The organism is Methylomonas sp. Kb3 (genome assembly GCF_002834115.1).
GTDB lineage: Bacteria > Pseudomonadota > Gammaproteobacteria > Methylococcales > Methylomonadaceae > Methylomonas > Methylomonas defluvii.
Genome location: NZ_PIZT01000069.1, coordinates 344,786 through 402,213, shown reverse-complemented (window position 1 = coordinate 402,213; position 57,428 = coordinate 344,786). Strand labels below are relative to the sequence as shown.

The following is a 57,428-nucleotide window of genomic DNA, read 5'->3' as shown; positions in this document are numbered from 1 at the left end:
ACGCCCATTGCAACAAATGATAACTAACGCCCGTCACTACACCGGCGATAATGCCGGCGCGAACGTGTATTTTATGATTAGGCATAAAAATAAACGTAAAGGAAAACAAGGCAATCATCAGCAGCACCGGCGACAAACTCAGCGCTTTGACCACCAGCCAGCTGGCAAACGCCGGCAATTGCATGACGGTAATAAACCAAGTGATTTGCGTACTAACAAAGACGGTGATGCTGCTGGCGGCGATCAGCAACACCGGCGCCAACAACATCAGCGACAAATAGTCACTAAATTTGCGGCCCAACGACCGGCTCTTGCCGATTTTCCAGATGTAGTTGAAAGACTCTTCGATATTGCCTATCAAGCTGATCACGGTCCAAAACAGCACGACAATCCCTATCCCGGCCACCACTTCACCCTTGGCGCTTTCCAACAGGTTTTTGGCAAAACCGATTAGCTGCACCACTAGCGCATCTCGCTCCGGCATGCGCTGCAACAGTTCTTGCTCCAGCATGCTTTCAAAGCCAAAGCCCTTGGCAATGCCAAACAACATGGCAATGACCGGCACTATCGACAAGATGCTGTACAAGGTTAAAGCCGAGGCACGTAGCTGACAAAGATCCAAACCAAAACTTTGCCAGGACAAAATAACGATTTTTAAATACTTGATCAGTTTTTCTTGAACATAAGGCAGATCTTGCTCGTGCAACAACCAAATATCGTCTCGGACAAACGTCATTAATTTGTGGTGCATGGCTGAACTTGACGGGTGGCGGTAACTGGGAAGATAGAATCCGTTCTCCGCTGACAGTATAAATTGAAAAAGCCAAGTTGATGGCTATACATCTTCTACCGCAACAGGTTCGCCCCAGGCATTAGGCTTATGCAGACTTATTGCACATCGAACTGTAGATTCGCCAGCCTAGCATAGAGTCCGCTTTGTTTGCGCAAATCCTCGGGCGATCCGGTTTCGACGATGCGTCCTTGATCCAACACCACGATGCGGCTGACCTTATTCACGGTGGCCAAACGGTGCGCGATAATCAGGGTGGTACGACCCTGCATGGCGGCATTTAAACCCCGTTGCACCAACACTTCCGATTCTGCATCCAGCGCGCTGGTCGCCTCGTCCAGCAACAACAGCGGTGCGTTTTTCAGAATGGCCCGAGCGATGGCGATGCGCTGTCTTTGCCCCCCGGATAAACGTGTACCGCGCTCGCCGAGAAAAGTTTGGTAGCTGTCCGGCAAGCGGTCGATGAACTCCGCCACCTGTGCCAATTGCCCGGCCGCAATAACTTCCTCGTCGCTGGCGTCGGGCCTGCCGTAACGAATATTCTCCAGCGCGGTGGTCGAGAAAATCACAGCATCCTGCGGCACAATGGCAATTTTGCCGCGCAGTTCCTGTAAGGATAGGTGACGAATATCCTGACCGTTAAGGCGGATGGTACCGTGGGTGACATCGTAAAAACGTAACAGCAATTGGAATAATGTGGTCTTGCCGGCCCCGGACGGGCCGATAAAGGCGACGCTCTCACCTGCGGCTATGCTCAGATCTATACTATCCAGTGCGGCGGTTTGTAAGCGCGAAGGGTAACTGAAGCTGACTTGTTGAAATTCAATCGCCGCTTTATCGCCATTTGCCAAAGGCTGAGGTCTGGCAGTATCGATGATCGCCGGTTGGGCATGTAGCAATTCCAGCAAGCGCCCGGTTGCGCCGGTTGCCCGCATCACGTCGCCCCAAACTTCCGCTATGGTGCTGACCCCGCCGGAAACCAGCGTGGCATAGAGCACGAAAGAAGCCAGTTGCCCGCCGGTCATGACACCCGCGTTGACCTGGTTGGCGCCTATCCACAACACGAAAATAATGGAACCCATTACGGCCATGATGACGATGACCGTCAATGCGGAACGAAACCGGCTGCGGCGAACAGCAGTGAGGAAACTGATTTCGGCGCGCTCGCTAAAACGTTTCGCTTCGCAGCTTTCTTGGGTATAGGCTTGCACGGTAGGCACCGCATTGAGAATCTCGCCGGCCAACGCCGAGGCATCGGCAATCTTATCCTGCGATTCCCGCGATAGCTTTTTCACTTTCCGGCCCATTGCCAGAATCGGCAAGGTCAGCAAGATCATCAAGCCCAATATCAATGAGAACAGATGCAGGCTAGTCACCGCCAGCATAATCATGCCGCCGACAAACTGGAATACGCTGCGTAAGCCCATGGAAATCGAACTGCCCACCACGGTCTGAATCAGCGTGGTATCGCCGGTCAGTCGTGACAACACTTCCCCGGTTTGCAAGGTTTCGAAAAACTGCGGAGACTGCGCCAAGACCCGTTCGTAAACCGCGCTGCGCAAATCCGCCGTCACCCGTTCGCCAACCCAACTGACAGTGTAATAACGTGCGGCTATCGTCACCGCCCACAGGCAGGCCAAGGCAAATAGCGCCAGAAAGTGTCCATCCATGCTCAGCGCACCTAACAACCCACCCTGCTCTGCCTGTCGCTGCCCAAATCCAAAATCAATCAGATCGCGGAACGCCAAAGGTACTAACAGAATCGTCGCCGAGCCGAGACACAATAGGCAAAAGGCTACCAGCATTCTAGCGCGATAGGGACGGATAAACGGCCATAACGCCTTTAAGGTTGATATTTTTCGGGTGGGATCGGTTTGCTTAGAACGGGAGAAAGGCATATCAATACCTCGTGGAGAACCTTGGCGCGAAAATGCATCGCTTAAAAAAAAAACCGCTAAGTCTTTCGGCTGATCGAAACCTGCAAAGCCAACCAAATCGAACCTTACACCTATCTGGCGGCGTTTTTCCGTCAGTTGCCCCTGGCCAAAACCGTCGAAGACTTTGAGGCATTGCTGCCCTGGCACTGCGCCAATCCAACGGCCTAACCAAATCGCACGGCTTTGTAGAAAAATTCAATGGCGTGGTTTATAGGGCGCTTAGATTTCTTCTACAATTTCTACTCAACTTTCACGTTATTAATACAGAGGGGAATGTGTATGCTAAATCGTTTTTCGATAGCCGCCAAACTTCAACTGATGTCTTGGTTTGCGTCGCTACTGCTGGCCGGCCTGGCGTTACTTGGCTATCACGCCTTAGATTATGTCGGAGATGCGGCACACCGTATGGGACAAGGAAAAGATATTGTCGCAGACATTCTACCGCCCCCTTTATTTCTGGTTGAAGCTCAGTTAATGGCCGAACAGCTTTACCATGACAAAGATAAAGAACCGAAATATGTGCGATTAAAAGAACTGAAAATCGAGTATGACACCCGCAATCGCTATTGGGAGTCCACACAGGGTATTCCCGCCCAACTAAAACAAGCCATATTGGGCGCGCAACGCGAACAAGCTGATCAGTGGTGGAAAGAATTGGAGGAACGCTATATTCCAGCAATCAAGGAAGGTGATCTAAAAACAATGGACCTGGCGATGGAACGCCTGGATCAACAGTACGAACGACATCACGAAGCATTGGAAGAAACCGTCAAAATTTCCAACCGATATTCCAATGAAACCTTGGCAAACCTTAACCAAACCGTCGACAGCACAACCTGGTATCTGGTCGGACTGGCATTACTGGGCGCAATAGCTTTCGTGATAATGGCCTACGTGATTATTCACCAAATCCGTTACAGCCTTGATCAAGCGGAAAAAGTCACTGGGGCTATCGCCGCCGGCGACCTGACGGTGGTAATCCCCGATGCAGGCGACGATGAAATCGGACAACTTCTCAGAAAGTTAGCGGAGATGCGCAAGAACTTACACAATCTAATCTCCGATATGCACAACGGCGTATTCCAACTTAATCGATATTCGGCGGACCTGTTAGAGGCCGCCGCGCAAGAATCGATTATCGCCAATAACGGTTACGAGGCAGCTTGCAGCATGGCGGCCACTATCGAACAGCTCTCGGTATCGCTCGAACAAGTCAACGGTAATGCGCTGGACGCCAAGCAGGTTGCGTTCGAATCAGGACAGCGCGCCGAGTCATCCACAAAAGTCATTAGCTCCACCGCCAAAGAGATGCAAAAAATTTCAGCCATTGTTGTAAATGCGGCCGACTACATTCGCAATCTGGAAGCAATCAGCTCGGAAATAACCAGTATTGTTGATGTGATTCACGGTGTCGCCGAACAAACCAATCTGCTTGCTCTGAACGCCGCGATTGAAGCCGCTCGAGCCGGCGAGTACGGCCGAGGTTTCGCAGTGGTTGCAGACGAAGTAAGAACCCTTGCCGAGCGCACCAGCACATCCAGCGGTGAAATTAAATTAATGGTGGAAAAAATTCGTCAAGCCTCCAAAGCCGCCGTGCAGGCTATGGAAAGTGGTGTAACCGGCGTTGAATCCGGCGTGGCGCTTTCCAGCCAGGCGGGCCAATCGGTCAACGAAATTCTCGATGCCCAATACCGCGTCACATTGTCGGTAGACGGGATTAGTGGCGCACTGGGCCAGCAATCGGCTGCTACACGCGATATGGCTGGTCGGGTGGAACAGATCTCGCAAAATGCCAATTCGCTGGCTAAAACTGTAGAGAAAACCAAGCAAAGCGCGGAACAATTGGCACAACAGGCGGCAAGCCTAGATAAGTTGGCAGCACGATTCAAATTGTAAGAAGACTGTGCTTTTCAGACGCAAACTTAAAATTTATCCAAGCTTGGGGCACTTGAATGCACGTTAATCTTAGCCTGCAAAACCTCAAACTGAAGAATCTCACTTAACCAACAATACCCGTCCCAGGAGGCTTCCATTTTCCAGAGCCATCGTTGGCCCGGCACCGCAACGCTCGATCAACCCTGCAAGTTGCTGCCCCAGCACTTCATGCCGTTGTTGTTCGCCCAACATCGCCTGCTTGATCTCCGCCCTCACTTCCGCCAAAGCTTGCTGTAAACCTTTCTGTAAGCCTTTCAAAGCCGCTTTCTGCAAAGACGGCTGGATTTTTTTGTGCAGGAAAAACGGAATAAGCCAACTTAGCCCAATCAGCAACACGCTATGCACCGCAAAGTCAGTACCCAAATAAGCAGTGGCATTGGCGTCGGCGGCACTGTGGTAGTAGCCGGAGAATACTTGATAGCCCACTGCGCCCATCGCCGCCAGAGGCAAGACCGTTTCGCAGATCGCGGTGAATCTCAGCATAAAACGCTGAGCGCCGTTGCCGGGCTGCAATAAAGCCTGTCGGCCAGCCAGTTCAGTTTGAGCGGTGAGGTTTTTCTCGGTATTGTCGCGGATGCCTTGCAGAGCATTTTTTAAAGGTTTACTGGGAATATTGGCTTGCGCGGCTTGCAACACCAATTCGTCCAGCAAATCGTTCAGGCGATTCTGCGCCCAGTCGTCCCACAATTTGATGTCTGCTGCTTGGCCCAGGTTCTCCGCCCAGAATTGCGCGAGTTGTTTGATCGGCCAGGCCAGACCTTGTTGCAAGCTGGCTTCGGTATGCTGCCATAGTGCATCAAAGTTCTGCTGTAATTGCGCGTAGTTTTCCGCGGAAAAATCCTCGGCCAGTTGTTGCAAGGTCTGCTTTAGGTGCTGGCGGCGTAATTGTTCGCCGCGCTGCTCCAATTGGGCGACGCTATGCTGTCCAGAGAGTTGCCGCAACTGCTCCAGCAATGCGGCGAACTCGTCGCCGTCCGGTTCGCTGCAACTGGTGCGAAAGATTAAGGGATCGGTAAAACCGGCCTTACCCAGCTGCTGTTTAAAATCGTCGTATTGCACCGGCTGGCCACGATCCCGCTGATTCATCACAAACAGCCAGGCGTGTTTCGCACCTTCCGCCAGCAGCAGTTGCCAGGCTTTGTTATCGCGGTAGCGCTCGGGGCTGACTACATAGAGTAAAGCGTCGATATGCGGCAGCCATTCCAGTACCAAACGTTTGTTGCCGAGTTCAACGCTGTCGAAATCCGGCATATCAATCCAGACGATATGGCTGTTTGCCGCATCGTTGTGCTGGCTGATCTTGATGCTGTCCAAGGGCAGGCCGACCGGCAATTTATTAATCGCCAGGCTTTGATGGTGATACAAGGTCACCTCCCGCGAGGTGGGCCGCTCGATGCCGGCCCGGGCAATGGCTTGCCCCGCCAGACGATTCAACAAACTGCTTTTACCGACGCCGGTGCCGCCCATAAAGGCAACAATCAAAGGTCTGCAATCCGGATCGGATTGACTCGCGGCAAATAGGCTTTCCGTACTGCGTGCGTCTATAGTGGTCAATAATTGCGCCCGCTCCGCGCTCAATCGGCCTTCGGCTTGCGCGGCTGCGGCCCATTGCTGGGCTTGGGTCAGCAATTCAGAGTAATCGTAAGCCATGTTTCTTCTCTTTCAGCGCCTGCTCCGCGGCGTGGCATTGTTGTTCGGAGATATTAAAACGGGTGGGCGACAGCACGCCTTGCGGCAACAAATACAGCCGCTGTTTCAGGCAGGTCTCAAACAATGCCGTCTTCACGGTATTGAGCTGATGCTGCTTTAATTCGGCTTCGACCTTATGCATATAACTACCGATGGCGCTTTCCGCCAACAAGGAAGTCATGGTCAGCATCAAGGGCGTGAGCACCAAATCGTGGACGCCGATGCCACCGGCCTGAATAGCCAGCAATAAGGCGCCGGCATCGGTGGTAACCCGGGTGGCGCGCAGGCTGTTCAAAATCATCGGCTGTTCTTGCAGCTTTACGTATAAACGTTGCGCCGAGGCTTCCACATCTTGTTGAAAATCGCTGTGATAGTCCATCACTGCTTGTCTGTAAATCTGTAATAAATCGCCGCGTTTTTGTCTCAGCGCCATCGCGGTTTCTTTCCACCAGCGACTATCGGCCGGCTCGGTTTCGGTCTTTTCCAGCAAGCGGTCGGCGATCTGGATCAAGAGATGTTCGCCTAACTGATTCAACACCCCGAGTTCCTGATTGGGATTGATAGGCGTGCCGCCGCCCCACGCGAATAATTTACGAAACGGCCAGGTCATGGCCCGCCGGGTCTTGCCTAGCGCTTTGGCGATGCCGGGGATTTCCAGCAAGGTGAGCAAATTTAATAAAGCGTTTTGGAAGGTTTCGTAATGATGCGGATGGTTGAGATAATCGCGCTGGTACTCCTTAACCGCTTGCGCCAACGCTTGATCGACCAGGGTTTGCCAATGATGCTGGGCATGGTGTTCGGCAAACACCGGTTCTAGCCAGTCCAGCCAATAGCGGCTGATTAATTGCTGCTGGCGAGCAACATGTTTGTGACGGGTGACTTTTTTCGCCAGTTCGTTAAAGGCATGCGAGGCCGATTGCGGCCAGTTCGGCACCGCTGGGGCTTTTTGGAATAACAAGGGCACCAGAGTAGGTAAAGGATCGTGACGGGTCTGCAGCCACTTTTGCCGCAACGAATCCAAAATCACCTGCTCGCTGCCCTCATTGAGTTTATTGACGCAAATCAGGGTTGGCTGCTGGAAAACCTCGATGGCTTTCATCATTTCCCACACCGATTGATCGGCGTATTTTTCTTTACTCACCACCAGAACCACGATATCGGCCAAGGCAATCGTGCGGATCACGCCTTCCCGATAGTCGGCGGCGTCTATCGAATCGAAATCAGGCGTATCCCAGCAGACGCAAGCCGGTAACAAGGCCGAGGCGCCGGGGCTTGGACTCAAGGAATAGCAATCGTATCTTCCCGGCCGCAGCTCTGTTTGCTCCAAACGTTGAAAGCGGCCGAAATAATGTTGCATGCCATCGCAGTCGTCGGGCGTCAGGCCGTGGCAAAAGCCTTGGGCCTGTACCGTGTAACCGGCCAGCGGACTCACACCGGCGGCGTTGGCATCTAACAGCAGATTAACGACGGAACTTTTACCGGCCTGCGTTGGCCCGATGACGGCGATTTGCAGCGGAAAACCGGGATTGTTGTCGAGCAGCTCGCCTTTGCGAATAAAGGCTTCGCCGTGTAACAATTGTTCTATACGCTGCTGATAATCCAGGTACTGGGGATTTTTTTTATCCAGCTGCTGTAGCACAGTTTGGTAACGCTGTTTGAGAAGTTGGATAAATTCCAGCATGTGGTAAGCTTGTGTTTTTAATTACCGAGTAATTTGGTTTGTTTGGTAACCCGCGTTGCAACCATTATAAATACAAAATTCGGGTTTGTTTATTTAGCCACTGGGGGGCTACATCATGAAAAAAGCGTCTACTGTTTTGGTTTTTTTAATCTGCGCATTTTTAGCCGGTTGCAATAAAAGCAACCAAATCAACGGCAGCAGTTTAAAAACGGTCAATCGATCAATCAGTCAAATCAAGGAAAAATTGCCGCTGGACCAACGCATTGAGTTTGAAGTGTCTTTCTGGACCTTACGCGATGAAATCCGCAATAACAAGGAGTTTTTGGACGCTATCGATGGCAAGACACCGGAACAATTGGTAGAAGCCGGTAAAGAACTGTTTGCCAAACGCAAAGCGGCCGGCAGCAAAGACTATGAGAAATACGACAACTGGGACCAAATGATTTCCCAATACTCACAAGAACGTATCGACCAAAACCGCAAGAAAACCCCTGACCAACGTGACAAAAACCCACCGGCAAGAGTCGATTACAAAATGCACGCCATGTAAGTTACTTGCGCACTGGGGCCGGCAGTTGTTTCTGTTCCACTAGAACCGCGACAAACTGACTGGCCTCGCTGATGGTTTTTTCCATCACCTCGATCAACCGCGAAATATCCACACCAATTTCCATGAACTCGTGCCGCAATGCCGCGATAGCATGGGCATTCAAGTTATGCTTTAAAAACAGCACCTGATCCTGAAACGCCGCCAACACCGGATGCATCCGGGTTTCTGCGTTCTGTAAGGCTTTTAACAAACGGGCATATTGCTGCCGGGATTTTTTAAGTTGTTGCTGGCTGCGCGCCTTCAAGGCCCGGTTGCTGTATAAGGCCAGCTCGGCTTCCCATTCGTTGAACAAGGCTTCGCTAATGTCTTCCACCGCCTGAATTCTTTGACTGACTTGCTCAGCCTTACCCTTGCATAGGTCATAGCGGCGTTTGAGTTGCTGATAGCGCTGTTCCAGTGAACTATCCTTCACGTTGACGATGCTTTTGAATTTATCCAGAGCATCAACGAACTGATCGCGGCTGTCCTTTAAACTCTCGCAAGCCTTCCCGACGTGCATAACGACAATGTCACGTTTTTGATGGCCCAGTAAGGATTCCCGGCTTTGATAATAAGCCTTGCGCAAACGCTTGTTCAGTATGGCTTTAATAAAATTAATCATGGTGGGACAGGAAGCGGTCTTTATTCATTACGGTAATTTTGTAACTAGCCTGGGCGGTGAAATGTTGAAAAGCGGCATCCAGGATGCCTTGCTGCTGTAAGTCTGGCAAACTCAGGCGCTCAGGAATCGGCGCCGATTTCACGACAATTAGCTCATCAGCTTCTATAACGCCAGCCAACCAGGCCGCCAAACTATCCGAAGTAACGTCCCAACTGGCGGCGATATTGGCGTTATCCAATTGCTCAACTTGCGGCGACCAGATCACTATAGAATTGGCTTGCTCTGCGCAAGCTAATCTTGCCGCGTCAGCGATTACAGCAAATTCGGGCATCAGGCTATTCATCAACCAGGCCATTTGCTGCATCGCCAGAATTGCCATCCGGTGCGCCGCAACATCATCAAAACCCCACTGACTTTGCGCGATGCGCACTTGCTCGGCAAACGGCCCGCCGCCGGGCACAATAACAATCGGGCCGGCGCGATTGGCGATTGCCGCCAGGCAAGCGGGCAAGGCGGCTGTTTCCAGCAAGCTGCCGCCCAGCTTGATTACGCACGTCATACGCCAAACTGTTGGAGTAACTGCAATAAGGCGGCGGCCTTATCGAAACATTCCTGATATTCCTCGTCCAGCACCGAGTCATTGACGATGCCGCCGCCCGCCCAAAAACGTATCGAGCCGTGATTGTGTACCAGCGTACGAATCGCGATATTGGTGTCCATATTGCCGTCGAAACCGATATACCCTATCGCTCCGCAATAAATGCCACGCCGATGCGGTTCCAGTTCCTCGATGATTTCCATCGCCCGGATTTTCGGCGCGCCGGTAATCGAGCCGCCTGGAAAGCAACTGCGCAATAAATCGATGGCATGCTGGCCTTCCGCTAGCCCCCCCGTCACGGTACTGACTAAGTGATGTACGGTGGTATAGCTTTCTACAGAGAATAAGCTCGGCACCCACACCGAACCTTTTTTGCAACTCTTGCCCAAATCATTGCGGAGTAGATCGACGATCATCACATTCTCGGCCCGGTCCTTGGTGCTGGAAACCAAGTCTTCGATCTGTGCCTGATCGGCTTCCCAATCATTCCGGCGCGGTCGGGTACCTTTGATGGGTTTGGTTTCCACGGCGCCGTCGGTGACTTTTAAAAACCGCTCCGGCGACGAACTTAAGACCTGCACATCTGGAAAATTCAGATAAGCGCTGAATGGCGCGGCGTTGATCTGCCGCAACACCTGATAGGCTTGCCATGGCTGGCCTTGGCAAGGGCTTTCGAAGCGCTGGGTCAAATTGATTTGATAGCAATCACCCTCTTTCAAATAATGTTTGATGCGTTGAAAAGCCGCGGCGTAAGCTTGTTTGTCCATATTGGCGCACGGCGCTTGCAGCACTTTAAATTCTGTAGTGTCCGTCGGTGTAGAAATCGCACTGAATTCCGCGATTAGTCTTTGCTGCTCGCTTTCCGGTAAATCCACACTGACCAACCAGCTTTGCCGATGCTGATGATCGACAATCACCGCCCAGCGGTAAATGCCCACCGCCATCTCAGGCAGATTTTCCGCATCGTCGGCCATCGCCGGTAAACGCTCGATGCGCCTGGCCAAATCATACGCAAAATACCCGATTGCCCCGCCGTTGAACGGCAGTCCGTCAACACTAGCTAAGGACGCACCTAACTGTTGTTTCAACAACTCAAAAGGATCCTCGGTACTTTCGCTAATCACGCCATCACGTTCGATAAACGTCATATCGCCGCGTGTTTGCAGAGTTACAACTGGGCCGTAAGCGATAATATCGAACCTATCCTGATGGCTATGCGGCTGGGCGCTATCCAGAAATACCGCCCAAGGTTGCTGCGCCAACGGGGCAAATAATGCTGCACTGTCTTGAAAATAAGGCAGCGGTTGTTTGATGGGTTTGGCTAAAGGCATTAAGGAGTGCTGTTAAGCGGCCGGAATGTGCCGCAAGGACATGATTTGGAATGTACCGATTTTACCGCAGCCGCCGGCTTTAACCAAACCCGCCGGCAAGATAAGCGACGGCGGCGGCCGGCGCACAATCGCCAGCATCAATATCATTGCTTTTAGCGGTTGATGGTAGCAAATCGGTAAAGTCCAGATACTCGACGTCCAGATCCGCAGCAATATCCCGCGCCAGGAAGCGACCGACACCGGCACCGACTAATGTAATCGCCGAGCGGGTTGCCGCCCTTTGCAATTGTCTGAGACAAGCTTGGCTGATTTTCTGTGTTTGCTTGGTTTTGAGTTGCTGGGCAAAAGCTAACCAGAGTCCATAATCGCCCTCACTGTATTCGTATCCGGTCAGGCGCGATAAGCGGCGGGCGCTAGCCGAAACTGATTTTTCCGCGCCGTCCGCCGTGTCAGTTTGATCATGGACTTCATTCAAGTCACCAGTCAAGCGATACACATCGGCCATTGTCGCGAAATACTCGGCCATCAAACCCATTGATTGGCCGTTGAATTCGGCTTCCTGGGCAATCGCCATCACCGCCGTGCGGACAATACCGGTATACACCAACTCGCCGGATACCAAGCGCTGATAGTCGGTGAAGCCTTGTACCTTTAGCTGGTGATTTTCGACCAACAAAATATCGGTCGTGGTACTGCCTATATCCACAAACAAGGCATTTGGCTGGCGTTTTGCCACCGATAGCAAGCTAGCCAACCAGTTAGCAGAAGCGATGTCCATGCAATCCGCTGGGTGAATTTGTGCTGCCGACAAAAAGCCGCGTAGGCCGGCAAATACCGATACCTGCTCGGCGTTGAATTGTTCACAAACAGCCCGGACGATGGCGTTGACACCTTGCTCGCGACTGGTAAAGCAATCCACCAGTTCACCGGTCATCGTCACGGCATGCCGGCAATTTTGCAAATCGAATTGGCCGGCCAAATCGGCCAAAGTGCCATGCAGATACTCTATCCCCTTCCATAATGGACAAGCCTGCTGAGCAAGGGCCTGGATATGTCCGGACTCATCCAGCAACGCCAACTTAACGTGCGCCCCCCCAATGTCCCAACCTGCAATCTGTTTGTTCATTTTGCCTTTTTAATTGATATGGATTTGAACTGTTTCATTTCTATACGGCTGTAACACCGGTTCGGCATGGCGCAGGCGCAAAACCTGTTCGGCCACGTTGATCCCGGTCGCTTGGCGGATGCCGACGTAAGAACTGGTCAGACGCGGATTAATTTCCAACACCAGCGGACCTAGTTTGGCGTTCTCGATAACATCGATACCTACGTAGCCCCACAAGCCAGGCAGCGCATCGGCTATTTCGCTTACCAAATTTCGATAAAAGCTCAGCTTATCGGTTTGTAAATTCACTAAACAGCCTTGCAAACTAAATCGGCCTTGCTGCAAAGCAATTTGCTGGTGGTTATAGCAGATAAGCCAGGCTTGGCCATGCTTAAACAAACAAGACAAACTCGCAGCCTGTCCGTGAATATAAGGCTGTAACACATAGCGGTGCGGATCAGTTAATTCGGCAATAGCGGCCGGCAACTGCTCGGCATCGATTTGCAAACTATCAAGGCACCCGACGCCGTCGGCAATTTTGACGACCAGCTTATCCGCTAAACCGATACCCTCCTTGGCTTCGCTGAGCAGATGCGTTGCCACCGCCGGAATCATCCGTTTTTTCAAAGCTTGATATGTCGCATACTTATTGGCGCATGCGCTCAAGGCAGCCGGATTGGATAATAAGACTTCGACATTCGCGGCAATAGCCAGCTCAGCCAAGCTGTGCAACATACTGTCACTTTCCGGTGCGACGGGCCAAAACAAATCAGCTTGTGTCAGTAAATCCCGCAACAGTGCAAAGATGTCGCAAGCGGCGCTTACCGTCACAATTTCGCCTGGCAACAGCATATCCGGTCTGGCGCAGCGCTCATCCAAGGGCACACATAGCTGAAGATCGTCCAGACACTTCAGTTCGGCGATTAAAGCCTGTAACATCAAGCTGCCTTCCGTCGCCAGCGAAGCAGGCAATGCCTGCCCGACCAAACCGCCGCCGGTAATAAATTCAAATACCAGAACTCTCAATTCTAAAACTCGCTTGGCTTATGCAGATTATTCCAGTCATTGATTTGAAAGACGGCCTGGTGGTCTACGCCGCAGGCGGCGACCGCAGCCGTTATCAACCCGTACATTACACCTCGTCTATATGCGAGAGCAGCGAAATAAGCAACGTCGTGACGAGTTTATTAAAGCTGTATCCATTTCCAAAGTTTTATATCGCAGACTTAGACGCAATCGGCGGCCAAGGTAACCACGATGAGGCCATCGACAACTTGTTTCGCCAATATCCAAACAAGGAATTTTGGCTGGATAAGGGCAGTAGCTATCAAGCACTCACCATGACGAATCGTGCAAGTAATTGTAAGCCGGTCATCGGTACTGAGTCGCAACGACTACCCATATCGTTAAAAAATACCGATCTGATCCTATCGTTGGATTTTAAACATAACCAGGTTTTGGGTCATCCGGGATGGCTGGATAGCCCCGAACTGTGGCCGGAAACTAATGTGGTGATGACCTTGGATTTGGTCGGCAGCAATCAGGGTCCGGATTTTGCAAAACTCAGCCGGCTTTGCCAGGATCATCCCGATAAACATTTTGTTGCAGCTGGCGGCGTTCGGAATGTAAAAGATCTTATGCGCCTGAAAACTATCGGCATTACCGCTGTGCTATTGGCTAGCGCCCTGCATAACGGCAGTATCGACGCCGCTATGCTAGAAAAATTTTAGGCAAAAAAATACCCCGGCAAGCCGGGGTATCTTCGACAGCCTTTGAAACTAAAAACTTAAACGTTGTTAGTAGCAAATGGGTGTTTTGCACCAGATTTAGCAGCAACAACTTCTTTAGCAGTTGGAGTGCCGGCAACCGCGCGAGCGATAGCTTCTTTGGTGGCTTTGTAGTTGAATTCTTCGATTTTTGCATCGTCTTCAGCCAACCAGTGGATGAAAACACCAACAGAAATGAACAAATCATCAGCTTCGTCAGCAGGGATAGTGCCGTCTTCAACGGAATCAGCAACAGCCATAGCAACAGCGCGTTGAGCTGGTCCAAACATTTGAACAGCTTGTTTTGCACCTTTGATGGTTACTTTGTTGAACAGGATGGTTGCAGGTTTAACCAACAGGTTAGGAGCAACAACAGCCAACAGAGTAGAGAAACCGTCTTTGTTGTTTGTCAAAGCATTTGCGAAAGCAGTTTCAGCTGCTGAGCCGCGTGGGCCGATGATCAAATCGATGTGAGCAATTTCGTTGCCTTCACCAACCAAAGATTCGCCAACGCGCAAGTTATTGATTTTTGCCATTTTAAATTTATCCCCTAAAGATAAGATTGAACCAAAAAAATAGACACTTTCGTGTCTCAAGATTGTAGTTTCTGCTTAGTTCCCTCTATAACCCACCGGTTCCTTCACCGATAAGTTGTTCCAGAAGCACCACCAGTACTGTCGCTACAGTTATGTCAGCTGTTGTACCCGGATTGATCCTTTGTGCCTTAAAAGCTTTGTCCAGATCATACAAAACTGGCAAAAGCTCTTCAGGCTCACAAGCTGTTTGCATTGCTCTATCGAGTTTATGCATCTCAGCCTTGATCCACTCTGAATACCGCTCTCCATACTTCCGCTCAATATGACTATCGGGATATTGAGCCAGCATTGCGGTAAAAACCGCTAACGCCGCCCAAGCACAATCGCCAGACAAAACGAAAGCACGATTATATCTTAAAACGCCGAAATCAAAAACGTCTTTAAAAATTGTTGCGTATTGCAATGCAATTCGGTCCTTGTCAGCAGCAAAAACCATGGCCTCGGTCAGCGTCACATCCGCCGGTTTTTGGACGTCGTGCTGCGCGGATTCACCTAAACCGGCCGGCGCAGCTAAGGTGACCGCTTTGAAAACCCAATCTGCATCCTCACGGGTCGTATTTTCCAGCAATAGCCGTAAACCATCCCGCAAGTTTTCGCCCTTTTTTAAACCGGCAACCACTTGCAACAATGGCGCGCAAAGCAAAATAATACCGAGATTGGTATTGCAAGCCACCGCCTCGCGGGTTGCCTTGACTGCGTAATAAATCTTTTCACCCAAACTATATTGCGGATTGGTAATCGGCTCGCTGCTAACCCGAGCGCTGACACGAAAATCCTCAACCGTCATATCGTCAGCGGCACTATAGACGCTGACATTTCCGGGCTTGAACGCTTGCAATTCAATTTCACAAGATTGCAGATAAACGTCTATCAACTGCTGCCTACTCAACATAAGTTTTCCGCTACGCAATAACGATCAAGCAAATCCGCCACCAGGCGCTCGGCAATGTTGATATCGCAGACACTTTGCAAGCCTTTCCAGGCCGGCACGCTGTTCACTTCGATAATCCGGTAACCACCGTCGGCATCCTGAATCACATCCACCCCGGCATAATCCATGCTTAACGCCGCAACGGCGGCAATCGCCAATTCTGCTAAAGCCGGTTCCAGTTCGATACATTCACAAGACGCGCCTCTGGCCACATTATTCAACCAAGAGATTCCCCGCCGACGCATCGCAGCCACGGCCCTGCCGTTGATCACGAACACGCGCACATCGGAATAGCCATCACCGGCGCATTCGACAAAGCGCTGCAAATAATAAATACCGTGACTACTGGTTAGCCAGAGCAAATCGGTAGATTTTTCGATACGCCGAATGCCCTCGCCTTGCGAACCGAACAATGGCTTGCTGATTAGATAATAGCCGGCGCGCAACTGTTGTTCGGCAATCGCCAATGCTGCATCGCGATCCCGCAATACCCAAGTCATTGCGGTCGGCAAACCGCCATGTTGCAACAAAAAACTGGTCATGCCTTTATCGACGCTACGCTCGATAGCGCCGGCATCGTTATAAACCGGTATGCCCAGTATTTTTAAGCCGTGCAAAACATCCAGATAAAACACCACCTCTTCCAGCGAACCGCCGGGCACGCCGCGCACGAAAACCGCCGCCGGTAATTCTTGCTCAAAACCGGGAATAACAATCGGCAAATCCGAGACCGTTAACTGCAATTTGCAGGCTGTCAGCGAGACATATTCGGCAGCATAGCCACGTTCGGCAAAAGCCAAGCACAGCTGCTTGCCATGCCAACCGGGATCGTCGGTAATAATTGCAATTCGGCGCAATGGATGGGTTACGAATGAAGTTGACGAAACAAGCTAACAGGCTTTGCAACGCAAAACCCGTTAGCTGTCGAAGAGACTTAGAGCGAGTTAGGCCCCAAACGAAAGATCGAGTAAGGCATTATCCAGTTTGCCAGCGCGGAAACTTTTGCCGGATTCGACGGCAGTGACAATCACGCTGGCCGGGCTGAACAACATCGCATCGACTTTGAAAAAGTCGTATTCGTAGGCTTTGAAAATATCGGCAAATGGTTTGCCGTAATCTTTGGACGTTGAGCTTGGCAATTCCTTGGCCAATTTTTCCGCCGCTTCGTCGCTGCCTTTGACGAACAAATGCACTTGGCCTGCGAACAAAATTGCGTCGTTGGTTCTACCCATCGCCTTGACGAAATTCGGATGCGGCGGGCAAATCGGCGCGCTACCGGAACCATCGACAATGTTTTCCAGCGGAAAGTGCAAAGCGTGTGCTTTATGCATTGCTACTTCCAATACCCGACCGACTACTTGCACACCGCCGGCCAAACTGCTGGTTGGCGTGACGATGATAGTCAAATTGGCCGGCGATACGCCGCAAGCCGCCGCGACTTTCTCGACGATTTCGATTGGCGGCAAGGCGTCGTTTTCTATGACCAGCGCGGTTTGCTCGGCACTATCACGATATTCCAGTTCTTTATAAAGCTCTTCCACCGGCTCTACTGCACCGTCTTTCAACTTAGTTGCCAGTGCCCGCGCGGGTCCGGAACCTAGGGCATAATATTTGCCGTGCGACAAACTCCAACCTGCATATTGGCTACCCAGGCAAGACAGCACCGGATTGCTGGCGTGTACATTAATGGTCAGCGGCCAATGGCTGGTGTATGGACTTTGCGAGATCGTCGCGGTACCCAAGCCGCCCATGCAGATTTCGGTGATAATTCGGCCAGCTTCCAGACCGCCCGGCACCTTAATACCCGCATCGATAATGGTGCAGCCGTTTTCCAGCTTTTCGATACCCAACCGTAATTTATCCGCGTTATCCAACAGTTGTTGAACCAAGGGCTGGGAAAATTTATTGACGCTTGCCTGGTATTGCATGATGTTTAAAGACCTGTTTCCAAAAGATTTGCAACGATGCGTTGTTGGCGATGCAGATTATCCAGCACCTGCCCCGAATTTTTTCCGGTGGCAATAATACTGCATATCGGCTCGCCTGTGGCAACAATTGAGCCGGGATTCGGCCTATCCACAGTCCATGACGGCCATATCAGCCGCTCGGGGATCATTACTGTTTTTTGCGCATAAACAATCTGATAAGCTCTCGGCTCCGCCGATAATTCGACACGATTATCCCGGCTGTTTTGACAAGCCTGTAGATGTTTCAAGAGCAGTGATTTACCGTAAAGCTGGGCACTAGCGGAAATCCGCGCATTGATTTCCAACACGTAACATCTGCCGTCACACAGCATAAAATCCATGCTGTTTAAACCGCGCAATTCATAGGCATTGACAAGCTTATCCAACCAGTCGGCAATTTCAGTCTGAATCGACCTAGAAACCTTGGCATGACTTACAATCCCCGCAAACAGAAACGATTGCCCGCCCTCCGATTTTATCGTCCATTGCTCGTTAAAACCGATTAACTCAACCCCATCGTGACTCGCTGCAAACAACACAGACATCGAGCGGCCTTCGATATAACGCTGCCAATAGCCGTCAACAAACTCGTCATTATGACAGCGCCTAATCCCCAAGCCGCCCTCACCACGCCAAGCCTTTAACAACCAGTCAAAACCATACTCAGGCTTTGTAAACACCACCGGCGGATGCAGAATTGACAAGTAATCGAGTTGGGCAAAAAAATCACGCTTATCTTGGACCCGTTGAAAAATAGCCGCCGAATTCCCGATAATCCGCCAACCCTTTTCCAGACAGATTAAGGTTTCCGGGTAAGTTTCCAAACCACTGCCATATACCAATTCGCTTAAGCCATGAACCTCACGAACCGCAGCCACAGTAGCTTGAATATCATCCCAAGCCAATGACGGCACCTGATATGTATGCTTTGCCATTTGCCGAGTATCGCTATCGGCGAAGCAATCGATAGCCACCACCTCGCATCTGGAATCGACACACATTTGCACCAACATCCTTGCCGATTTGGCAATCACTAACAAACACTTAGGTATTAAAGCAGATTGCATTCGGTTGCAGCATGAAAGTGGACCCGCAAAAAACGCTGGATTTTAAAATATTTTCTGTAATAATACGCGGCTGTTGGAGAGCTGGCTGAGCGGTCGAAAGCGGCGGTCTTGAAAACCGTTGAAGGTTTATCCCTTCCTGGGGTTCGAATCCCTAGCTCTCCGCCATATTCTAAAAGGCCTTGTTAATCAAGGCCTTTTTTGTTTTAGAGGCTAAGACAAGCAAAATTTGCTGCAAAAGCGCCCTGCGTGGATACAAAACCCTATCAACTAACCAAGCGGAAATGTTTATTTCCCGTCGATTGTAGCCTGCTCAACAATATGCTTTGACGCTTCTTCCAGCAAAATTAGCGTCGACGTTTCCTCGCCGCCTAAATTTCTGAAAGCCTCGTATTGGGTGCCGGGCGCAAATTCCAATCCGGTAAAACGCTCGGCACCATCGTAATCGACCAACAGTTTGCCGTTTTTTGTATATTTGGCGTTGTAGACCAACGATCCCCTGCCCGCGCCGAAACCTACCGTCAATCGTAATGCGGCATTACCCGGATCAAATGCCGAAATCGCCACATCCAGCTGCGTAGCATTCTCGTCGGTAACAAGATTAAATCCCGCAGTTAATAAAGAAGCCTGAATATAACGCTTGAGTTTATCGACAATCTCCGCGTTCTCGCCACTTACATCAAGCTTAATGTCCTTCCCGTAACTCGAAACACTTTCCGACGATAGTGTTTTCAGTTGGTGAGTCGAACACGCGGTTAAGATCAATAGCGATAGAATCAAAGACAGTAATTGCACATTTACCTCAGTTTTTAAAATCCGTATTGCGTTGGCTCGATACAATCGAGGATTCGTTGAATATAGCCCCCTCGATTCCGTCAACGCTTCATTGAGGCCTATTGTATAAGATACCGCTATCGCGACGGCTACCTACCCAGCTGATTTACCAATCACCGCCGGCAATTGCTTGGGCGCCTTGATGCGCAGTTGTTTATTGATGTTATAGCGCCCGAACACCACCTCGATATCGCCCGTTGCCACCCCAAACTCTTTGGCTAGAAAGCGCACCATATGATCGGTGGCCTTGCCGCCCACCGGCGCGGCGGTGACGCTAATCTTGAGTTGCCGGCCTTTAGGTTTGCCGATGACATCCTGCTTGGCGGATGGCGTACCGAGCACATTCGGCACCAGCACGTCGCCATCCCAGCCGCAAAACGAATCCATCACCAATCCCTTGCCCGTTTCCTTAGCCCCGCCCTTCGCTTTGATTTTTTTAGGTTTTGCCATGCTGTCGATTAATTCCGGAAAAATGCGTGTTTAAAAATGAATAACCAACGCGGTCTTTGCAAGACGACGCGGAGCGTCTGGGAACGCACACCTTATCGCGTTTCCAAAGGACGCGAAGGCAATCCCCATGAAGCCGAAGGCACATAAAAATGTCACGTAGGCACCCACCCAGCTTTCGAACATACCCTCGCGAATCTCGAAGGCGCATTCAGCGACCTTGACCGCACCTCCAACACATTTGTCCGTGCCCCCACAGCCAGCGAACACACATTCCGGATATTTTTACATACGCCCGGGAAGTTTTTATACCTCTCCCAAGCCATTGAGAGTGCGTCCACGGGATTATTAGATACACACGGGACATCCGGATATACATTAATTAATACAACCGATGCGCTTCACGTTGTTCTGCACATCCTAAAAGGCGACGAGTTACCGCATGCCACGCCGAACATCGGAGATTTCAGCGGAGATAGCGCATAGGCACGATTAGGCCCGAAGCGCGGGCAAGCCCGTCGTTCCCACGCAGCGCATCGGAACGAGGAATTCTTTAAGGGGTTGGTTTACTCCCGTATGCCGCGCCGAGCACCGGAGGTTTTGCCGAGAATGGCCCGCAGGGGAGCGGCAGGGATGCCGCTCGTTTTCGGAGGGGGCAGGAAGCCCCTTCCGAAAACCCTCGGCAAATACCCACAGGGCACAAGAGCGAGGAGCGCAGGAAACAAGCAGCATCCGGGTCGCCTTTTCTTTGGATACTTTCTTTTGGCCACGCACAAATTCGTCTGGAGCGAATTTTTTCTGGTTACCACGCAGCGCGGGCAAGCTGCGGGTTCCCACGTAGCACGTGGGAACCAGAAAAAAGGCCGCGTAAGCGGCCACACCTTTTCGCGCGAAGCGCATACCAAATCCCCTATGCCGCGCCGAGCACCGGAGGGTTTGGGCGGATCAGCCCGGCAGGGGCGCGGCGCGCTTTCGGAGGGCTAGGACAGCCCTTCCGAAAACCCCGTTCAAATCCTACGGCGCGCAGGACCAAAGCGGCATCGGGGGGCTTTTTCTTTGGATACTGTCTTTTGGACACGCACAAATTCGTCTGGAACGAATTTGAACAGCCGATAGGCTGGCCCGGAGGGCGAAAACCAGGGATGATTTTCGTAGCAGAAAGTATCGGAGTTGCCGGTCCGCGAACCGGCGTTAAATTAGGCTTCGCGATAGCAAAACAATATTCATACAAGCTTTTAATTCCGCATGGTTACAAAAACCGTGCCCACCTTATCTGGCTTCGATTTAGCTATTCATTTGGATTGACTTAGATAACAGTATCTACGCTGGCTATTTATTCGATTCACTATTCGTTGAACTATTATTTCCTTGTGTGGATTGTACATTTGAACTTTGCATTGGAACTTTACCAGGAGCCATTTGCATTGTCGGGATATCAGCACTTAGTCCGACAATGCTCCCATTTCCAGGAGCAATCATCATATTGGGTATATTAGCGCTATCAAGTGCCAACTTAGTGGATAATGTAGATACTTCTTGTGTTTTTTTCTCATTGCTCATTTCAGGATTCCCATTGATGTTAACTGTTACAAAGAAAATAGTTAGTGAAATAGAAATAATAAATAACAAACCAGTTAAATGGTTTATTATTAAATTTATTTTTTCAAAGTGATTTTTTCTGTCTGCGCACTTATTAAAGCATTAATATAGTAATTTTCAGCAATAGACAATTGTCTATTTATTCCGTAATTACTGATCAAAAATGAAACCAACGAAAAAATTATTGTTAAAAGAAACAGAACCCACGACAATTTTATCGACCACAAATGCCCTGCGAGATCAATAGGAATAATAAGCTTTATTGCCGTAAGAGAAAGACCTAGCGCTGCTGATGACAGAGACAAAATCGCTTTGTCATAATTTTCGGTATTAGACAACTGACGTTTTAATAATTCGGCTCTATAGGCGTCATGAATTTCAATACATCTCTTTTGCTCTTCTTCCGTTCTAACAAATTTCTGAGCTTTAGCCATAACTTGTAACGTATTTAACTAATAGGTTTGGCGAACGCTGAAGTATTTTGACATTCAGCCACTAAAGTCCGTACGGCGGAACCACAAAATCATCATGCCGCCTGCAACTCCCTCAACGGCAAATGCAAAACCGCTAAATTTTGAATATCCGCTTTTTGACTTGCATGTTGAACATCGATCCCCACCAATGCACCGTTTTCGTCGAAATCCAATACCACACCATCACTGACTTCATCCGAATCGACCGAAGGCCTGTCGGCTAAATGAATGTAAAGAGAATCTGTCGCTTCGTCGTAGCTCAATTTCATGGTTTAAATCTCCGGTCGGGAAAGGCGTTGTGGATGGTTATGCCATCGGACAAGGTAACAACACGCAAATACTTATTTAATTCGGATACGAAAAACCAGTGACGAATTCTACCGTCTTCTTGAATTTCGCGGCGAAACGGTTCGGACAATGCAGATTGGCACCATTCGAGTCTCATGTAAGGCCTTTTTTGCAACACATCGTTACGAAAATACTCGGTCGTCGCTATCTCAATCATCGTCGGATTATAACGAACCGCACCAAATTAACCACACTTCGACTCCCCACAATTCAAACAAGTCATACACCCATCCATCAACACCATCGCTTTAGTCGAACATTTCACGCACAACACCGCTTTTTCCGGAAACGCCTGCCCCTCCGTCGTGCCATGTTGCGCTTCAAACTCCCGGCGCTTTTCGTCGACCAATTGCTGGTGGTGATCGCTGAGTTTTTCCGGCTTGATCATGCCGATGTGTTTCATGTGCGATTCGATGGCGTGACCGATCTCAGCCACCAGGGACGGCATGAATACCCCACCTTTTTTGAAATATCCGCCCTGCGGATCGAATACCGCCTTCATTTCTTCCACCAAAAAGGTGGCGTCACCGCCCTTGCGAAACACTGCCGAAATCAAGCGGGTCAGCGCCAGTACCCATTGAAAATGCTCCATGTTTTTGGAGTTGATGAAGATTTCGTAAGGCCGGCGTTCCTGATGCACCGTGCCTTCGTTCAGGATGATGTCGTTGATGGTGATGTACAGGGCGTGCTCGGACTGCGGGGTTTTGATCTTATAGGTGGAACCCAGCAGCATCTCCGGGCGCGCCAGATTTTCGTGCATTTCTTCCAGTGAAGGTTTTGCCAGTTCGGCTTCCGCCTGGGCAGCTGCTTCCAGGTTTTCTTTGGTCAGCACTTTGTAGCCGACGATTTTTTTGTTGATTTTGTGTAGGGTCATGGGTTTTCCGTATTCTGTAGCTTGGGTTTACCGGCCGGGCATAAAAGCGCATGCGTAACCCAAAATTGCCGTCGTGTTGGGTTACGGCTAACGCCTAACCCAACCTACATTTTTTAAAAATCAAAACTTGCCGTAATAGCCTTCTTTCAAAGCATCAAACAAGTTGGCAGCGGTGTGGGTTTCGCCATCGTATTCCACTTCTTCGTTGCCTTTAAATTCCACCACATGGCCGTCTTCCAGGGTGAACTGGTAGGTGGTGTTTTCCAGGTCGGATTCCTTGACCAACACGCCCTGAAACACTTCCGGGTTGAAGCGGAAGGTAGTGCAGCCTTTCAGGCCTTGGTCGTAGGCGTATTCGTAGATGGACTTAAAGTCTTCGTACGGATAATCGGTCGGCACGTTGGCGGTTTTCGAGATGGACGAGTCGATCCAGCGTTGCGCAGCAGCTTGAATATCGACATGCTGTTTGGGGCTGATGTCATCGGCAGCGATGAAATAATCCGGCAATTGCTGAGCCGGATCCTGGCTGTATGGCATGGCTTGCGGGTTGATCAGTTCGCGGTAGGCCAGCAATTCAAAGGAAAACACGTCGATTTTTTCCTTGGACTTTTTGCCTTCGCGGATTACGTTGCGCGAATAATGATGGGCAAAGCTCGGTTCAATACCGTTGCTGGCGTTGTTGGCCAGCGACAGTGAGATGGTGCCGGTCGGCGCGATCGAACTGTGGTGGGTAAAGCGGCAGCCAACTTCCGCCAGTTCCGCGACCAATTCCGGCAGTTCCTGCGCGACTTTTTGCATGTAGCGGCTGTATTTGGCGTGCAAAACTTTACCGGGCACTTGGTCGCCCAGTTTGTAACCGTCCGCCGTCATTTCCGGGCGTTTGTGCAGCATTTCGCCGGTGACGGTGAATAACTGCTCCATGATAGGTGCCGGGCCCTTTTCTTTTGCGAGCTCCAGGCCGGCTTTCCAGCCTTCCAAAGCCAACTCTTTGGTGACTTGTTCGGTAAATACCAGAGACTCTTCGTTGCCGTATTTCATGCCCAACATAGTAATGGTGGAACCCAAGCCTAAATAGCCCATGCCGTGGCGGCGTTTGCCAATGATTTCTTCGCGCTGTTTTTCCAAAGGCAGGCCGTTGATCTCGACGACGTTATCCAGCATCCGGGTAAAGATACGAATAGTTTTACGATAAGCTTCCCAATCGAAGCGGGCTTCTTTGGAGAATGGTTTATCGATGAAGCGGGTCAGGTTGATCGAGCCCAGCAAGCAACTGCCGTAAGGCGGCAGCGGTTGTTCGCCGCAAGGGTTGGTGGCGCGGATGTGCTCACAAAACCAGTTGTTGTTCATCTCGTTGACTTTGTCGATCAAGATAAATCCCGGTTCGGCGTAATCGTAAGTGGAGGACATGATGATGTCCCACAAGCGGCGGGCCGGCATGACTTTGGTAATGCGGCAAGCCACCAAGCCGGCCTCGTTGACCACATAGCCTTTTTTATTGGGCAGATCGCGCCAAACGATTTTGTCGGTATCGGTTAAATCCAGTTTATCGGCATTGGCTTCGCGTTCGGTAACCGGGAAAGACAGCGGCCATTGGCCGTTGCTTTTAACGGCTTCGACGAATTCGCTGGTAATCAGCAGCGACAAATTGAACTGGCGCAAGCGGCCGTCTTCACGCTTGGCGCGGATAAAGTCCACCACGTCCGGATGGGCGACGTCGAAGGTAGCCATTTGCGCGCCACGGCGGCCGCCGGCCGACGATACGGTGAAACACATCTTGTCGTAAATATCCATGAACGACAACGGGCCGGAGGTATAGGCGCCGGCGCCTGATACATAAGCGTCTCGCGGCCGTAATGTCGAAAATTCGTAACCGATGCCGCAACCGGCTTTCAGGGTCAGACCGGCTTCGTGAACCTTGTGCAAAATGTCGTCCATCGAATCTTCAATGATGCCGGATACGGTGCAGTTGATGGTGGAGGTGGCCGGTTTATGATCCAAAGCGCCGGCGTTGGAGGTGATGCGACCGGCCGGGATCACGCCTTTCCGCAAGGCCCACAGAAATTCTTTGTAGTGTTTTTCTTGCAGCGCCTTGGTTTTCTCCACACTAGACAGGGCCTTGGCGACGCGCTTATAGGTGTCATCAATGGTTTCGTCAATCGCTTTGCCATCCTTGGTTTTTAAGCGGTATTTGCTGTCCCAAATATCCAGGGAAGCACTTTGCAGCGGGATTTCGGTGGCGTCTTGTGTCACAACATGAAGTTTTGCGGTCATTCGTGGATTCCCTTTTCTAGTTGAATGGTTATAGGCCTATCTTGCCGCTCCGGCACGGCTAAGATGTTGATGTTTATTGGATTAAAACCGAAAACAATACAGTCCGGCGATATACTGCATATAGTGTCTATGTTGAAATTCTAGCACAACATATTGTGTTGTCAGCGGGAAATTTTTACTAAATAGCCGCACTTGCGTGCTTTGTTTTTTAACTCAAGGAGTTAGCGGCGGCATTTAATTTCAATTTCCTAATTAGATGGCCTAGCCATAAGATTTCGAATTGAGCGGATGGTTTACTCAGGCGCGGGAGGAGTCGAGGTTGCCGTATCAACCGATTATTCCCGGAATGCGGACGCGCCTAACAACAGCGGACCGCCACTGCATTTGGTGTTTATCGTGGGGATTGAAAATGGCGTTAATAAGACAGACAGTTCTGGTGTTGCGCTCGGCCTGGGCCAGTCAAAGGGCTGGAAGTAATGGAGAGTTCGCTAAACCGCAAAGCTAACAATGGCAAGGCAAAACCCAGCTTGCCATTTTGCCGAAAATAGGAATCCGTTGCGACGATGGCGTAGCGCTTGCCTTAGGAGTATTGATTGGGACGCTTGAGATTACCGAATAGAATCGTGGGAGATTCTACATTTAACCTCCGATAGTCTGGTGGGTGCTGAGGGGTTCGAACCCCCGACCCTCGCCTTGTAAGGGCGATGCTCTCCCAGCTGAGCTAAGCACCCGACTAAAGGACGCGCATTCTATCCAAAACTGGAGCTGCTGCAAAATGTTTTGTTAACTTTGCGATGCAAATACTCGTGCCACACGTGCAGTTGCCAAGAGTTTGCATTCTCCGGACAGCCATTAGAAAAACAGCCGGTACACGCAAACCATTTCTAGAAAAAAATTACACTGATAAACTCACCCCCTCAAAACCGGCCCCTACACACAAACCGCAAACACTGTGTGCGTCAGCTTATTTTCCGGATGTATTGAAAAATCCCGGTTTTAAGTTACCTTTATGTAGGCTTATGACTACGTAAAATGAAAGCCTGGAGGCTCATAGTGTTTCAAGCACAATTATCCAAGTTACCTTAAGACACGTTCTACTAAGCGCTAAACCCGGCGCATTGATACGGAACAATCGAAAGCAGTGACTGGGTTAACAATCCCGGCGCGAGCAGTACTTAAACCGTTATACGTTTATCGACAAAAATCTGATGAGTAAAGGCACCACTTACATACCGATTTACGATTTCTCGCCGAGCGTTAACGCCGGCCATCTAAAACAAATCCTGCCATTATTGATGCGTCATAACGTTGCTGCCAATCCCATCAACTACGCTATTTGGTACGACTATGTGGCCGGCGGAAACCCGAGCTTAAACAAAGCAGTCGACTCGTTGCTCGCCGAAAACAAGGCCTTCGATTACGACAACAGCGTCGAGCTTTACAAATCACACATTTGTAATGCGTCTTTGGAATCTTTCGAGCAAATCAACCGGCAACTGCACAAAGTCATCGAGCAAGCCACTAGCGCGATCAACGAAACTTACAACAAGGCCGAAGAGACCAACGACAGCTTTCAGAAAAAATCAATCATCTTGGAAACTTTCTCCGCTTCAGACGGCTTGAAAACCATCTTGGAAGAAATCATTCAGGAAACCAAAGCGCTGGCGATGACCAGTCAGGCCATGCAAACCAAGCTGACCGAAGCCAACCAAGAAATGGAGCAATTGCGCACCGAGCTGGCTCAAGCCAGACAAATCGCTACCACCGACGGTTTAACCGGCTTGTTGAATCGGCGCGCGTTCGACATGACCTTGGCAGAAATCATCGAACAATCCGCACCCGATACCGCGTGCCTGTCGATGCTGGACATAGACCATTTCAAACGCATTAACGACACTTACGGCCACACTATCGGCGACAATGTCATTAAATATGTAGCGAATTTAATGAAGAAACACGCCGAGGAACATCATCACGTTGCGCGTTACGGCGGTGAGGAACTGGCGATTATCATGCCCAACACCAGCCACGAAAAGGCGGTAGAAATCTCCGAAAATATTCGCACCGCGATGGCAGCCAGCCGCTTGCAACGCAAAAACGACAACCAGTCGCTGGGCAAAATCACCTTGTCGATAGGCGTTGCCAGATTGCAATCCGGCGATAATCCGGAAAGCTTTATCGTCCGCGCAGATAACGCCTTGTATAAAGCCAAGCAAAGCGGCCGCAATCGGGTAATCCATTCATAAACCGCAGAAAAAACTAGCGATCCGTCAAGCGCTGTACCACTATGCAACCCACCATATCGCCCTCGACGTTGACCATGGTCCGCACCGTATCCAGTATGCGGTCTATGGGTAACAGTATCGTAATGGCTTCGGTCGGGAGACCAACCGATTGCAACACCATCATCATGGTCACCATGCCGGCGCTGGGGATGCCCGGCGCGCCCATGGCGGCGATCATCGTGGTAAAACACACGATCAATTGTTGCGCCAAATCCAGCTCTATGCCGGCTAAATTCGCGACAAATAACGCAGCGGCAGCTTCGTAGAGCGCGGTGCCGTCCATATTGACCGTGGCACCCAGCGGCACCACGAAACCGGCAATACCGGGTTTGACGTGCAAATGCTGTTCAACGCAACGCAAGGTGACGGGCAATGTGGCAGAGCTGGAACTGGTGGCAAATGCGGTGATTAAGGCTTCCCTGGCGCCCAGGAAAAACTTCAGCGGCGAAACCTTGGCAACTATACCTAACAACAAAGGCAACACGACCAAGCCATGCAGCATGGTGGTGCCAATGACCACCGCGACAAATTCCGCCAAACTGCTTAACAAGGCCATATTTTGCGTCGCCAGCAACTGCGCCAGCAAAGCCATGATGCCGAACGGGGCCAGCCGCATAATCCAGCCGACCAAGCGCAGCATTAACTCCAAGCCTTCCTGCAATAGCAGCAAGATATTGCGGTAACGATCCCCTCCCACTACCAAAGCAATCCCCAACAACAGTGCAAACATCACGATGGGCAGGATATTGGCCTGCGCTAGTGCGGCAAACGGGTTAACGAATAAGCCATGCAGGAAGCTGGCTACAAATTGCGCAAAGCTCATTTGCTTGGCGGCGAAGTTGGGAACAGCGTTATTGAATAAGTCTAGATTCAAACCTTTTCCGGGCTCGAATATATTTGCCGCCGCCACGCCCAGCAGGATAGCCAGAGCCATAGAAACCATAAAAAAAACCAAGGTAGACAGCCAGACTTGATGCAATTGGCCGTGCATGCGCAAATTTGCCACCCCAACCGCAATGGAGGTAAACACCAAAGGCACCAACACCATTTTCAACAAATCCATGAATAAAGTACTCAATAGACCGCAAACGTAAATACCTTGTTTGCTGAGCGCGGCGTCCGGTCCCAACTTGGCGAATCCCATGCCCAACGCTACGCCGAATACGGCACCCAGAAAAATTTGTGTGTTTAATGCGACTTTCAATCCGGCCTCCTGAAAATACGCTGATCGTAAAACCCCAAAGCTTAGAGATTTATCATAACAAGCCCAGCCCCCATCATCTAAAAGCGCTGTCAGTGCGCGGATACGTTCCGCCGAGAGCGGCTAAGATTGGCTTTTGGCTTGTCTATTTCGGTAAAATCCGCCGTTATGACGACAATCACCGACCCACTAGAAACCTGTTTATGCGGCTCCGGCCTCGATTATGCCGATTGCTGCGGCCGCTATCACAGCGGAGAACACAATCCACCGACTGCGGAAGCCTTGATGCGCTCGCGTTTTAGTGCCTATGCCCGGCGCGATGTGGACTATTTATTGAATACTTGGGATACCAGCAAACGGCCGGCAGCCATCGACTTTTCCAAGGAAACCGCGCAATGGCAAAAACTGGCGATAGCCAGCACTAAAAAAGGCAGCGCCCACGACAGCAAGGGCATTGTCGAGTTTAAGGCTTTTTACCGACAAGACGGCGAAGACTATTTCATGCACGAAATCAGTCGCTTCGTTAAATCCAATTCCCGTTGGCTTTATCTGGACGGCGTCATCAAAGCCGCAGGCAAAGTTGCGGCAAGTACGGATACCGGCAAAAACGCGCCTTGTCCGTGCGGCAGCGGCAAGAAATTTAAACGTTGCTGCGGCCGCTGAAAACCGGCCCGCTAAACCGTCATCAAGTCAGCGCGCCGCATCCACAAAATTCAATTGCTTCCAGGCTTCATAAAGCACTATCGCCACGGTATTGGAGAGATTAAGACTGCGGCTTTCCTTACTCATCGGCAAATACAGTTGCAGCGCGGTCGAATGTTGACTGAGAAATCCGGCCGGTAAGCCACGGGTTTCCGGACCGAATAACAAGGCATCTCCCGCTTTGTATCGCACCTCACTGTAACCGGTGTGGCCTTTGGTGGTTAAAGCAAATAAACGTTGGGGCTTGGCTTTTTCGACGTAATCGTGCAGGGAACCGTACTGGCGGATGTTCACCCATTCATGATAATCCAGCCCGGCGCGACGCAGACGTTTGTCGTCCAGATCAAAGCCCAAGGGCTGGATTAAATGCAGATGCGCACCGGTATTAGCGCATAAACGGATGATATTGCCGGTATTGGCCGGTATTTCCGGCTCGAACAAGACAATATCCAGCATTGTTTCAGTATTTTTCCACGTCCACCGGCGACAGCTTCCAAATCTCGCGGTTGTATTCGCTAATCGTTCTATCGGTGGAAAACTTACCGCTGGCCGCGGTGTTGAGAATACTCATTTTGGTCCAGCGCTCTTGATCACGCCAAGTTTGCTCGACGCGCTTCTGTGCTTCCAGATAGCTGCGGAAATCGGCGATAGTCATCCAAGGATCGTGCGGACTTTTAATCGAAGCAATGATGTCGTCGAAAATCCCCGGCTCAAACTGATTGAAATGCCCGCATTCCAGCAAGCGCATCACGCCTTGTAAATCGCTGTCCTGATTGATGAACCATTGTGGATCGTAATGCGGCCGCATCGCCTCCACTTCGGTTTCGGTCAAGCCGAACAGGAAGAAATTGTCGGCACCGACCTCTTCACGAATTTCGATGTTGGCACCGTCCAAGGTACCGATGGTCAGCGCGCCGTTCATCATAAATTTCATATTCCCGGTACCGGACGCTTCCTTGCCGGCAGTCGAAATTTGTTCCGACAAATCCGCGCCCGGACAGATTTTTTCCATCGCCGATACGCAGTAATTGGGCATAAACACCAATCTCAGCTTGTTGCCTACTTCCGGATCTTCATTAATGACATTGCCGACATTGTTTATCAGCTTGATGATTTTTTTCGCCATGACATAGCCAGGGGCCGCCTTGCCGCCGATCAAGACGCAACGATCCACCCAGTTTTGCGTATCGCCACGTTTAATCCGATCATAGAGATGAATCACATGCAGCACATTCAAAATTTGCCGCTTGTATTCGTGGATACGTTTAACCTGCACATCAAACAAAGCATCGACATTGATTTCAATGTCATGTTCTTCTTTTTTGTAGTCAACCAAACGTTGTTTACTGGCCCGATTCAAGTCGTACCATTTTTGCCTGAACGCCGCGTCCTCGGCATAAGGCGCTAATTTGGACAGCTGAGACAGGTCGGTAATCCAGCCGTCACCAATAGTTGCGGTGATAAACTCAGCCAATTCCGGATTACAGCCGGCCAGCCAGCGTCTAGGGGTCACACCGTTAGTTTTGTTATTAAATTTTTGCGGCCAGAGCTCATAAAAATCTTTAAACAAGCCTTCCTGCAACAGCTTGGAATGCAGCTCGGCGACACCGTTGACAGAAAAACTGCCGACGATAGCCAAAAATGCCATCCGCACCTGTTTTTGATAACCCTCTTCGATGATGGACATCCGCGCCATGCGGGGATTGTCGCCAGGCCAACGCGCCGACACTTCAGCCATGAAGTGTGCGTTGATTTCAAAAATAATTTCCATCAAGCGCGGCAGCAAATGCTGCATCAGATTAACCGACCATTTTTCCAAGGCCTCGGGCAACAAGGTATGATTGGTGTAGGCCATCGTTTGCCGCGTGATGTTCCAGGCTTCTTTCCAAGGTAAACCGTGAATATCCATCAACAAGCGCATCAGCTCGGCCACCGCGATGCTGGGATGGGTGTCGTTGAGCTGAAAGCAGTTTTTCTCGGCAAATTTACTGAAATTATTACCGTGGCGCCCCACCCAGTTGGCGATGACGTCCTGCAAACTCGCGGAGGCCAACAGATATTGCTGTTGCAGGCGCAAGGCTTTGCCGTTTTCGTTGGCATCGTTGGGATACAACACCATCGTAATGTTTTCAGCGGTGTTTTTCTCGGCCACGGCTTCGGCGTAATCACCGGCATTGAATTCCTGCAAATTGAATTCTTCCGTGGCGATGGCTTTCCACAAGCGCAGAGTATTGACCGTACCGTTTTTATAGCCAGGCACCGGCGTGTCGTAAGGCATGGCAATCACATCATGGGTATCCAACCAACTGGTGCGCTTGTTGCCTTTTTCATCGATGTGGGTTTGGGTGTGGCCGCCGAATTTGATGCGGTGCATGTATTCCGGACGTTCTATTTCCCAGACATTGCCCATCCGCAACCAATGATCGGGTTTCTCGACCTGCTCACCATTGACGATTTGTTGCGAAAACATGCCGTATTCATAACGCAAACCGTAGCCCGTGACCGGTAGTTGCAAGGTGGCACAACTATCGATGAAACATGCCGCCAAGCGTCCCAAGCCGCCATTACCCAAACCTGCGTCCGGCTCGCTCTCGATGAGTTCCTCGGCTTCCAAACCCAAATCATACAAGGCTTGCGTGACAATATCGTCAACCCCGAGATTCAACATGGCGTTGCTCAAAGAACGCCCCATCAAAAATTCCATAGACAGATAGAAGGCTTTTTTACAATCGGAGTCGCGATAGACGTTGTAGGTTTTCTTCCAGCGTTCGACCAAACGGTCGCTGATCGCCAAAGACAAGGCTTCGTAGGCGTAATGCGGAGAACGGCAATTTTCATCGCGCCCGAGCCGATGACTGTAGTAGTGTTTGAAGTCGGCGATGAAATGCTTTTTTTCCATGCCCAACTTGGGGAGCTTGGTAATATCGGCGGCGGGATTACTCTTATTAAAGACTCTATGCGGCATAGTACTTACCCTTGAGGACAGTGAAAATTAAAGGCCGTGGGCCGCTGATTTTGCAAGGCTGAAAGCGATGCCAAAGGCCCTCTAAATCAAATTGTCGGGCAGCCGCGACGCCCGGTTTGGGGCGCCGCGGTTAAACATTAGTTCAACTTGCCGTGGCATTGCTTGTACTTTTTACCGGAACCGCAGGGGCATGGGTCGTTACGGCCCACTTTGTTGCCGAGTCTGACAAAAGGCTGCTCCGCGTTCTCCGGGTCTGAGTCTGGCTGAGCTGCTGGTGCCACGGGCTCTTCTTCAAAAATGGAGTGGGCTTCCGCGTGTTCGTAGTGCATTTCCAGCGGTGCTTGGCGTTGTTCGTCGATCGCCTGCACGTCTTCTTCTCGCGCCACTTGTACCTTGGCGAGTATACCCACCACTTCCTGCTTGATATGCGTCAACAGGCCGGTAAACATTTGGAACGACTCGCGCTTGTATTCCTGCTTGGGGTCTTTTTGCGCATAGCCTCTGAAATGAATACCTTGGCGCAATTGGTCCATCGCCGCCAGATGTTCTTTCCAGCTATTATCCAGCACTTGCAACATCACGGATTTCTCGAAATGCCTTAGCACTTGCACACCTACGGCCTCTTCACGGGCGCGGCTTTCTTGCTCGGCTTTTTCGATAATCAGCCGGCGCAATTTCGCTTCATTCAGGGTACGGTCGTGCTCCAGCATTTCCACTAGCGGCATCTGCAGATTAAATTCTTGCTGCAAATGGGTTTCCAATCCACGCACATCCCATTGCTCTTCCATGGTTTTCGGCGGAATGTATTCGGTGATGACGTCGTTCAACACGTCAGCACGAATCGCGTTGATAATGTCGTTGATGTCTTCGGCAGCCATCAACTCATTGCGCTGCGCGTAAATAACCTTGCGCTGATCGTTGGCGACGTCGTCGTAAGCCAAAATTTCTTTGCGAATATCAAAGTTACGATTCTCGACTTTGCGTTGCGCGCTTTCGATGGAACGAGTCACCCAAGGATGCTCAATCGCTTCGCCTTCTTCCATACCCAGTTTTTGCATCAAGCTGGCGACGCGCTCGGACGCGAAAATCCGCATCAAATCGTCTTCCAGCGACAGATAAAAACGGGTCGAACCCGGATCGCCCTGCCGACCGGAACGGCCACGCAATTGGTTGTCGATCCGCCGCGACTCGTGGCGTTCCGAGCCGATCACATGCAGACCGCCGCTTGCCAAGACTTTTTCATGTCTTTCCTGCCAAGTAGCACGCACCCGCTCTTTATCGGCTTCGCTGGCATCCGGTCCCAAGGCAGCCAGTTCGGCATTCAGATTGCCACCCAACACGATGTCGGTACCGCGACCGGCCATATTCGTAGCAATCGTGACGGCGCCCGGCATACCGGCATTTTCGATAATGTGGGCTTCGCGCTCGTGCTGCTTGGCATTCAAGACTTCATGGCGGATGTTTTGTTGTTGCAGCATCCGGGAAATCAATTCAGAGTTTTCGATCGACGTCGTACCCACCAACACCGGTTGGCCGCGCTGCACGCAATCTTTGATGTCTTCGATGACAGCCTTGTATTTTTCCCGCGCGGACAGATAAACCAAATCGCCCTTATCTTTACGAATCATCGGTCTGTGGGTAGGAATAACCACCACTTCCAGGCCGTAGATTTTGTTCAACTCAAACGCTTCGGTATCCGCAGTACCGGTCATACCGGATAATTTGTTGTAAAGACGGAAATAATTCTGGAAGGTAATCGAAGCCAGCGTTTGGTTTTCGTTTTGAATAGTCACGTTTTCCTTGGCTTCCATCGCTTGATGCAAACCCTCGGACCAACGCCGGCCGCTCATCATCCGGCCGGTAAATTCGTCGACGATGATAACCTGACCGTCCTTCACTACATAATCCACGTCTTTTTGGAAAAGTACGTGAGCTCTCAGCGATGCGTTCAAATAGTGCATCAAGCGGATATTGGCGGCTTCGTATAGTGTGGAGCCGTCGGCTATCAAGCCGTGCTCCGCCAACAACCGCTCAACGTGCTCATAGCCGGCTTCGGTCAGATGAATCTGCCGCGATTTTTCGTCCACCGCATAATCGCCGGGCATTTGATCCTGTTTTTCCGGGTCGTCGGCTTTTTCCTGTTTGGTCAGGTAGGGAATGATTTGATTGGTCTTCAGGTAAATATCGGTACTGCCTTCCGCCTGGCCGGAGATGATCAACGGCGTTCTGGCTTCGTCGATCAAAATAGAGTCAACCTCGTCGACGATGGCAAAATTCAGATCGCGCTGGACTTTTTGTTCCAGGCTGAAGGCCATGTTGTCACGCAGGTAATCGAAACCAAATTCGTTGTTGGTGCCGTAGGTAATATCCGCTGCATAGGCAACCTGGCGTTGCTCGTGCGTCAAATCGCTGACGATGACACCGGTGGTCAAGCCCAGGAAACCGTATAATTTGCCCATCCATTCCGCGTCGCGGCGGGCCAAGTAATCATTGACGGTAACGACATGCACGCCTTTACCGGGCAAGGCATTCAAGTAGGCGGCCAAGGTCGCCATCAGGGTTTTACCCTCACCGGTTTTCATCTCGGCTATCTTGCCACTGTGCAAGACCATGCCGCCAATCAACTGCACGTCGAAATGCCGCATGCCAAATACACGGGTCGAGGCTTCCCGCACAGCGGCAAAGGCTTCTGGGAGTAAATTGTCTAAGTTTTCGCCTTGGGCCAGGCGGTCGCGAAATTCCTGCGTCTTGGCTTGTAACGCCGCATCGGATAATTTTTCGTATTCGGCGGCCAGAGCATTGACTTTCTTGACTAGCTTGCGTTTCTTCTTGACCAGCCTGTCGTTGCGGCTGCCAACTACCAATTTAACCAGCTTACCCAGCATGATATTTCCAGAGTGAGAGTGAACCAAAGTTTGCGATTATAAACGGTATGGGGCGGCTGTGACCAGAAAACAAGCCCGGCAAGCTGAGACTATTCACCAGCCTGTTTTTGTAAATCGGCTATTTAAAACAGGATTTTTGCTTGGCAGCCGCAGCCTAACTGCATCATCCGGCGATTTCCATCGCCGCAAAGTTAGCACTCGCTGGAACATGGACAAGCCTATCGATCAGCGTATAATTCGCCGGCTTCGGCCCTTGTGGCGGCAAGCATTCGACATCATTACTGGCTTTAACAATTTATGAAAATAGTGATTCTCGGTGCCGGTGTGACCGGCTCTTCGGTTGCCGGCGCATTGGCCAGTGAAGAAAACGATATTGTCGTTATCGATAAAAATGCCCACTTGCTCACCGCATTAAAAGGCCGCCTGGATATAGCCACCGTCGAAGGTAACGCGGCCCATCCCAGCGTGCTGGAACAAGCCGGAATTCAGGACGCCGACATGGTGATTGCCGTTACCGACCGCGACGAGACCAATATGCTGGCCTGTCAGGTGATCAACACCCTGTATAGCAAACCCAAAACCATCGCCCGAGTGCGCGCCATCGATTTTCTCAACCATCCGGAATTATTTGCCCCGGGCGGTATTGATATTGTCATCAGCCCTGAGCAGGTTGTCACCGAATCCATCCACAACCTGATCAAATACCCCGGCGCGCTGCATGTGTCCGAGTTTGCCGACGGCTTGGTCAGGCTGTTTTCGATTCGCGTGGTACCGACCGGCTTTCTGACCGGCAAACGCATCCACGCCGTCAAAGAAAAACTGGCCGACAGCATGATCCGGGTCGCGGCGATTTTCCGCGACGGCAAAGCCATCGCGGTAAACGGCGAGGCGGTGATTGCTACCGGCGACGAAGTATTCTTTGTCTGCCCACGCGATAAGGTTCGTAAAACCCTGGTGGATCTGCATAAACTGGAATCGCCGATCAAAACCATTATGCTGGCCGGCGGCGGCCACGTCGGCAAGCGGCTGGCCATTGCCTTGGAAAAAAACTACCACGTCAAAGTCATCGAACAAGACATCGAGCGCGCGCGGGAGATATCTAACGATTTGCGTAACACCTTAATTCTACACGGCGACTGTACCGACGAATCGCTACTGCAGGAAGAAATGATCGAAGACATTGATTTGTTCTGCGCGATTACCAATAACGACGGCATCAACCTGATTGCCGCCGGCCTGGCGAAAAAACTCGGCGCCAAAAAGGCGATCTGCCTGATTAACAATAATTCATACCTGAAATTGCTGGACGGCACCGAAATCGATCTGGCGATTCAACCGAAACTGGAAACCTTGGGCGGCATTCTGAAACACGTGCGCAAAGGCGACGTAGTCGGCGTCAGCTCGGTATGCGGTGGGAGTGCGGAAGCGATCGAAGCCATTGCTCACCGTAGTAAGAACTCCAGCTCCGTGGTGGGCTTGCGGGTAGATCAGGTCAATTTACCGGACGGCGTGATTTTAGGCGCGCTGATTCGGGAAAAGGAAGTGATTCCGGTGCATCACGACACCGTATTCGCGGAAGGGGATCACGTGGTGATGTTTGCGTTGAACAAGAAAATGGTTAGAGACATTGAAGGCTATTTCCAGCCAATTTAGTCCGCCAAATCCGCATCAATAAAAGCCAGTGCCCGCTGCGGCAAACCGTCGTTGCCCTCGCCTTGCAAAGACGCCTGGCTATCTTCATGCACCGCCGTCATGAACTGCAACAACTGCATTTCAATTTTCATTTTTTCCTGCGGTTCTTGGGCATCCCACATTCGATTCAATAACTGCTTGGCGTGATGGTGAATAGTGAAGGCCACAGCTTCCGGCAGATGCGCGTAACTGGTGCGCAAAGACTCCTTCAGCTTATCCAGCGATTGCAGATATTGCTGATAGTCTTTTAAATCCTGCTGACATTGGGTTTTCACCATCGCCAGCTCATTGCTATTCCGAGCTTTGTTGACGGCCAGCTCGTGCGCCAATTGCTGCGACTGTTTTTTCAGCTGTGCCACCAAGGCCTGCTCCGCCAGCGCCTTGGTTTGCCGCAGTTCGACGACATCTTCATGCCTGGATAAATGCCATTGCAAATTGTCGTCGCGACTGCGCCGCAAAAACGCCAGCGCATCACCCAGCCAACGACTAATCGACGACATGCAGTTGTTGGCGTAAAGCCAGCATGGCCGCAGCATCGGCTTGTTTACGATAGGTACGCAAGGCTTTGCGCAGATTTTTATATCGAGCGGCCGGCAGTTGCGCCCGCACCGCTTGCAATTCATCGCTAATTACCGCGAACAAGGCCCTGGCCTGTTTGCGGTTATCGGCTACCAGCAGGCGTTGCCGCTTGAATCTGCTCAGATAGCTCAACTGCCGGCATTCCGCAGCCTGGCGCCGCTCAATATTTTGCCGACGAATCTGCAAAGACAACAGCTGCCGTACCGCCGCCGATTCGCGACTGAAGTACCCACGCAGCTCGCGGTAAACCGCTTTAAATAAGGTCATCACGCCCAGCAAAGCCAGCAGGCCCAAAGCCAGTAACATCAATTTACTGGCTAACAGATAAAACAGCCCCATCAACAAAACCAAGCCAAACTGCAAACAGACAAACCCCAGCACAAACAGCAGCATCGCCAGGCTGCCTATCAGTAGTCCGCCGAAAAAAAGCCGTCCGAACATGACTCTCAAGGCCGCTCGATAAACTCCAGCGCATTGCCGTCTCTATCCCGGCAAAACAGCGCCTTACGGCCGGAGATACTCAGCGTGTACGCCGTACCGGCCCGCTCCAGATCTTCGCGTAGAGCATCAACCGAATCGATATGCATCGCCACATGCCGATCACGGCCGCCATGCGCCGGCCTGCCGGTGGTGGGATCGGGATTTTCCAATTCCAACAAATGAATTTGCTGCGCACCAATTTGCAGCCAGGCGCCTGGGAACGGTAGATTCGGCCGTTCGGTCTGCTCCATTCCTAACACATCGCGGTAAAAAAGCAGCGATTGCTCGGTATCGGAGACGATCAAACTGGCGTGATGTATCGTGAAATTATGTTTGGACATGGCAATCAACAGGTGAGTAAGGCAGCGAGATTATACCGCCCGATTATTTCACCGCGTAGGTTTTCAACCATTCCAAACTGACAGCGGTCTCAATCGTCGGCCGGTACTCGGCACCCACCCAACCTTGATAGTCCGACGTGGCGATAACCTCGAACAAGGTTTTAAAATCCACAACACCTGTGCCGGGCTGGCCGCGGCCTGGAGAGTCGGCAAATTGAATATGCCCGATTCTATCCATATGTTGGCGCAAAAATCCGGCGCAATCTTCGCCCATCCGACTCATGTGATAAATGTCGTATTGCATGAATAAGTTCGGATGGCCGATTTGCTTTAGCACATCCAGCATTTTGTCGCCGGTGTCGACGATAAAACCTGGCATGTCGTGGCTATTGACCGCCTCGAATACGGTTTTGATACCCAACTCGGCAAACGCTGCGGCGGCGTAAGCCAGATTCTCGCAAAAGGTAGTTTGATATTCGCCCAAGCGTTGTGGGTCGAAACAGCGACCCGGTAACACGTTAATAACACGGGGCTTTAATCGTTCGGCATAAGCCAGCGTCTGCTCCACCGCGGCTTTAAATTGCTCGCGTTTTTCCGGAACCGCCGCCAAACCCTCGCCGCCCTGCAGCAAGGTATCGGCATCGACATTGAACAACACCAACTTTAAGTCCTGTTGAGCTAATAGGTCACCGATTTGTTCGACTCGCAGCGAGTAGGGAAACTGGATTTCCACTGCGTCGAAACCGCACTGTTTAGCAGCCTGAAACCGTTCCGGCAACGGCCGTTCGGTAAACAATAAACTCAGATTGGCGGTAAAGCGCAGCATTAGTCTTGGGCGTACAGCTTGATCAGTGTCGAGGGGTCTTGGTCCAAAAAGCCGCTACTACCGTGCAATTGCATCAGTTGCGCCGCCAAGCCGGACATCGGTATCGCACTCCCCTGTTTGCCCGCTAAATCGACAGCCATATTTAAATCTTTCAATAAGGTTTTGACGCGCCACTTCACCGGTTCGAAACGCTGATCCGCCATTTCCGGGCCGACGATTTGCAGTGGCTTGGAATCGGCAAAGCCACCGGCCAGCGCTTCCGGAATTTTTGCAGCATCGACGCCGGCCGACTTTGCCAAGGCCATCATTTCCGCGATTACTAACACATTGCAACTGACAATCATCTGATTGCAGATTTTAGTGGTCTGACCACTGCCGACCGGCCCCATATGCGTCAAACGGCTATACAGCGGCCGCAATACTTCACGGGCAATTTGAATGTCTTGTTCCGCACCGCCGGCCATAATCGCCAAACTACCCTGCTCGGCGCCGGCCGTGCCTCCGGATACCGGCGCGTCCACCCAACGCATGCCGCAGGCAGTCTGCAATTGAGATGCCATGCGTCGGGTGGTTTCCGGATGAATGCTGGATAAATCAATCAACAGTTTGTCGGCAGCGCCGTTGGCGATAATGTGTTCCGTCACCACCTCTTCAACGGCCATGGTGTCGGCCAGACACAAAATCACAACATCGGAGGCTTTTACCAATTCACCGACACTGCCGCAGACCTTAGCACCCGCACCAGCAACCACATCCAATTTGGCAGCCGTGCGATTCCAGACATTGAGCTGAAAACCCGCCGCCAGAAGCCGCAGGCTTAGCGGTTGCCCCATCAGCCCTATGCCGACGAAGCCCAGCGTGTAGCGTTGTTCTGCCATAGTGAAACTCGCAGTTATTCGAATAGTGCCGGACTTAAATCCAAACGCTCGCCGCCGCGCCCACTCATCAACTGTTGATGCACGATTTGAAAAGCTTCATCGAAATCGGCATTCACGAAACGCTGGGACAAATGCACGCAAATCGCATATAAGCCGGAATAATGCACGGTCTCGCCGGAAGTACATAGGTTGATTTTCTCGGACAGCACCCGCACCACGGAAAGCACTGAACCATCTTGCCGCCAGTTGGCGGACACACTGACCACCTCATCGCCCCTGCACGCGATGGCGGCCAGCGCATTAAAGGATAAATCCACCAGCCCAGCCAAAATTTTGATGAGGTCACCGCTGGCAATGGCTTTAAATGTCTCGCTACCGCAATCCAGCAATAAGGCTTGGCGCATCACAATATCCATGTCGGACAAATGCCCGATTTCGCCATCGTCGGGCTGCTTGATAGCGAATTTCCGGTGAAAATCTCTAACTTGTTGTAAATGTTTGTTCATGATTCTACTCCGGGCTTGGATTCAAAGAATTCGGGGAATAATGGCGCGGCGCGGGACAAAATCTGCAGTCAACGACCTAGCCATTTTTGGACATCAGCGCAGTCGGAGAATGCGCCAATGAACCAACTAGGGCAATAGGGAAATCGGTTTTAACGCAGTTGCCGGCGCGATTCAATCAACGACAAACTGACTATGACGATCAATAGGAACAAGGATGTTTCAAGTAATAAAAACGCGGCTATTTTGAAATAAGCAAAAGCCGGATCGACATAACGCACCAACCAACCCGCCGCTTCATCGGCAATTGCCGCGGCATAAACGATTGCGCTGATCCAGACTTTCATCAGAGTCGGCAACGAGGTCATCAGCATCAGATGCGTGAGCGTCAATACCAACATACCCATGGCAAATAAATGAAAATGACTGACTTCCAGCAAACTTTGATAGCTTTTCGGTTCGTTAAACTCTTGCTCGTTTCCCAAATAGTAAGAAATCACCGACTCCGGGGTGAGATTCATTTTATGGAAATACATCAGACCATTGCTGATCCACAATAAGGCCACATAGGCCAAGAACATCAAGATCAAAGTATTGATCAACAGCTGGCGATTTTGCTCGCCGGTTACAAAGAAACGCATTATTTGGGCTTGTTTTGGATGAGAACTTGATAAATCGCCAATACCTTGCGCGCGCTGTTAATTGCGGCTCGGGTGCTGAGCGTTGCCCCCGCCACACCCTGTATATCCTGATTCAGGCTCAACTCTTCGATGGAATGATTAGCCAGCAAGGCCATCCAGCGTTCCGGCGGTTGATATTCCGGCGGCTCATGAAACGCCAGCGTATGAACGTTACGCAATTTGCCATCCGGCGTTAGTACCACTAACAAGGTTTCCGGTTTAGTTCTGACAGTGTGGGCCTCAATCGCGGCATAGCCGATCACTGCACCTTGCTTCTTACCCACATAAAAACTAAACAGATTGGATTCCAACTTGACCTTCGCAAGCTGTTCGATCTGCGCCACTTCCTCTGGCGTGGGAAACAACGATTGCATTTCCACAGTAGCGTCGTCGCCGAAGGCCAGCTTCATCGCTTCGTCCTTGCTGTAAAACACAGCGGCGACAAGGTTTACGCTCGTTAAACAAAAAACCAGCAGCGTCAGCATAAGCCGACGAGTTTTTGAAATCAGCATGAGTGGGAAAAATCCAGGGAGTGAACAATACGGCGGCTATGATAGAGACCGGCAAACAATTTGCCAAGCCGATACGCGCATAAGCAATTTAAGAAGGCATTATATACCGATGCACCCCGCCGTATGAACCGGCGGGGCTTAAGAAGCAACTATCCAGCCACTTTAAAATATAAAGCCTACACCCAAATTGAAGTCGTCGGGAGAGGTGCCCGATTTTTGGGTGAAATTACGGTAATCGGCCTTGATCACGACATTGGGAATGGGTTTGTAGTTGAGGCCGACTTGGTAGATTTCGACGTCTCTGGTCAGATCGTCTCGACAAATGGCATTTGCGCATGTCGAAGCGCTGGCAACAGTATCCATACGCTCGTAACGCACGAAAGGGGCGAGATATTGGGTCGTATCGTGCGCAAAGTGCGGCAGTATGTCGTAACCAACTTCGCTGTACCAACCATAGTTTTCTTCACCAATACTTTTAGCATTGGCAACACTCAGCAAGGCTGCATCGCCGATATGCCCCCAGGAACCCAAAGTACGAAATTCCAGGCCACGGTATTTCCATTGCAGATGGGCTTCGTAAAGTTGCGTTGCTACTTCGAGTTGCCGTCTGTTATACAGCTGATTCTGCCCGGAATTACCGACATACGCCGAGCCGCCCACCATGACGCCAGGCAACATCGGCGGCGCATAGTCCACGCGACCGACATAAGCCAAATCTTCCGCCAACGCCTGTCCTCCTGATTGCCGGCCGCTACGAATGCCGTCAGCGCCAAAATTCTTAGCGTTCATACCGTTAACCACATAGGTTGTGTAGGTCAGACCCGGCAACAATTCACCGAATAACCCCACACCGTTTTCACGCCAAGTGCTGGGAATAATGCGTCTTTCGACTTCCGGGCGATTGTTACCGAAGAAAAACGGCGGCTCATGTATCTGGTTGATAAAGCCCATCGGCATTAACACCATCCCGGCCCGGACATTGACCAGCGGGTCGATGAAGAAATCCAAGGAGGCCATTTCAACGGAGACAGTGCCCGTGCTACCCGATCCGTTATTACCGGTCGAGGAATGTTCGAACTCTATTTCACTGTTGAACAGTATGCTGTCAGTGAACTTATAACCCGCGTAAATGACTAGTCGTTCGAAATCTGTATTGTCCGGATTATTAACGGTGCCGGTTGCCGCATTACGCCCGCCCTGATCATCAACCCTCGCCTGATAATTGGCCTCACCATAGCCACCTAAAGACAGGCCCTTACCAACTTGATAAACCTTCGAAGCCGCCGGACCTAAACCGTAAGCACTTTTGTATTCAACTTTTTCCGGCACCACCAACTCGGTACGCAGCTTTTCCACTTCTTCCGTCAATACATTGGTTTTACGCTCCAAATTGCTGACTTCACCGGTGGGCTCCTTTTGCGCGACCGCTTCCAGCTTTTTAGTCATGCTGTCAATCTGCTGCTGCTGTGCCTGAATGATCTTCCACATTTCATCCATGGTCTGCGGCTTTTCGGCGGGAATTCCCGCAGCGTTTACCCCGGCACTGACAACAATCGCCGAAATTGCGGCGCTAAGTTTTGAGTTTAATGGCTTCATATCGGTCTCCAAGAATTTGAGACTCGAGTATAAAACCCCTACAACAACTAATGCAAATCATTCTCAAATCTATCCGCATTACGAAAAATAACTATCCCTAAAATATTGACTCCCATCCAATTCGGCCGCTATAAGCAGCTACACATTGCGATAAGATGAAGTTTTTCAGTACGTTTCATTTTTTTGATGAACACTTCCCTTCTTGAGGCAGAAACACGATCATGTCCCGCTTCGACAAACACCAATTGCCGAGGTTGACGGCTTCTAAAGTATTTGGCTCCTTTTTGCATCAGATGCTGGCGGAAACGTCTTTCAACATCGGTACTGATTCCGGTATACAGACTACCGTCATCACACTGAATGATATACACAGACCAATTCGACACTGGCGCACTATTCAGAGTCGGCGGATTTATTCAACCAACCATTCAACAAAACCGCTACCAATACGCCAAACCCGATATAGGCATAGCGAACGATGAAGATCAGTGCGGCGCTTTGGCTGTGACTTGCAGCATCTTTGACACTTGGTGTAATAGCCAAAGTCCAGAGCAGCGCCGCCAAAAAATACACCACCACACCCGACACCGCCCATGAGATTGGCGGACGACTTGAGCGTGCCGCCGTGTTGTAAAACCAAATGCCGACTAACGCAGCAGCTATCGAACCTAACATGTATTTTCCTGATTTTAAGTGATTTATCGGCGAGACAAGCGCTCGATTCCCAGATTGGCCAACTGATCGGCACGCTCGTTACCGACATCCCCGGCATGTCCCTTCACCCATATCCAATCGATGTTGTGACGCTGGATAGCAGCATCCAAACGTCGCCATAAATCTTCGTTTTTCACTGGTTTATTTGCCGCGGTTTTCCATGCCCGCTTTTTCCAATTAGCCATCCATTCGGTAATACCTTGCAAAACATATTTAGAGTCAGTGTGCAATTTGACGCTACACGGTTTTGTTAGTGTTTCCAGAGCCTGTATTGCGGCCACTAATTCCATCCGGTTATTCGTCGTTTCAGGTTCACCGCCGCATAGCTCCTTTTCTTTATTTCGGTATTCCAAGCGCACGCCCCAACCTCCTGGCCCAGGGTTGCCCTTGCATGCACCATCCGTATAAATAATGACTTCAGTCATGGCCCACCTTTCTATGTAAGTTCGATTTCAATCCCAATCCAACCGCAGCTAAATTGGTGCGGCGTTGCTGTGCCGCAGTCAAAGGAATCAATGTGTATTGCCTTTTCACCGCCTTAATGCCGTAAGCCATAGCAAACAAAGACGCAAAGCTGAACTCGAATTTACCGTGAGCAATGGTGTAACTGTCTAATCCAAACTCGGCAGTGGTTAGTAATTCGAAATTCATCAGTTTCAACCAATCCAAAACCCGAGCTTTGGTAATCAAATGCGCCCGCCAGGATTCCGCGAGCTTCCAGTCCCATAAAAACTGAAAACGTACCGACATACTGAACGGATTGAAATTCAACATGACCAATTCGCCACCCGGTTTTAACACACGATTGACTTCGCGTAGGGTTTGAAATCGACGCGCGTCGAACTCCAAAATGTGCGGAAGTATGACTAAATCCATCGATTCAGTTTGAATAGGCAAGCTGAATGCCTTAGCAGTCACCTTCAACGCGCCAGCATCACCCAAGGCCTTGCCGTCCAGAATTAGATAATTCTTATACAAGGAAAAATCGACGAACTCATTTTCCCAACCTAAGCCACCGATCTGGAGTTGTTGTTGTTTACAACTCACCGTTATTGATCTTCGCAGATAGTTGGCCTCCATGGTTTGCAGTAGCTTACCCCTTGGGGTTTGGTACAACGCAAACAGAAATTGTCTCTTCATTTAACCGCCGCTAAGGGTATGTTTTTTTGGCTATTTTAGAAAGCCATGCTAGGATCTAATTTTTTTATTTTAGCGAGTTCAGACAATGCCCCGCTCAATTTCCAAAAAATCAGGCCGTCATCTGTCTTATCTACTACCTATTTTGCTGGCAACCGGTTGTAGCCAACATGCGCAAAAAGACCATCTAAGCCAATCATCAACTAGCAAGTTTTCCGTATTTACCCGGAATGGCAATGCCGGAAAAATCCATAACAAGCAGGTAGAAGCAAAAGAGCACGCCACCATCTGGGATAGGATGCTGTCTCTTTACGCCTTACCGGAAATCGATAATGCCAGAATCGACCGCGAAGTAAACTGGTATCTCAGAAACCCTGAATATCTGACCAGAGTACAACAACGCGCCGAGCCTTATTTATACTTCATACTCAACGAAATCGAAGCGAAAAACATCCCCGGAGAATTGGCCCTGTTACCTGCAGTTGAGAGCGCTTTCAGACCTGACGCAATGTCGCCAGCTCAAGCATCCGGTCTTTGGCAGTTCATTCCGCCCACCGGGCGTCTTTACGGGTTGAAGCAGAATAGCTGGTATGACGCGCGACGCGATGTGGTGCAATCGACTCAGGCAGCCACTACCTTCCTGAAAGAACTGAGCGAGACTTTCAATAACGACTGGTTACTGGCGCTCGCTTCATACAACGCCGGCAAAGGCAATATCAAAAACGCCGTAGATAGAAACCTCGAACGCGGACAGCCTACCGACTTCTGGTCTCTGGATTTGAACAACGAGACCTCAGCTTACGTACCCAGGCTGCTGGCAATCGCCAAGATCTTTGCCAACCCGGAAAAATATAACGTCAATCTGCATCAATTCGCCAACCAACCTTACTTTGAATTGGTGGATGTAAAGTCGCAGCTCGACTTGGGTAAAGCCGCCGAAATGGCGCAAACCCCGCTGGACGACTTCTTAAAGCTCAATCCCGGCTATAACCGCTGGAGTACCGACCCGAACGGCGCGCAACATCTGTTGATTCCGGTAAGCAAAGCCGATTCCTTTAAAGAGAAACTCGCTGAACTGCCACACGAAGAAAGAATCAAGTGGGAACACCATACAGTTGGCAAGAAAGAGACGCTGAAAAGCATAGCCAGCAAACACAGTACCAGTGTAGAAGAGATTATTAATGTCAATCATCTTGACGACGATACGGTTGCCCAAGGCACAATCCTGCTAATTCCAGTGTCTTATCATTCACAGAAAGGCGAACCAACCACATCGGCTGTTGCCGCAGTGTCACAACAATCCACGCCAACCCCCGCCCAATCAAGCAAACAGCAATATACGGTTAAGAAAGGCGACACCTTATGGGATGTCTCGCAACGTTTTTCTGTTGATAAAGATGATATTGTGAGTTGGAATAAATTACCCAAGAAAGCGGCTCTGAAACCCGGTCAAAAACTGACTATCAAGAAAACCAGCAGCAGTATAACCGTGGCATCTACCGCGCCTTCCGTCAAGCAAATCAGCTACACAGTCAAACCCGGCGATACATTGGCGCAGATCTCCAAAAAATTTAACGTTAACGTCACCGAGCTCCGCAAATGGAATAACGTTCCCAAAAACAAGGCGGACATCAAACCGGGCTCTAAGCTAAAAGTGATGATTGAAGCCGGTCATCCGTCTACCTAAAGCTTCAGACAACAAATACGTAAGTTCAATATGGATCTACGACACTAGATCTTTCTCATCGCCGCAAGAGTAAACTTAAATAAGCGATTTAGGTTTACTCTTATGCTTCGCGAGATCAAACCGCCCCAGTAAAGCGATCAGCATAGAAGACACTAGTCGCCACATCACCACAGAAATAGTGATTGGACTTAAAATACTGAATTAAAACAGACGATATAGCAAACTTTGCACAGCATTATTTCCGCTGCGCAAGAGCTATAAATTTAAGAATTGATGGCGTCCCCACGGGGGTTCGAACCCCGGTTACCGCCGTGAAAGGGCGGTGTCCTAGGCCACTAGACGATGGGGACTAAGACTATTTTTTTAGAATGACTTCTTCAACAAGAAGTACCGGCTTAACCGACTTTAGCCAAGTTGGCGTCCCCACGGGGGTTCGAACCCCGGTTACCGCCGTGAAAGGGCGGTGTCCTAGGCCACTAGACGATGGGGACTCAGGACTAAATCAACTACTTTGGTGGAGCCAAGGAGGATCGAACTCCTGACCTCTTGCATGCCATGCAAGCGCTCTCCCAGCTGAGCTATGGCCCCGTAGTTGAGTTCTCGTATTATACGGATTTTCAGAGCTTTGTCTAGGAATTTTCTACATTCTTTATGTATCTGATCGCTCGCTCTATTCTGTGCAAGGTTTTCTCTCTGCCCAATAGCGCTAAAGTCAGGTCAATAGCCGGCGATACGCCGCTGCCGCAAACCGCTACACGCAAGGGCTGCGCAACCTTACCCAGATTAAGTTGCAACTGCTCCGCGCTCTCCAATACCACTTGATGAAGGCCTGACGCTTCCCATTCGCCGATAGCGCTAAATTGCACCAGTAAATGTTGCAATACATCGTCCACGCCCGCTTTGAAATTCTTCTTGGCGGCTTTTTCTTCGTAAGCGTCGAATTCCTTGTAAAAGTATTCGCTCTCGGCGGCCATATCCACCAGAGTTTTGCATCGCTCGCGCTGCGCTTTAACCACATCCGCCAGCGCCGGGCCGGTGGTCGGATCGATACCGCGCTCCCCCATATGCCAAGCCAAGTGCCGAGCAACATGTGCCGGATCGCTATTCATAATGTACTGGTGATTCAACCACACCAGCTTCTCGGTATTGAACGTGGACGCGGAAACGTTAACTTTTTCCAACTCGAACAAGGCCACCATTTCTTCCAAGGAAAACAATTCCTGATCACCGTGCGACCAACCCAACCGCACCAGATAGTTCAACAAAGCCTCGGGTAAATACCCGTCATTGCGATATTGCATCACGCTGACCGCGCCATGGCGTTTGGACAATCTTGCACCGTCGGAACCTAAAATCATTGGCACATGCGCATACACAGGCAATTGCGCGCCCAAGGCTTTCAGAATATTAATCTGCCTGGGCGTATTGTTAACATGATCGTCACCCCGTATTACATGAGTAACTCCCATATCCATATCGTCGACTACTACCGTCAGGTTATAGGTCGGGGTGCCGTCGGAACGGGCAATAATCAGATCATCCAGCTCCTTGTTGGCAACGACGATGCGACCTTTCACCAGATCGTCGATAACCACTTCGCCCTGCTCCGGATTCTTAAAGCGCACCACGCGCTCGCCTTGCGGATTTTCAACGCCATGCCGGCACTTGCCGTTGTAACGCGGCTTTTCCTTGTTGGCCATTTGCTGCTCGCGCAAAGATTCCAACTCTTCGCGACTGCAGTAGCAATAATAGGCATCGCCCTGCGCCAACAATTGCTGAATGACTTCTTTGTATCGATCAAAACGATGCGTCTGATAGAACGGCCCCTCGTCATATTCCAAGCCTAACCAAGTCATGCCTTCCAGAATGGCATTCACCGACTCCTGGCTGGAACGTTCAAGATCGGTGTCCTCGATTCGCAAAATAAATTTGCCACCGTGTTTGCGCGCATACAACCACGAAAACAGAGCGGTTCTGGCACCGCCAACATGTAAATAACCGGTGGGACTGGGGGCAAAGCGGGTTCTAATACTCATCGTCAATTATTTAGTTGTTAAAAATTTCTTGGCATATTCGCCGGGAATAGAGCGAGAGGCGTTTAAACGCATCGCCTGGTAATTAAATTGCACGCTGCCTTTGGCTGCATCGTTTCTGCCCAGAATCGCCAGCGAGGTGGCATGTCCTTGTTTAGCGGCTTTTTCGTACCAATCGGTAGCCTTATCTCTGTCGCTATTCACACCCATGCCTCGATCATACATCGCACCCATCACCACCTGAGCATCAAGCAAACCTTGATTCGCCGCCCTTTCCATCCACTCCGCGGCCTTGTGCTCGTCCTTCTCGAAACCTTCTCGGCCCAGTAAATACAGCGATGCCAACTTGGCTTGAGCCTGCGCATTCCCCTGCTCAGCCATTTCTTTCACGCTGTCAGCCTTTACCGCACTGGCAAGTAAAAACATCGCACAGAAAATTAAAATCTTGCCCATTACATTCTCCAAGGAATCCTAAGGATTAAAAACAAACCGGCATTATTTCACGGCGCCCGGCTAAGATGAACGCACTATTTAAAAATAAGGGATTGATGTTAGACTTAAGACACCAAGGCGGTACGCTAGGCCTTGTCGATGCAGAACAATAACCTGGAGAATCAATACATGAAAAGAAACCTTTTATTCACGGCCACTCTGGCCGGAGCGCTGCTTTCCGGTTGCGCGACGCAGTCGAGCAATAATTTCCAGGCTTTCCAGCCTGAAGACCTTAACTCGCTGGTTAAATCCGGAAAACTGGTACAAAAAACCAACAGCTTTTTCGTGATTAATGATTCGTCTTCATCCATGAGCCGTACCTATGTAAATTCTGCGGATTACAGCGGCACCAAGCTGGATGTCGAAAAAAATCTGCTCAACAAGTTTAACAAATCCATTCCGGTTATGCCGCTGACATCCGGTTTGCGCAGCTTCGGTTTTGGCCCATGCCTGTCTTGGGGCTCAACTTATCTCAACCAAGCCGTGCAAAATTACACTCAGGCCGGTTTCGAAACTGCAATTACCTCTCTACAATGCTCTAGCGGCGGCACCCCACTGGCCACGGCGCTAAGCGAGTCCGGCAAAGACATCACCTCTGCTCCCGGCAATATCGCCTTAATCGTTTTAAGCGACGGTATCGAGGAAGTCTCGCCGCTACCTACTGCCGAAGCACTTAAATCCCAATACGGAGACAAGCTATGCATTTACACAGTCTGGGTCGGTAATGACCAAGATGTGGCCGGACAAGCGGTGCTGCAAGACCTAGCCAATGCATCGGGTTGCGGATTCTCGACTACAGCCGAAGCGATCACCAGCGCCAAAGGCATGAGTGATTTCGTTAAAAACGTCTTCTTGAAAGCAGGCACACCCAAAGTGGCCGATTGCTCAACCCAAGACGACGACAAAGACGGCGTAAGCAACTGTGCCGATAAATGCCCTGACACTCCTAAAGGCGCTATCGTCGATAAAGACGGTTGCTGGGCGTTCCGCGGCCTACTGTTCGATTTCGACAAATCCGACGTCAAAGCCAAATACGGCCCGCTGATCCAAAACGCCGTGGAAGTCATGAAAATGAACCCTGGTTTGACCATAGAGATTCAGGGCCACACCGATAGTTACGGTAAAGATGCTTACAACCAAAAGCTTTCCGAGCGCAGAGCCAATGCGGTCAAAGCCGAGTTGATCAAACAAGGCGTGGAAGGCAAACGCCTGACAGCGGTTGGCTTCGGCGAGTCCAAACCCGTCGATACCAATGAAACCGACGAAGGCCGTGCCTACAACCGCCGTGTCGAATACAAACGTACCGACCGCTAAACGATAAGCTTCCAGCTTGACGAAACCAGGGAGGCCCAGGCCTCCCTTTTTTATGTCCAGCCCGGTCCAATCCACTGCCGGCGTATATTTGTGTTGCGTAGCGTAATTGTCAATTTATCGAAGCATCAACCTCGTATCTGCATGTTAAGTACACGAAACCATGGGATGCCTATAAATTACCTGAAATCGGACATTCCAGAATTTCGCCAGTCCATTCAAAAATTTTTGATATACCTAATTTGGATTTTTGGCGTGTAACCAAAGCGAGCAACAAATCCCAGATGGCCGCAAACGTGAACGGGCTATTAAAGGTGTAACGCTTTGGCATATTTTGTTTTCAGTGGTCGAGCTCAACCCGTTGCGGCTTATCACCCAATCTGGTTCAATCACGGAAACTTGTTCATAACCAGCTATGACTAACCTTCATCAAATGATATACAGAAGTGAAAATATTCTGCTAATCAATACAGTAGGATTAGCGCCACGTTGGGCGCCAGCCGAATGCCGATAGCGATGCTCACGATCTCTGACTGGGATAGCGCACACGAACGCGACAAGATGATTGAGAGCCCCACTTGGTCAGAAATCGAATCTACTATTCGCGCGCTGAACAACGAAAACCTAAACGACCTATATCTCTACCCAGAAAAGAATAATACCGAAACCTATCTTTGCATCGGCGGCGGTTCTGGTCGCTACGTTTTAACCGGTTCTATCAAAAACCAATCTTTCCCAACGTTAATCGATCCTGATCGCTCAAGTATGTCAAGTACTCAGTTGGTAGTTGGTGGTCAGTTAGGTGACTACCCAAGCAATTGGGTCATGGATCTTTGCACCACGCTGCAAACCGCGAAAGCTTTCTATGACGGAAGCGGGTTCAAATGCGGTGTTAAGTGGCAGACAGCATGAGTATCGCTACTGGCAAGATTCGTAAACTCATCGCACCCTAAGCCTGCTTTTGTTTGGACATTTGCGATTGGGCATTTTTGTTTGCTTTGGCGGGTATTCGTCGAACTCAGTTTATCCACTCAACACCCATAAATACCGGCCCCTCAACTGTCAGGTCAATACCTGACCAACACCGTTTCGTTGGATAACAAGCGCCGCAGGCGGATCAGGAGTTCATCGCTAGGGCGCACGCGCCAGTCGTCGCCCAATTGCAGGGTCGCTTTATCGGTGCCAGTTCGGTACTCGATTTGGATTGGACATTGACCGCCGCAGAATGGCGTCAGCGTGGCCTGTAGGCTTGCCAGCCAACCGGACGGCAGGCCGCCATTGGCCAGATCTATCGTCAACGTAATGCCGCGGGCATATAACTCGCGCGCTTCTTCCATACTGTAGAGCTTCTCGGCAGTCATCCTAAGACTGTTGGTAAAGTCGTCCATTGCCAATGAACCTTCGGCAATCAGAATCGTGTCTTTGCTGAGCAGGTTGCGGTATTTTTCGTATATATTGCTGAAGGCCGCCACTTCCAGCCGGCCGGTACGGTCGTCCAGCGTTGCAAAGCCCATCATCTTGCCCTGCTTGGTTTGCCGGGTACGCATTTCCACGATCAGGCCGGCAACACGCGCTTCCATTTTGCCTCTGGAGCGGCCGGCATCGACTTCCAGACTGGCGAGCGAGCCATGGGTGATATGTTTTAATTCCGGCAAATATTCGGCGATGGGATGGCCGGTCAGAAATAGCCCCAAAGTTTGCTTTTCCGCTTCCAGCTTTTCTTTTTCGGTCCACGGCTCGACCACGGTGGAATAAGCTTCCGCTTCACCGTCGCTGACTTCCACTTGTACCGCCAAACCGAATAGATCGTTTTGACCGGCCAACGCCATTTTTCCGTGTTGTTCGGCCACTCGCAACGCAGTAGTCAATTCAGCGAGATGCGCCGCGCGATTAGGATCGATGGTATCCAGCGCTCCGGCTCTGATCAATGCTTCCAAAACCCGGCGATTGACCTTGCGCAAATCGACGCGCTTGCACAGATCGTACAAACCCGCAAACGCGCCGTTGGCAGCCCGTTCTTTTAATAGATCTTCAATCGCATTTTCGCCGACACCCTTAATCGCGCCGATACCATAAACAATCTGACCCTGATCGTTTACCGTAAAACGAAAGTCGGAAACATTAATGTCCGGCGGGCAAATCTCCAGCTTCATCTCCCGACATTCGTCGATCAAAACCACCACTTTGTCGGTGTTATCCATATCCGACGACATCACCGCCGCCATGAACGCGGCCGGATAATGCGCCTTCAACCAGGCGGTCTGATACGCAACCAAAGCGTAAGCCGCCGAATGCGATTTGTTGAAACCGTAGCCGGCAAACTTCTCCATCAGGTCGAAAACATAAGTCGCGATCGCGGCATCGATCTGGTTCGCTAACGCGCCCGACATAAATTTTTCCCGCTCCTTGGCCATTTCCTCCGGCTTTTTCTTACCCATCGCCCGCCGCAACATATCGGCGCCGCCCAAAGTGTAACTGGCCAATTCCCGGGCAATCTGCATCACCTGTTCCTGATACAGAATAACGCCGTTGGTGGGTTTTAAAATCGGTTCCAGTAATGGATGCGCGTATTCAGCCTTGGCGCCGTGCTTGACGTTGATGTAATCGTCAACCATGCCCGATTCCAAAGGGCCGGGACGGAATAAAGCGACGAGCGCGATAATGTCGTCGAAGCAATCCGGCTTCAACTTTTTGATCAGCTCCTTCATACCGCGCGATTCCAGCTGAAATACGGCGGTGGTCTGAGCGTTTTTTAATAATTCATAGCTGGGCAGATCATCACGGGGAATTTGGGAAATATCGACCGGCTCTTCGCCGCGTTGGGCGCGCTGGCGATTGATGGTTTGCAGCGCCCAATCAATGATCGTCAAGGTTCGCAAACCCAGGAAGTCGAATTTAACCAAGCCAACCGCTTCGACATCGTCCTTATCAAACTGCGTGACCAGATTGCCGCCGCCCTGCTCACAATACAAGGGGCTGAAATCGGTAAGCTTGGTCGGCGAAATCACCACGCCGCCGGCGTGTTTACCCGCATTCCGGGAGATGCCTTCCAGCGAACGCGCCATATCGATCAGCGCTTTGACCTCTTCCTCGGTATCGTACAAGGCCTTCAATTCGGCACTGTCTTGCAAGGCCTTATCCAGTGTCATGCCGATCTCAAAGGGAATCAATTTTGCCAGCCTGTCCACAAAACCGTAGGCGTGCCCCATCACCCTGCCCACGTCGCGAATCACGGCCTTAGCGGCCATCGAGCCGTAGGTGATAATCTGTGACACGTGATCACGGCCATAGTGACGAGCGACGTAATCGATCACTTCGTCGCGGCGTTCCATGCAAAAGTCGATATCGAAATCCGGCATCGACACCCGCTCAGGATTCAAAAACCGTTCGAACAGCAAATCGAATTCGATCGGATCAAGGTCGGTAATCTTCAATGCATACGCCACCAAGGAACCGGCACCCGATCCTCGCCCCGGCCCGACCGGTATCGCATTGTTCTTGGCCCACTGAATAAAGTCGGCAACAATCATGAAATAGCCGGGAAAACCCATCTGGGTGATCACGTTCAGTTCAACTTCCAAACGCTCGTCATAGACTTTGCGATTTTCCGCGAAGCTGCCCTTGCCTACCGGCGGGTATTGAACGAGTCGTTCTTCCAGGCCCTGGCGCGAAGCATGCTTGAAATAGTCGTCCAGCGTCATACCTTCGGGGACCGGAAAATCGGGCAAATAGTTTTCGCCCAATGTCAGCTCGACATTACAGCGTTTGGCGATTTCCACGCTATTGACCAAAGCCTCCGGAATATCGGCAAACAATTCGGCCATTTCCTCGGCAGTACGTAAATATTGCTGAGCGGTATAGTTTTTTGGCCGGCGGCTGTCGTCCAGCACCCGCCCCTGATGGATACAGACCCGTACTTCATGCGCGTCGAAATCGTTTTTACTGATAAAACGCACGTCGTTGGTGGCAACAACCGGCAAATCCAATTCGGCAGCCAAATCCGCCGCTAATTTGATGTAACGCTCTTCGTCGGTTTTACCGAGCCGCTGCAATTCCAGGTAAAAACTGTTTGGAAACAAATCCCGCCAATATTCGGCACAACGTTTGGCTTGCTCGGCATTTTCCGCCAACAAAGCCTGACCGACGTCACCATCCATCGCCCCCGATAACACAATCAAACCCTCATGATTCTCGGCAATCCAGTCTTTGTGCAGCATCGGTATCCCTTGGTGCTGCCCTTCCTGGTAGCCTCGGGAAATCAGCTCGGTCAACGTCACATAGCCTTTCTGATTGCGCGCCAACATGGTCCGGCGAAACGGCGAGGCCGGCTCGTCAGGATTGAAAATCAGCGCATCGGCGCCGATCAAGGGTTTGATGCCGGCGCCTTGTGCGGCTTTATAGAATTTAACCAGCGAGAACAAATTGCTTTGTTCGGTAATCGCCGCGGCCGGCATTTGATACTCAGCCAGTTTCTTTACCAAGGGCTTGATTCTGACGATACCGTCAACCAGGGAGAACTCAGTATGAATACGAAGATGAACAAAACTCGGCGTCATGGCTGTTTAAACAAGATACTTTTTAACAGGAGCAAACGATTTTCGATGCTGCGGGCTAATCCCAAGCTGTTGTAAAGCCGCTAAATGCTGCTGGGTAGGATAGCCTTTGTGGATAGCAAAAGCATAACCGGGATACAGCCTATCCAGCGTCTGCATTTCCTCATCGCGGGCGACTTTGGCTAGGATCGAGGCGGCGGAAATTTCCGCAACCAGCAAATCGCCTTGTACGATAGCTTCTCCCGGTATATCCAATACCGGTAGCCGATTGCCGTCCACCTTGACCCCATCGGGGCGATAGGCCAATTGCGACACCGCCCGCTGCATCGCCACCATCGTCGCTTGTAAGATGTTGATAGTGTCGATTTCGCTCGCTTCGGCGCGAGCAACGGCCCAGCACAAGGCATTGGCCGTGATTTGCTCGGCCAGCAGCTTGCGTTTCTTTTCGGTAAGTTTTTTGGAATCTGTTAAACCCGAGATAGGTCTGAGTGGATCGAGAATCACCGCAGCGGCAACCACCGGCCCGACTATGCAGCCGCGGCCAACTTCGTCGATACCGGCTATGCGTGGGGGGTTATCGGAGGATACCGCGTGTGACATTACGTAGAAAGCTGACCATATTGGAAAGTTCGTTGCTTTCGCCGGCCATATCTTCCATTTCTTCGATGGCGTCTTCCAGACGCAGATTGTTTTTATAGAGGATTTTATAGGCTTTGCGAATCTGCCGAATCACTTCCGGCGGCACGCCGTTACGCTCCATACCCACCGAATTGATGCCGTGCGGCCGAGTGGGCCTGCCACCAACCATCACATACGGCGGAATATCCTGAGTGATTGCACTACCCATCGCCGAAAAACTGTATTCGCCGATTTTGGTAAATTGATGCACCAAGGTAAAACCGCCCAAAATAGCATGATCACCCAAATGCACATGCCCGGCAATCGAGGCGCCATTCGCCATGATCACATGATCGCCAATTTCGCAATCGTGCGCCACGTGGGTGTAAGCCATGAACAAATTATCGCTGCCGATCAACGTCAATCCTCGATCTTGCTGCGTGCCACGGTGCATCGTACAAAATTCGCGTATTACATTGCGGTCGCCGATTTCCAGACGGGTGATTTCATCGGCGTACTTTTTATCTTGCGGGTCTTCGCCTATCGAGGTGAATTGGTAGATCGTATTATCCTTGCCGATGGCGGTAGGACCTTTAATCACCACATGCGGCCCGATCTCGGTACCTGAATCTATCTGCACATCCGGACCAATAACCGAAAACGGACCGACTTTAACGTCATCGGCCAATTCTGCATTAATATGTACAACCGCTCTGGGATCTATCATTTAAGCCTCTGCGGCCACAGCCGCACACATGATTTGCGCACTGGCGGCCAGTTCACCATCTACTTCCGCACGGCAATCGAAGGACCAGAGGTGACGCTTGTGTTTGATGTAAGTCACTTCCAGGCGCAATTGGTCACCGGGAACAACTTGCTTTTTGAAGCGGGCGTTATCGATGCCCGCCAAGTAATAAATCGTGCCTTTGCCCAATTGATCGTTGCTTTGCGACGTCAGTAGCGCAGTAGCTTGCGCTAGGGCTTCCATGATCAACACACCAGGCATAATAGGTTGACTCGGAAAATGGCCTTGAAAAAACGGCTCGTTAAAGGTCACGTTTTTCACAGCCAACAAACGCACGCCCGGCTCGCATTCAAGCACCCTGTCTACCAGCAAGAAAGGATAGCGATGTGGCAAGAGTTCCTGAATTTGTAAAATATCGAGTGTGCCGGCCATGAGTATTCTGTGCGAAATGAGGGGAAGCGGGAAGTTCGCTTAGACCAGGAACTCCCCAACTTAAGTGCTGCATGCTCCCTCAATCAGGAAGCATCGGGGAAAATCTTATTGCGACAAGTTTTCCAGTTTTTGCT

The 57,428-nt window shown here is 50.7% G+C and carries 55 protein-coding genes and 5 tRNA genes (2 of these 60 running past the window's edge); 11 read left to right on the top strand and 49 right to left on the bottom strand.

Annotated elements, in window-relative coordinates; translation table 11 throughout:
• Together CWO84_RS23005 and CWO84_RS23000 are read right to left on the bottom strand one after the other, a co-directional pair.
• Positions 1-751, bottom strand: partial view of a YihY/virulence factor BrkB family protein gene (locus tag CWO84_RS23005; RefSeq protein WP_101055469.1) — the 5' portion only. Its footprint begins 563 nt before the window's first position; only the first 751 of its 1,314 coding nucleotides appear in the window; its start codon is at positions 749-751; the stop codon falls past the left edge of the window.
• 137 nt (positions 752-888) lie between these two features.
• Positions 889-2,595, bottom strand: a complete 1,707-nt coding sequence (locus CWO84_RS23000; protein WP_205800485.1) for an ABC transporter transmembrane domain-containing protein — start codon at positions 2,593-2,595, stop codon at positions 889-891.
• A 162-nt stretch (positions 2,596-2,757) separates the two neighbouring features.
• On the opposite strand from CWO84_RS23000, the gene CWO84_RS25085 reads away from it, so the two are divergent.
• Entirely contained in the window at positions 2,758-2,895 is a 138-nt protein-coding gene (locus CWO84_RS25085) for a transposase domain-containing protein (protein ID WP_346426978.1), read from the top strand.
• Between the two features lie 111 nt (positions 2,896-3,006).
• The gene (locus tag CWO84_RS22990) at positions 3,007-4,623 is read left to right on the top strand and encodes a methyl-accepting chemotaxis protein (RefSeq protein WP_165786413.1); all 1,617 of its coding nucleotides are present in this window, start codon (positions 3,007-3,009) and stop codon (positions 4,621-4,623) included.
• Between the two features lie 99 nt (positions 4,624-4,722).
• On the opposite strand, the gene CWO84_RS22985 is transcribed toward CWO84_RS22990, so the two are convergent.
• Entirely contained in the window at positions 4,723-6,312 is a 1,590-nt protein-coding gene (locus CWO84_RS22985; protein ID WP_101055465.1) for a GTPase domain-containing protein, read from the bottom strand.
• Positions 6,293-8,032, bottom strand: coding sequence for a GTPase domain-containing protein (locus tag CWO84_RS22980; RefSeq protein WP_033158118.1), 1,740 nt, complete (start codon positions 8,030-8,032; stop codon positions 6,293-6,295). The genes CWO84_RS22985 and CWO84_RS22980 overlap by 20 nt, the downstream gene beginning before the upstream one ends.
• Positions 8,033-8,147: 115 nt before the next feature.
• Here CWO84_RS22980 and CWO84_RS22975 point away from each other — a divergent pair, with 115 nt between their 5' ends.
• Complete coding sequence (locus CWO84_RS22975; RefSeq protein WP_033158119.1) at positions 8,148-8,582, top strand: DUF6694 family lipoprotein; 435 nt, start codon at positions 8,148-8,150, stop codon at positions 8,580-8,582.
• Position 8,583: 1 nt separating this feature from the next.
• On the opposite strand, the gene CWO84_RS22970 is transcribed toward CWO84_RS22975, so the two are convergent.
• The 5 genes from CWO84_RS22970 to CWO84_RS22950 all read right to left on the bottom strand — a co-directional run bounded on the left by CWO84_RS22970 (position 8,584) and on the right by CWO84_RS22950 (position 13,303).
• A complete protein-coding gene (locus CWO84_RS22970) occupies positions 8,584-9,243 on the bottom strand; it encodes a DUF2959 domain-containing protein (RefSeq protein WP_033158120.1) in 660 nt (219 codons plus the stop codon).
• Positions 9,236-9,802, bottom strand: a complete 567-nt coding sequence (locus tag CWO84_RS22965) for a uridylate kinase (protein WP_033158121.1) — start codon at positions 9,800-9,802, stop codon at positions 9,236-9,238. The genes CWO84_RS22970 and CWO84_RS22965 overlap by 8 nt, the downstream gene beginning before the upstream one ends.
• Positions 9,799-11,172, bottom strand: a complete 1,374-nt coding sequence (pabB, locus tag CWO84_RS22960; RefSeq protein WP_101055463.1) for an aminodeoxychorismate synthase component I — start codon at positions 11,170-11,172, stop codon at positions 9,799-9,801. Before pabB ends, CWO84_RS22965 begins: the two co-directional genes overlap by 4 nt.
• Positions 11,173-11,251: 79 nt before the next feature.
• Positions 11,252-12,298 carry a hydantoinase/oxoprolinase family protein gene (locus CWO84_RS22955; protein WP_033158123.1) on the bottom strand — a complete coding sequence of 349 codons (1,047 nt, stop codon included), beginning with the start codon at positions 12,296-12,298 and terminating at the stop codon, positions 11,252-11,254.
• 9 nt (positions 12,299-12,307) lie between these two features.
• Complete coding sequence (locus CWO84_RS22950; protein ID WP_101055461.1) at positions 12,308-13,303, bottom strand: ATP-grasp domain-containing protein; 996 nt, start codon at positions 13,301-13,303, stop codon at positions 12,308-12,310.
• A gap of 20 nt (positions 13,304-13,323) precedes the next feature.
• Here CWO84_RS22950 and CWO84_RS22945 point away from each other — a divergent pair, with 20 nt between their 5' ends.
• On the top strand, positions 13,324-14,007 hold the full coding sequence (locus CWO84_RS22945) for a HisA/HisF-related TIM barrel protein (protein ID WP_033158125.1): 684 nt from the start codon (positions 13,324-13,326) through the stop codon (positions 14,005-14,007).
• 56 nt (positions 14,008-14,063) lie between these two features.
• On the opposite strand, the gene fae is transcribed toward CWO84_RS22945, so the two are convergent.
• The 5 genes from fae to CWO84_RS22920 form a co-directional block, all read right to left on the bottom strand.
• Positions 14,064-14,579, bottom strand: a complete 516-nt coding sequence (gene fae / locus CWO84_RS22940; RefSeq protein ID WP_033158126.1) for a formaldehyde-activating enzyme — start codon at positions 14,577-14,579, stop codon at positions 14,064-14,066.
• An 85-nt stretch (positions 14,580-14,664) separates the two neighbouring features.
• The gene (locus CWO84_RS22935) at positions 14,665-15,531 is read right to left on the bottom strand and encodes a triphosphoribosyl-dephospho-CoA synthase (protein WP_033158127.1); all 867 of its coding nucleotides are present in this window, start codon (positions 15,529-15,531) and stop codon (positions 14,665-14,667) included.
• Entirely contained in the window at positions 15,525-16,427 is a 903-nt protein-coding gene (locus CWO84_RS22930) for a RimK family alpha-L-glutamate ligase (RefSeq protein ID WP_033158128.1), read from the bottom strand. The genes CWO84_RS22935 and CWO84_RS22930 overlap by 7 nt, the downstream gene beginning before the upstream one ends.
• Before the next feature lie 87 nt (positions 16,428-16,514).
• Complete coding sequence (gene mch, locus CWO84_RS22925) at positions 16,515-17,498, bottom strand: methenyltetrahydromethanopterin cyclohydrolase (RefSeq protein WP_033158129.1); 984 nt, start codon at positions 17,496-17,498, stop codon at positions 16,515-16,517.
• A 5-nt stretch (positions 17,499-17,503) separates the two neighbouring features.
• Positions 17,504-18,604, bottom strand: a complete 1,101-nt coding sequence (locus CWO84_RS22920; protein ID WP_101055459.1) for an ATP-grasp domain-containing protein — start codon at positions 18,602-18,604, stop codon at positions 17,504-17,506.
• A gap of 75 nt (positions 18,605-18,679) precedes the next feature.
• Here CWO84_RS22920 and CWO84_RS22915 point away from each other — a divergent pair.
• Positions 18,680-18,769: transfer RNA gene (locus CWO84_RS22915), tRNA-Ser, on the top strand.
• Positions 18,770-18,889: 120 nt separating this feature from the next.
• Here the strand turns inward: CWO84_RS22915 and CWO84_RS22910 are convergent.
• The 8 genes from CWO84_RS22910 to CWO84_RS22865 all read right to left on the bottom strand — a co-directional run bounded on the left by CWO84_RS22910 (position 18,890) and on the right by CWO84_RS22865 (position 26,178).
• Entirely contained in the window at positions 18,890-19,396 is a 507-nt protein-coding gene (locus CWO84_RS22910) for a DUF4410 domain-containing protein (protein ID WP_033155179.1), read from the bottom strand.
• Between the two features lie 132 nt (positions 19,397-19,528).
• Positions 19,529-19,885 carry a DUF167 family protein gene (locus CWO84_RS22905; RefSeq protein WP_084153189.1) on the bottom strand — a complete coding sequence of 119 codons (357 nt, stop codon included), beginning with the start codon at positions 19,883-19,885 and terminating at the stop codon, positions 19,529-19,531.
• A gap of 1,326 nt (positions 19,886-21,211) precedes the next feature.
• Positions 21,212-21,442, bottom strand: a complete 231-nt coding sequence (locus tag CWO84_RS24755) for a hypothetical protein (RefSeq protein WP_203531398.1) — start codon at positions 21,440-21,442, stop codon at positions 21,212-21,214.
• 95 nt (positions 21,443-21,537) lie between these two features.
• Positions 21,538-21,915 (bottom strand): hypothetical protein, encoded by a 378-nt coding sequence (locus CWO84_RS24750; RefSeq protein ID WP_201798998.1) that lies wholly within the window; start codon positions 21,913-21,915, stop codon positions 21,538-21,540.
• A gap of 92 nt (positions 21,916-22,007) precedes the next feature.
• Positions 22,008-22,223 carry a DUF2283 domain-containing protein gene (locus tag CWO84_RS22885; RefSeq protein ID WP_033155182.1) on the bottom strand — a complete coding sequence of 72 codons (216 nt, stop codon included), beginning with the start codon at positions 22,221-22,223 and terminating at the stop codon, positions 22,008-22,010.
• Positions 22,224-22,486: 263 nt separating this feature from the next.
• Positions 22,487-23,176, bottom strand: a complete 690-nt coding sequence (locus CWO84_RS22875) for an NrdJb (protein WP_033155183.1) — start codon at positions 23,174-23,176, stop codon at positions 22,487-22,489.
• Positions 23,177-23,296: 120 nt separating this feature from the next.
• Positions 23,297-25,447 (bottom strand): adenosylcobalamin-dependent ribonucleoside-diphosphate reductase, encoded by a 2,151-nt coding sequence (locus CWO84_RS22870; RefSeq protein ID WP_033155184.1) that lies wholly within the window; start codon positions 25,445-25,447, stop codon positions 23,297-23,299.
• 655 nt (positions 25,448-26,102) lie between these two features.
• A tRNA-Val gene (locus tag CWO84_RS22865) sits at positions 26,103-26,178 on the bottom strand.
• Between the two features lie 477 nt (positions 26,179-26,655).
• On the opposite strand from CWO84_RS22865, the gene CWO84_RS22860 reads away from it, so the two are divergent.
• Entirely contained in the window at positions 26,656-27,693 is a 1,038-nt protein-coding gene (locus CWO84_RS22860; protein ID WP_101055457.1) for a GGDEF domain-containing protein, read from the top strand.
• Between the two features lie 13 nt (positions 27,694-27,706).
• Here the strand turns inward: CWO84_RS22860 and CWO84_RS22855 are convergent, their stop codons facing one another.
• Positions 27,707-28,936 carry a dicarboxylate/amino acid:cation symporter gene (locus CWO84_RS22855; RefSeq protein WP_033155186.1) on the bottom strand — a complete coding sequence of 410 codons (1,230 nt, stop codon included), beginning with the start codon at positions 28,934-28,936 and terminating at the stop codon, positions 27,707-27,709.
• A gap of 165 nt (positions 28,937-29,101) precedes the next feature.
• Between CWO84_RS22855 and CWO84_RS22850 the strand changes: the two genes are divergently transcribed.
• On the top strand, positions 29,102-29,596 hold the full coding sequence (locus CWO84_RS22850; protein ID WP_033155733.1) for a YchJ family protein: 495 nt from the start codon (positions 29,102-29,104) through the stop codon (positions 29,594-29,596).
• A 27-nt stretch (positions 29,597-29,623) separates the two neighbouring features.
• Here CWO84_RS22850 and trmL read toward each other — a convergent pair whose 3' ends face one another.
• The 3 genes from trmL to secA all read right to left on the bottom strand — a co-directional run bounded on the left by trmL (position 29,624) and on the right by secA (position 35,485).
• Positions 29,624-30,091 (bottom strand): tRNA (uridine(34)/cytosine(34)/5-carboxymethylaminomethyluridine(34)-2'-O)-methyltransferase TrmL, encoded by a 468-nt coding sequence (gene trmL, locus CWO84_RS22845; protein WP_101055455.1) that lies wholly within the window; start codon positions 30,089-30,091, stop codon positions 29,624-29,626.
• A gap of 4 nt (positions 30,092-30,095) precedes the next feature.
• Positions 30,096-32,600: a glycogen/starch/alpha-glucan phosphorylase gene (locus tag CWO84_RS22840; protein ID WP_101055453.1), complete on the bottom strand. Its 2,505-nt coding sequence runs from the start codon at positions 32,598-32,600 to the stop codon at positions 30,096-30,098.
• 137 nt (positions 32,601-32,737) lie between these two features.
• A complete protein-coding gene (gene secA, locus CWO84_RS22835; RefSeq protein WP_033155189.1) occupies positions 32,738-35,485 on the bottom strand; it encodes a preprotein translocase subunit SecA in 2,748 nt (915 codons plus the stop codon).
• Between the two features lie 297 nt (positions 35,486-35,782).
• Between secA and trkA the strand changes: the two genes are divergently transcribed.
• On the top strand, positions 35,783-37,138 hold the full coding sequence (trkA, locus tag CWO84_RS22825; RefSeq protein WP_033155191.1) for a Trk system potassium transporter TrkA: 1,356 nt from the start codon (positions 35,783-35,785) through the stop codon (positions 37,136-37,138).
• On the opposite strand, the gene CWO84_RS22820 is transcribed toward trkA, so the two are convergent.
• The 13 genes from CWO84_RS22820 to CWO84_RS22760 all read right to left on the bottom strand — a co-directional run bounded on the left by CWO84_RS22820 (position 37,135) and on the right by CWO84_RS22760 (position 45,426).
• Entirely contained in the window at positions 37,135-37,677 is a 543-nt protein-coding gene (locus CWO84_RS22820) for a hypothetical protein (protein ID WP_101055451.1), read from the bottom strand. The genes trkA and CWO84_RS22820 overlap by 4 nt on opposite strands.
• Positions 37,664-38,197, bottom strand: coding sequence for a hypothetical protein (locus tag CWO84_RS22815; protein ID WP_101055449.1), 534 nt, complete (start codon positions 38,195-38,197; stop codon positions 37,664-37,666). The genes CWO84_RS22820 and CWO84_RS22815 overlap by 14 nt, the downstream gene beginning before the upstream one ends.
• A gap of 5 nt (positions 38,198-38,202) precedes the next feature.
• On the bottom strand, positions 38,203-38,577 hold the full coding sequence (locus tag CWO84_RS22810) for a VOC family protein (RefSeq protein WP_033155194.1): 375 nt from the start codon (positions 38,575-38,577) through the stop codon (positions 38,203-38,205).
• A 43-nt stretch (positions 38,578-38,620) separates the two neighbouring features.
• Positions 38,621-39,403 carry a TIM barrel protein gene (locus tag CWO84_RS22805; RefSeq protein ID WP_101055441.1) on the bottom strand — a complete coding sequence of 261 codons (783 nt, stop codon included), beginning with the start codon at positions 39,401-39,403 and terminating at the stop codon, positions 38,621-38,623.
• Positions 39,403-40,281 (bottom strand): NAD(P)-dependent oxidoreductase, encoded by an 879-nt coding sequence (locus tag CWO84_RS22800; protein WP_101055439.1) that lies wholly within the window; start codon positions 40,279-40,281, stop codon positions 39,403-39,405. Before CWO84_RS22800 ends, CWO84_RS22805 begins: the two co-directional genes overlap by 1 nt.
• A gap of 14 nt (positions 40,282-40,295) precedes the next feature.
• Positions 40,296-40,787 (bottom strand): nucleoside triphosphate pyrophosphohydrolase family protein, encoded by a 492-nt coding sequence (locus CWO84_RS22795; protein WP_101055437.1) that lies wholly within the window; start codon positions 40,785-40,787, stop codon positions 40,296-40,298.
• A gap of 149 nt (positions 40,788-40,936) precedes the next feature.
• Complete coding sequence (locus tag CWO84_RS22790; RefSeq protein WP_205800454.1) at positions 40,937-41,425, bottom strand: hypothetical protein; 489 nt, start codon at positions 41,423-41,425, stop codon at positions 40,937-40,939.
• Positions 41,425-41,976 carry an FMN-binding protein gene (locus CWO84_RS22785; RefSeq protein ID WP_205800452.1) on the bottom strand — a complete coding sequence of 184 codons (552 nt, stop codon included), beginning with the start codon at positions 41,974-41,976 and terminating at the stop codon, positions 41,425-41,427. The genes CWO84_RS22790 and CWO84_RS22785 overlap by 1 nt, the downstream gene beginning before the upstream one ends.
• 162 nt (positions 41,977-42,138) lie before the next feature.
• Positions 42,139-43,572, bottom strand: coding sequence for a hypothetical protein (locus CWO84_RS22780; RefSeq protein WP_101055433.1), 1,434 nt, complete (start codon positions 43,570-43,572; stop codon positions 42,139-42,141).
• 128 nt (positions 43,573-43,700) lie between these two features.
• Positions 43,701-43,943, bottom strand: coding sequence for a GIY-YIG nuclease family protein (locus CWO84_RS22775; protein ID WP_230410249.1), 243 nt, complete (start codon positions 43,941-43,943; stop codon positions 43,701-43,703).
• Between the two features lie 22 nt (positions 43,944-43,965).
• A complete protein-coding gene (locus CWO84_RS22770; RefSeq protein WP_101055431.1) occupies positions 43,966-44,247 on the bottom strand; it encodes a hypothetical protein in 282 nt (93 codons plus the stop codon).
• Positions 44,248-44,270: 23 nt separating this feature from the next.
• Positions 44,271-44,711, bottom strand: a complete 441-nt coding sequence (rnhA, locus tag CWO84_RS22765; RefSeq protein WP_101055429.1) for a ribonuclease HI — start codon at positions 44,709-44,711, stop codon at positions 44,271-44,273.
• Complete coding sequence (locus CWO84_RS22760) at positions 44,704-45,426, bottom strand: methyltransferase domain-containing protein (RefSeq protein WP_101055427.1); 723 nt, start codon at positions 45,424-45,426, stop codon at positions 44,704-44,706. The genes rnhA and CWO84_RS22760 overlap by 8 nt, the downstream gene beginning before the upstream one ends.
• Before the next feature lie 85 nt (positions 45,427-45,511).
• Between CWO84_RS22760 and CWO84_RS22755 the strand changes: the two genes are divergently transcribed.
• Positions 45,512-47,110: a LysM peptidoglycan-binding domain-containing protein gene (locus tag CWO84_RS22755; protein ID WP_101055425.1), complete on the top strand. Its 1,599-nt coding sequence runs from the start codon at positions 45,512-45,514 to the stop codon at positions 47,108-47,110.
• A gap of 274 nt (positions 47,111-47,384) precedes the next feature.
• On the opposite strand, the gene CWO84_RS22750 is transcribed toward CWO84_RS22755, so the two are convergent.
• From CWO84_RS22750 to CWO84_RS22730, 5 genes are all read right to left on the bottom strand, one after another.
• A tRNA-Glu gene (locus tag CWO84_RS22750) sits at positions 47,385-47,460 on the bottom strand.
• A gap of 65 nt (positions 47,461-47,525) precedes the next feature.
• A tRNA-Glu gene (locus CWO84_RS22745) sits at positions 47,526-47,601 on the bottom strand.
• 21 nt (positions 47,602-47,622) lie between these two features.
• A tRNA-Ala gene (locus CWO84_RS22740) sits at positions 47,623-47,698 on the bottom strand.
• A 41-nt stretch (positions 47,699-47,739) separates the two neighbouring features.
• Entirely contained in the window at positions 47,740-49,146 is a 1,407-nt protein-coding gene (gene gltX, locus CWO84_RS22735) for a glutamate--tRNA ligase (protein WP_101055423.1), read from the bottom strand.
• A 6-nt stretch (positions 49,147-49,152) separates the two neighbouring features.
• Positions 49,153-49,596, bottom strand: coding sequence for a tetratricopeptide repeat protein (locus tag CWO84_RS22730; RefSeq protein ID WP_101055421.1), 444 nt, complete (start codon positions 49,594-49,596; stop codon positions 49,153-49,155).
• A gap of 168 nt (positions 49,597-49,764) precedes the next feature.
• Between CWO84_RS22730 and CWO84_RS22725 the strand changes: the two genes are divergently transcribed.
• Both CWO84_RS22725 and CWO84_RS22720 read left to right on the top strand, forming a co-directional pair.
• A complete protein-coding gene (locus CWO84_RS22725) occupies positions 49,765-50,949 on the top strand; it encodes an OmpA family protein (protein WP_101055419.1) in 1,185 nt (394 codons plus the stop codon).
• A gap of 513 nt (positions 50,950-51,462) precedes the next feature.
• Positions 51,463-51,858: a hypothetical protein gene (locus CWO84_RS22720; protein ID WP_133120724.1), complete on the top strand. Its 396-nt coding sequence runs from the start codon at positions 51,463-51,465 to the stop codon at positions 51,856-51,858.
• A 155-nt stretch (positions 51,859-52,013) separates the two neighbouring features.
• Here the strand turns inward: CWO84_RS22720 and dnaE are convergent, their stop codons facing one another.
• The 5 genes from dnaE to CWO84_RS22695 form a co-directional block, all read right to left on the bottom strand.
• Complete coding sequence (dnaE, locus tag CWO84_RS22715) at positions 52,014-55,502, bottom strand: DNA polymerase III subunit alpha (RefSeq protein ID WP_101055415.1); 3,489 nt, start codon at positions 55,500-55,502, stop codon at positions 52,014-52,016.
• 6 nt (positions 55,503-55,508) lie between these two features.
• Positions 55,509-56,099 carry a ribonuclease HII gene (gene rnhB, locus CWO84_RS22710; RefSeq protein ID WP_101055413.1) on the bottom strand — a complete coding sequence of 197 codons (591 nt, stop codon included), beginning with the start codon at positions 56,097-56,099 and terminating at the stop codon, positions 55,509-55,511.
• Positions 56,074-56,844, bottom strand: a complete 771-nt coding sequence (gene lpxA, locus CWO84_RS22705; RefSeq protein WP_033155209.1) for an acyl-ACP--UDP-N-acetylglucosamine O-acyltransferase — start codon at positions 56,842-56,844, stop codon at positions 56,074-56,076. Before lpxA ends, rnhB begins: the two co-directional genes overlap by 26 nt.
• The gene (fabZ, locus tag CWO84_RS22700; protein WP_026604275.1) at positions 56,845-57,294 is read right to left on the bottom strand and encodes a 3-hydroxyacyl-ACP dehydratase FabZ; all 450 of its coding nucleotides are present in this window, start codon (positions 57,292-57,294) and stop codon (positions 56,845-56,847) included. It lies immediately after the preceding gene.
• A 105-nt stretch (positions 57,295-57,399) separates the two neighbouring features.
• Positions 57,400-57,428 carry the 3' portion of an OmpH family outer membrane protein gene (locus CWO84_RS22695; RefSeq protein ID WP_020485707.1) on the bottom strand. The gene runs 472 nt beyond the window's last position, so the window shows 29 of its 501 coding nt (coding positions 473-501); the start codon falls outside the window, past its right edge; it ends in the stop codon at positions 57,400-57,402.

Bases quoted from the DNA above. Each gene is read 5' to 3' on its own strand.
- secA (WP_033155189.1), bottom strand. From the start codon at position 35,485: ATGCTGGGTAAGCTGGTTAAATTGGTAGTTGGCAGCCGCAACGACAGG.
- CWO84_RS22935 (WP_033158127.1), bottom strand. From the start codon at position 15,531: ATGTTGAGTAGGCAGCAGTTGATAGACGTTTATCTGCAATCTTGTGAA.
- CWO84_RS22870 (WP_033155184.1), bottom strand. From the start codon at position 25,447: ATGACCGCAAAACTTCATGTTGTGACACAAGACGCCACCGAAATCCCG.
- CWO84_RS22945 (WP_033158125.1), top strand. From the start codon at position 13,324: ATGCAGATTATTCCAGTCATTGATTTGAAAGACGGCCTGGTGGTCTAC.
- CWO84_RS22820 (WP_101055451.1), bottom strand. From the start codon at position 37,677: ATGTCGTCGATTAGTCGTTGGCTGGGTGATGCGCTGGCGTTTTTGCGG.
- CWO84_RS22955 (WP_033158123.1), bottom strand. From the start codon at position 12,298: ATGAACAAACAGATTGCAGGTTGGGACATTGGGGGGGCGCACGTTAAG.
- CWO84_RS22770 (WP_101055431.1), bottom strand. From the start codon at position 44,247: ATGTTAGGTTCGATAGCTGCTGCGTTAGTCGGCATTTGGTTTTACAAC.
- CWO84_RS22985 (WP_101055465.1), bottom strand. From the start codon at position 6,312: ATGGCTTACGATTACTCTGAATTGCTGACCCAAGCCCAGCAATGGGCC.
- CWO84_RS22760 (WP_101055427.1), bottom strand. From the start codon at position 45,426: ATGAAGAGACAATTTCTGTTTGCGTTGTACCAAACCCCAAGGGGTAAG.
- CWO84_RS22720 (WP_133120724.1), top strand. From the start codon at position 51,463: ATGCTCACGATCTCTGACTGGGATAGCGCACACGAACGCGACAAGATG.
- CWO84_RS22840 (WP_101055453.1), bottom strand. From the start codon at position 32,600: ATGCCGCATAGAGTCTTTAATAAGAGTAATCCCGCCGCCGATATTACC.
- gltX (WP_101055423.1), bottom strand. From the start codon at position 49,146: ATGAGTATTAGAACCCGCTTTGCCCCCAGTCCCACCGGTTATTTACAT.
- lpxA (WP_033155209.1), bottom strand. From the start codon at position 56,844: ATGATAGATCCCAGAGCGGTTGTACATATTAATGCAGAATTGGCCGAT.
- CWO84_RS22725 (WP_101055419.1), top strand. From the start codon at position 49,765: ATGAAAAGAAACCTTTTATTCACGGCCACTCTGGCCGGAGCGCTGCTT.
- CWO84_RS22815 (WP_101055449.1), bottom strand. From the start codon at position 38,197: ATGTTCGGACGGCTTTTTTTCGGCGGACTACTGATAGGCAGCCTGGCG.
- CWO84_RS22755 (WP_101055425.1), top strand. From the start codon at position 45,512: ATGCCCCGCTCAATTTCCAAAAAATCAGGCCGTCATCTGTCTTATCTA.
- CWO84_RS22785 (WP_205800452.1), bottom strand. From the start codon at position 41,976: ATGCTGATTTCAAAAACTCGTCGGCTTATGCTGACGCTGCTGGTTTTT.
- CWO84_RS22885 (WP_033155182.1), bottom strand. From the start codon at position 22,223: ATGAAATTGAGCTACGACGAAGCGACAGATTCTCTTTACATTCATTTA.
- CWO84_RS22975 (WP_033158119.1), top strand. From the start codon at position 8,148: ATGAAAAAAGCGTCTACTGTTTTGGTTTTTTTAATCTGCGCATTTTTA.
- CWO84_RS22780 (WP_101055433.1), bottom strand. From the start codon at position 43,572: ATGAAGCCATTAAACTCAAAACTTAGCGCCGCAATTTCGGCGATTGTT.
- CWO84_RS22850 (WP_033155733.1), top strand. From the start codon at position 29,102: ATGACGACAATCACCGACCCACTAGAAACCTGTTTATGCGGCTCCGGC.
- CWO84_RS22875 (WP_033155183.1), bottom strand. From the start codon at position 23,176: ATGACCCTACACAAAATCAACAAAAAAATCGTCGGCTACAAAGTGCTG.
- CWO84_RS22970 (WP_033158120.1), bottom strand. From the start codon at position 9,243: ATGATTAATTTTATTAAAGCCATACTGAACAAGCGTTTGCGCAAGGCT.
- CWO84_RS22805 (WP_101055441.1), bottom strand. From the start codon at position 39,403: ATGCTGCGCTTTACCGCCAATCTGAGTTTATTGTTTACCGAACGGCCG.
- CWO84_RS22860 (WP_101055457.1), top strand. From the start codon at position 26,656: ATGAGTAAAGGCACCACTTACATACCGATTTACGATTTCTCGCCGAGC.
- CWO84_RS22795 (WP_101055437.1), bottom strand. From the start codon at position 40,787: ATGAACAAACATTTACAACAAGTTAGAGATTTTCACCGGAAATTCGCT.
- CWO84_RS23000 (WP_205800485.1), bottom strand. From the start codon at position 2,595: ATGCTGGTAGCCTTTTGCCTATTGTGTCTCGGCTCGGCGACGATTCTG.
- CWO84_RS22990 (WP_165786413.1), top strand. From the start codon at position 3,007: ATGCTAAATCGTTTTTCGATAGCCGCCAAACTTCAACTGATGTCTTGG.
- trkA (WP_033155191.1), top strand. From the start codon at position 35,783: ATGAAAATAGTGATTCTCGGTGCCGGTGTGACCGGCTCTTCGGTTGCC.
- CWO84_RS22920 (WP_101055459.1), bottom strand. From the start codon at position 18,604: ATGCAATCTGCTTTAATACCTAAGTGTTTGTTAGTGATTGCCAAATCG.
- CWO84_RS22980 (WP_033158118.1), bottom strand. From the start codon at position 8,032: ATGCTGGAATTTATCCAACTTCTCAAACAGCGTTACCAAACTGTGCTA.
- CWO84_RS24750 (WP_201798998.1), bottom strand. From the start codon at position 21,915: ATGGCTAAAGCTCAGAAATTTGTTAGAACGGAAGAAGAGCAAAAGAGA.
- dnaE (WP_101055415.1), bottom strand. From the start codon at position 55,502: ATGACGCCGAGTTTTGTTCATCTTCGTATTCATACTGAGTTCTCCCTG.
- trmL (WP_101055455.1), bottom strand. From the start codon at position 30,091: ATGCTGGATATTGTCTTGTTCGAGCCGGAAATACCGGCCAATACCGGC.
- rnhB (WP_101055413.1), bottom strand. From the start codon at position 56,099: ATGTCACACGCGGTATCCTCCGATAACCCCCCACGCATAGCCGGTATC.
- fae (WP_033158126.1), bottom strand. From the start codon at position 14,579: ATGGCAAAAATCAATAACTTGCGCGTTGGCGAATCTTTGGTTGGTGAA.
- CWO84_RS22965 (WP_033158121.1), bottom strand. From the start codon at position 9,802: ATGACGTGCGTAATCAAGCTGGGCGGCAGCTTGCTGGAAACAGCCGCC.
- CWO84_RS22790 (WP_205800454.1), bottom strand. From the start codon at position 41,425: ATGCGTTTCTTTGTAACCGGCGAGCAAAATCGCCAGCTGTTGATCAAT.
- CWO84_RS22730 (WP_101055421.1), bottom strand. From the start codon at position 49,596: ATGGGCAAGATTTTAATTTTCTGTGCGATGTTTTTACTTGCCAGTGCG.
- rnhA (WP_101055429.1), bottom strand. From the start codon at position 44,711: ATGACTGAAGTCATTATTTATACGGATGGTGCATGCAAGGGCAACCCT.
- CWO84_RS22905 (WP_084153189.1), bottom strand. From the start codon at position 19,885: ATGGCAAAACCTAAAAAAATCAAAGCGAAGGGCGGGGCTAAGGAAACG.
- CWO84_RS24755 (WP_203531398.1), bottom strand. From the start codon at position 21,442: ATGAGCAATGAGAAAAAAACACAAGAAGTATCTACATTATCCACTAAG.
- fabZ (WP_026604275.1), bottom strand. From the start codon at position 57,294: ATGGCCGGCACACTCGATATTTTACAAATTCAGGAACTCTTGCCACAT.
- mch (WP_033158129.1), bottom strand. From the start codon at position 17,498: ATGCAATACCAGGCAAGCGTCAATAAATTTTCCCAGCCCTTGGTTCAA.
- pabB (WP_101055463.1), bottom strand. From the start codon at position 11,172: ATGCCTTTAGCCAAACCCATCAAACAACCGCTGCCTTATTTTCAAGAC.
- CWO84_RS22800 (WP_101055439.1), bottom strand. From the start codon at position 40,281: ATGGCAGAACAACGCTACACGCTGGGCTTCGTCGGCATAGGGCTGATG.
- CWO84_RS22810 (WP_033155194.1), bottom strand. From the start codon at position 38,577: ATGTCCAAACATAATTTCACGATACATCACGCCAGTTTGATCGTCTCC.